This window comes from Streptomyces sparsogenes (assembly GCF_001704635.1).
Taxonomy (GTDB): domain Bacteria; phylum Actinomycetota; class Actinomycetes; order Streptomycetales; family Streptomycetaceae; genus Streptomyces; species Streptomyces sparsogenes.
Map to the genome: position 1 here is coordinate 56,600 of NZ_MAXF01000096.1, position 57,671 is coordinate 114,270.

Sequence of the window (57,671 nt, forward strand, 5' to 3'; positions counted from 1 at the left end):
GAGCACTTCGCCGTTGTTCCCGCCCGGGACCGGCTGTTCGCTTGAGACATGTCCAACACCACGGAACTCACCACCCCGGAAGGCATGTCCGGGTCCGGATCCGTGCGCTCGCCGCTCAGGAACTGGCTCGCCGTCGCCGCCATGGCGCTCGGCACCTTCTCCGTCGTCACCAGCGAAATGCTGCCGGTCGGCCTGCTCACCTCGATCGGCTCGGCGCTCGAGGTCTCCGACGGCACCGTCGGCCTGGCCATGACGGTGCCCGCCCTCGTCGCCGCCGTCGCCGCGCCCCTGCTGACCGTCACCGTCGGCCGGCTCGACCGGCGGCTGCTGCTCATCGGCCTGATGGGGCTGCTGGCCGCCGCCAACGTGGCCTCGGCGCTCGCGCCCGGCTTCGCCGTCCTGCTGTCCGCCCGGGTCCTGGTGGGGGTGAGCATGGGCGGGGTGTGGTCCCTCGCGGCCGGCGTGGCCGCGCGGCTGGTGCCGGAGAAGTCCGTCGGCCGCGCCACGTCCGTCGTCTTCAGCGGCATCGCCGTGGCGTCCGTCCTCGGCGTGCCGGCCGGGACGCTCATCGGCGATCTGACGCACTGGCGTGTCGCGTTCGCGGTGGTGGGCGCGGTGTCGCTGGCCGTCGCGGCCGCCATGGCCCTCACCCTGCCGCCGCTGCCCGCCGAGCGGACCATCCGGCTGGGCGAGGTGCCCGGCCTGTTCCGCAACGCCCGGCTGCGCACCGCGCTGATCACCACCCTGCTGCTGGTGACCGGCCACTTCGGCGCGTACACCTACGTACGCCCGGTGCTGGAGGACGTCGCGGGCGTCGGCGCCGGGCTGATCAGCACGCTGCTGCTCGCGTACGGCGTGGCGGGCATCGCCGGGAACTTCCTGGCCGGCGCCACCGCCCACCGCGATCCGCGCCGCACCCTCGTGGTCATCTTCGTCCTGCTGGCCGCCGCCGAACTGCTGGTCCCGGTGTTCGGCGGGACGACGCCGGGGGCCACGGTGCTGCTGGTGGTGTGGGGGCTGGCGTACGGAGGGGTGTCGGTCACCTCGCAGACGTGGGTACTGCAGGCGGTGCCGGAGGCACGCGAGGCGGCCTCGGCGCTGCTCGTCGGGGTGTTCAACGTGGGGATCTCGCTGGGCGCGCTGCTCGGCGGCCGGGCGGCGGACGGGATCGCCGTGTCGAGCGTGATGTGGTTCGGGGGCACGCTCGTGGCGCTGGCCCTGGTGACCCTCGTGGTCGCGCGCCCACGGCGAGCGCGCCCACGGTGAGGCGGGACCCGGGCCCGGGCCCGGGACGCGGCGGGGCGTCGCCGCGTCCCGGGCAGCCGGTCTCAGGAGCGGTTCGCCGGCAGCAGCCGCTCCGAGATCATCTCGAGGACGTGGGGCACGTGGTCGTTGAGGAAGAAGTGCCCGCCGCTGAGCACCGTGAGGTCCATTTCCCCGGTGGTGTGGTTCGCCCAGTCGCGCACCTCCTCGAGCGTCGCCCTCGGGTCGGCGTCCCCCGTCAGCGCGGTGATCGGGCAGCTGATCCGCCGCCCGGGCTCGCAGCGGTAGGACTCGATGGCGCGGTAGTCGCTGCGGATGGCCGGCAGCGCCATGCGCAGCAGCTCCTCGTTCTCCAGCACCTCGCCACTGGTCCCGTTCAGCAGGCGCAGCTCCCGCAGCACCCCCGCGTCGTCGCGTACGTGCACGGACTCCTCGCGCACCCGGGACGGCGCCCGCCGCCCGGAGACGAACAGCCTGACGGGCTTCACCCCCCGCTCCTCCAGGCGCAGCGCCACCTCGTACGAGAGCGTGGCGCCCATGCTGTGGCCGAACAGCGCGAGCGGCTTGTCGTTCAGCCCGCCCGGTCCCTCCTGCCCGCCCAGGTCCTCCAGGGCGCCGACGATGGCGTCGGCGAGCTTGCCTATGTCGTCGATGCACGGCTCACGGTGCCGGTCCTGGCGGCCGGGGTACTGGATCGCGAGCACCTCGATTAAGGGCGCCAGCGCCTTCGCCACCGGGAAGAAGTAGCTGGCCGACCCCCCGGCGTACGGCAGGCACACCAGCCGTACCGCGCTGTCCGGGGACTTCTCGTACCGCCTGATCCACGCCTCCGCGTCCGCCGCGATGCTCGTCATCGTCCTGTGCTTCCTTCCTCTACCCCTGCCGGTTCCGGGGAAGGTGCGGTCCCGGCCTGTCGCCAACACCCTCGCACAGCCGCCTGATTCCGGGCTTGCTTCGCCCAACTCGGGGAGTGGACCTTGCCGCCTCGGTGAAGACCAGGTCCGCAGGTGAGACCCTGATACCAGGGGGCTCGTCTTCCGGAGTGTCCGATGGCAGTGAGCATGCACGTGGTCTGGAGCACGGCCGAGCCGGGACGCGTCATCTACCAGACGCACGCGATCGAAACGATCACCGACGGCGAAGGCGTCCACGCGACGGTCAACAGCCACACCTATGAGGTCCCCCTCCACAGCCGCGCCGAGGCGGAGTCGATCGCGGAGGAGGAAGGGTACGAGCTGTTCAGGAAGGGGGAGGCCTGGGAGAGCCTCCCGGAGGAGGAGAGCCTTCCGGCAGAGGAGGGCGCCATGGAGGAGTAGCGCTTCCGGGATGGGCGCCGGGCGCTGAGCGCGCCGGCGCCCGGGTTCGGCTTCGGGCTCCCTCAGCCGTGACTCAGCAGGAAGTCGACGTCCCGCGCCTCACCGCCCCCGGCGCCGCCGAGCGTGACCGGGGCGGTCGCCGGTGCGTAACCGCCGGCGACCACGGTGTAGCGCTCGCCGGTGAGCCCCTCGAAGCGGAACGCACCGTCCGCGCCGGTCACACACTGCCCGACGACATCGCCGGCCGCGTCCAGCAGCGTCACCCGCGCGTCCTCCACCGGTCGCCCGCCCCGGGCGCGCACGGTGCCGCCCACGTTGGCCGCGGGCCGCAGCTCGGCGTCGATCCGCGGCGGCTGCCCCTGGCCGGTGACCTCCAGCGGCGTGGCGTGCGGACGGTGGCCCTCGGCGGCGAGGGTGAGGGTGTACGAGCCGGGGGCCAGCTCGGGCAGCGCGAAGGCGCCCTGCTCGTCGGCGGTGGCCGTGGCGGCGACCGCGCCGTCGGGGCCGGTCGCGGTGGCCGTGGCCCCCGCCAGCGGCTCTCCGCCGAGCGCGCGCACGGTGCCGGCCGGCCCGCCGCCCCCGGCCAGACGTATGTCGCAGGTGACGGGGGCGTCGGACACCAGCAGCGTGGCCGCCTGCGGCCGGCGGCCGGGAGCCGAGCCGATCAGGACGAAGCTCCCGGCACCGGGCACGGCGAGCGAGTACCGGCCGTCGGGGCCGCTGATCGTACGGCCGAGCTGGCGGCCGGTGTTGTCGATCAGGGTGACGGCGGCATCCGGCAGCGGGGCGTCGCCGTGGCCGAGCACCCGGCCCTGGACGCCGCCGCCGATGAGCGGCGCGGCGGCGGGCTCCGGGTCGGCGGGCGCGGAGGCCTGCGTCGGCTCGGCGGGCGAGGCGGGCGCAGAGGACCGCGTGGCCTCCGGGGCCTCCGGGGCCTCCGGGGCCTTCGTGGGCCCGGCGACCTGACCCGAGGCACTCCGCGATGCCGGCGGCTGGGCCGTCAGCGGCGCACGGCGCGGGTTGGGCAGGAAGAGCGCGATCAGCAGACCCACCGCGGCGGCCCCGCACGCCACGGCGAACGAGGTCTTGAACCCGTCCATGTTCGGCAGCTCCAGCGGACCGAGGGCCGTGGTCCGGTGCGCGAGGATCACCCCGACCACCGCGCTGGAGGTGGACATGCCGATCGACCGCATCAGGGTGTTCAGCCCGTTCGCCGCGCCCGTCTCCGCGGCCGGCACGGCGCTGATGATGAGGGTCGGCATCGCCGAGTACGCGATGCCGACGCCGACCCCGAGCGCGGTCGAGAGCACGACGACCTGCCAGACGTGGTCCATCATCACGATGCCGCCGCCGTACGTCCCGCCGATCACGACGAGCCCCAGCATCAGCGAGACCTTCGGCCCGCTCGTGGCGTTGATGCGCGCCGACAGCGGCGAGACCAGCATCATCGCCACGCCCATCGGCGCGACGAGCAGACCCGCCATGACCATGGACTGGCCGAGGCCGTAGCCGGTGGCCTTCGGCAGCTGGAGCAGCTGGGGGAGGATCAGCGACATCGCGTAGAAGGAGAACCCGACCATGATCGAGGCGAGGTTCGTCAGCAGCACCTGGCGGCGCGCGGTGGTCCGCAGGTCCACCAGCGGCTCGGCGGTCCGCAGCTCGACGAACCCCCAGACCACCAGGATCACCGCGGCCGCGCCGAACAGCCCGAGGGTGGTGCCGCTCGACCAGCCCCAGTCGCCGCCCTTGGTGATGGGCAGCAGCAGACACACCAGCCCGGCCGAGAGCCCGAGCGCCCCGACGGCGTCGAAGCGGCTGGGGGTGCGTACGGAGGACTCGGGGACGACGATCAGCACGAGGGCGACCGCGAGCGCGCCGAGCCCGGCGGCCCCGTAGAACAGCACGTGCCAGTTGGTGTGCTGGGCGACGAACGCGGCGGCCGGCAGGCCGAAGGCGCCGCCGATGCCCAGCGAGGAACTCATCAGGGCCATCGCGGAGCCCAGCTTCCTCGGCGGCAGCTCGTCGCGCATGATGCTGATGCCGAGCGGTATCGCGCCCATCGCGCCGCCCTGGATGGCCCGGCCGATCACCATGACCACCAGCTCGGAGGTGACGGCGCACACCAGCGAGCCGACGACCAGCAGCCCGAGCGCCACCACCAGCATCCTGCGCTTGCCGAACATGTCGCCGAGCCGCCCCATGACCGGGGTGGACACGGCGCCCGCGAGGAGCGTGGCGGTGATCACCCAGGAGGCGTTGGAGCTGGAGGTGTGCAGCAGTTGCGGCAGCTCGCCCACCAGCGGGACGACGAGCGTCTGCATCACCGAGACGGCGATGCCGCAGAACGCGAGCACGGCCACGAAACCGCCGCCGACCTCGCGCGGGGGCGTTCGGTCGGGCGGTGCGGCGCTCAGGGGCTCGACGCGGGCTGCTGGGGCTGACGGGGACATTCGGCTGCCGCCTCCAAGCGGGTGTCCTGGGCGTATGAAGGGGATAAGAATCGGTGAGATGTGCATCCTACACAGGGTGTGTATCGTGCACATTTCCCAGGGTGAGCGGCCGGGCGACGAGGAGGAAGCGTGCTGGAGAGGCTGGAACGCGAGCTGATGCTGGTGGCCAGGTGCACTCTGCTCACGCCACGGGACCGCAAGGGGCAAGGCGGGCAGGGCGGGCAGGCTGGTCAGCGCGGCCAGGGCGGGCAGGGCAGCCACGGTGCTCAGGCCGGCCAGGGCGGGCAGGGCGCGGGCGGCCGGCTCGACCGCTCCGCGTACCTCCTCCTCTCCTACCTGGACACCGCCGGCCCGATGTCCATCGGCGGGCTCGCCGATGCCTTCGGCCTCGACGTCTCGACCGTCAACCGGCAGACCGGCGCCCTGCTCCGCGCGGGCCTGCTCGAACGCATCCCGGACCCCCAGGGCGGACTCGCGCGCAAACTGCGCGCCACCACCCTCGGCGCCGACGCCCTCGCCGCCGACCGGGAGCGCCGCCGCGCGGGGCTGGCGCGGGTGCTCGCCGACTGGACACCCGAGGAGGTGGCGCGGTTCGAGGAGGCGCTGACCCGGTTCAACCGCGAGGTGGAGGCGGACGAGGGACGCTCCTGGCCGCGCCCGGAGGAGGGCGTACGGGAGGACGTACGGGAGGTGTGCGACGCAGGGGAGGAATCCGCGGCCCGGAAGACGCGTTGACGCAAGAACGAGCTCCCGCAGGAGGTTCCCATGACGCCCCATTCCCCCGGCACCAGCACCGGCACCGGCACGGGCACCGGCGCCCACCGCGTGGAGGTGGTCCCCGGCACGCAGCACGTCACGGTCACGATCGACGGCCGGGTGGTCGCCGAGTCGCGCCGCCCGCTGCTCCTCTTCGAGACCGGTCTGCCCGTCCGCTACTACCTGCCCCCGCAGGACGTGGACCTGTCCCTCTTCGAGCCGACCGACACCCACACCACCTGCCCCTTCAAGGGCGAGGCGGCGTACTGGACGTACCGGGGCACGGAGGGCGGCGGCGGCCCGCGGCCCGATGTGGTGTGGGCCTACCCGGACCCGCTCGACACGGTCGCCGAGATCAAGGACCACCTGTCGTTCTACGACACCGTTGCCGACATCTCGGTGAAGGACACCGACTGAGCGAAGCGGATGGCGCGGCGGCGGGAACAGCTGTCGCGTGCACATCCACGCGTACTCCTGGCTGGGCGAGAAGGAGCTGTTCGACCGGGACGCGGCCCGCCGCCTCCCGGACCGTCCCAGACCACCCGTCACCCCGGAGGAGCAGGAGCACCACCGGCAGCTCGTCGAGGCCTTCAGGCGCTCGGATCTGCCCCCGATGGAGACCGCCCACTGGCTGCTGAAGTCGCCCCGCCTCATCCGCCGGACCTTCGAGGAGCCGAAGGACGCCGCCGCGTGGCTGGGCGGCCGGCTCACCGAGCACGCCCCGGGCTTCCACTCCCAGCAGGAGGCCAACACGGCCCGGCTGGCCCGCCTGGTCGCCTCGGCAGCGGACACGCTGGCCCACGGGGGAGACGTGTCCGTCGGCTTCTACGTCGGCCGGACGTCCTTCCTGTCCCTGGCCCTGGTGGCGTGCTCGCCGAATCGTTTCGCCCCCGGGGTGCCGTGCCCCCGGGCGTCGGTCAACGGTCGCCCTGCCGGACCTCCGCGCTGACGAGCGCGGGCCGTATGGGGTCGACGACGACGGTCTGCCACCCCTGTCCGTGCTCCGCCTTCCCCTCGGTGCGGAGCCCCGTGCCGTCCTGGCTGCCGCAGACGGCCACGGTCAGGGCGGCCGCCGTGACCAGGGTGAGGGCCGTGATCTGCGCCGCGTGGGCACGGCATTCGGCGAGGCTGAGAGCACGCATGGCGGATCTCCTGCGGGCGGTCGAAGAAGGTCGATCGGTACGACAACCACCCTCGCCCCGCCCGCTGCCGCGCCGCTGCCGCCCGGCTAACGCTCCGCTAACGCCCCCGCCGGGAGTGTCCGTGTCCGGCGGGGGCCGTGGCGCACTGCTGCTGGTGGTGCTGGTGGTGCCTGAGGCCGCGCGGGCGGCTCAGGAGAAGGTCACGTCACTGCACAGGAAGTACGTCTGGTCCATGTGCGAGGCCTGCCAGATGGTGTAGAGGACGTGGCGCCCGGTGTAGCCCGACGTGCTGACGTCGATCGAGTAGTTCTGGCTGGGGGCGTACTTGCCGGTCTTGGCGACCAGTTGCAGGTCGCTCCACTTCAGCGGCTGGGTGGTGGGGTCGTAGCCCTGGCGGGTGACGTAGATCAGGAAGTAGTCCGCGCCATGGCTGGCCTGGTCGTACAGCTTGACCGTGAACTTGCTGCCGATGGCCGTGGTCTTCCAGGCGCCCACCGTGTCCAGGGAGTTGTAGCGGCCGCCCTCGGTGTGGCCGCCGCTGCACAGCTGGCCGTCGGGGACGACGGCGGGGAAGTTGCCGGCGGAGCCGTTGCGGTACAGGCCGTTCCAGTTCCACATGGCGTTCGGGTTGTCCTGCCACGCCTGCCAGCACATGGGGTCTTTCTGTGCCATCTCGGGGTTCTGGAAGTCGCTGCCCCAGCGCAGCCAGCAGCCGTAGTTGCGGGAGGCGGGGTCGATGACCGAGCCGTGGGCGGAGGCGGTGCCGGTCCACGGGATCAGGCAGAGCAGCGCCGCGGACAGCAGACCGAGGGCGCGGCGCGCCCAACGTAAGGCATTGCTGTGATCATGACAACTCATCGCGATCTCCGTCGTCCGTGGGGGGATTGCGCCGATGGGATGGGAGCCGCAATGGGAGCGCTCCCATTGCGGTGAAGGTGCCCAGCGGAACGGAGCTGAAACCTGGAGCGGCCAGCGGCCCGCCACACTCCTGGCGGGCCGCTGGCCGCTTCGTGATCGCCCCTGGGACGGGTCAGCCGGTCTTTCCGGCGAGGCCGGTGGCCTTGTCCGTCAGGTCGGCGGTCTGGCCGGCCGGGGGCGCTTCGGCGTCGACCTCGGTGCCGAAGTCGGAGAACTCGATGCGGGTGCGCACCTTCGCCTTCCGCGGGGCGTCCCCGCTGTCCGACTGGCCGGTGGGCGCCTTGATGGTCATGTCGACCTGCTGGCGGCGGATGCGGCCCTTGTCGTCCAGCCACAGATCCATCGGCAGGGTGGGACCGACCTGCCGCTTCAGCTTCTCTCCGGTGGAGAGCTTGTCGACATCGACGGTGACCCGGTAGTGGGTGGTGTTGACGCCGCCGATCTTCTCCGTGCCGAGCTTCCGGGTGTCCTTGTCGGTGATGCCCTTGGCGAACGCCGCGGACTCCGCCGGGTCGCTGATCTGATTGCCGCCCTGCCCGTTCTGCTGGGCGGCGGCCTTCTTCAGGTCGATCTTGACCCACGGCTTCTTGCCCGGTATCCGGGCCCGCTGCCGCTCGGGGACCTTCTGGTAGATGACCTGGTCGACGACGCGCTGCTCGATCTTCTGGCCGCCGGCGGTGAGGGTCATGGTGCTCTCGCCGTCCGACAGGTCGATGACGCCCTTACCGGCCGCGGTGGCGCTCTGCCCGGCGGCCGAGGTCTCGGTCCGCAGCGTCATGCGGGCCGTGTCGGCCTCGGCGGTCCTGTCGAACGCGGCACGGACGGCCGAACCCTCGTCGCCCCCGCTGCTCGACGTGGTCCCGCCGGCCTTGCGCTCGGGCTCGTCGTCGCTTCCGCACGCCGTCAGCACGGTGCACGCCAGGAGACACGCGACACCGGCCGCCGTGGCCCGACCACCACTCGGTAACTGAGCCATGGATCCTCAACTCCTCCTTCGACGACTGGTTCACCGACAGGGGCGGCAACCGCGCCCCGGTGTCGAGTGCCCCGCATCTCGCCGAACACCCCTCCGAGTCATTCGGGGAAGCGGGGGTAAGCGCAGGAACACCCGACCCACAGGAACACGCAGAACACAGACACACGCAGAGGAGCCGAGACCTTGTCGTCTTCCCTGGTGGAAACCGTGGACGTCAACGCGCCTGTCGAGCTGAGCTGGGCGCTGTGGAGCGATGTGACGAAGTGGCCGTCATTCCTGAGCCACGTGGAGCGTGTCGATCCGCTCGACGGGCGCTGCTTCACGTGGTGGCTGTCGCTGCCCGGCGCGGACAAGTACTTCACCGCGGAACTGACCGAGGTCATCGAGGAGGAGCGGATCGCCTGGAAGACCGTGGCCGGTGTCCATCACGCGGGCGTGGTCACGTTTCACCGGCTGAGCGACACCACCAGCCGGGTCACGCTCCAGATCGAGTACGACCCCCAGGGCTTCGTGGAACACCTCGGTGCCCTGACCAATCTCGACAAGGCCCTGACCAACTACGACCTGGGCCAGTTCCAGCGCCTGGCCGAGGAACTGGCCGCGCAGTAGCCCCCGCGGCCCGCCCCGGTGAGGAGGTCGGCCGGGGGTGAGCGCCGGCCGCCCTCCGCACCGGGGCGGGCCTCAGGCGAAGGTCTCACGCCAAGGCTTCATGCGAACACCCCCGCCGTCCTCCCGGCGGCCCTCCCCGAGGTCAGCGCTTCGAGCGCCGAGCAGAGCCGCTCCACCTCCTCCTCCGTGTTGTAGTAGTGCACGGAGACGCGGAGCAGCCGGGAAAGCCCCCTGAGCTGCATGTCGTGGCATGCGGCGTTGTCCAGGCACACCCAGGTGTTGATGCCGCGCCGCAGCAACTCCGCCCGGACGTCGAAGGGGTCGAGGTCCCGAAAGGTGACGGCCACGTTGCCGCACCGCTCCACCCCCCGGTCCTCCACCCGCACCCCGGGCACCGCGGCCAGCCGCTCGCGCAGCCCGGCCGCGAGGTGGCGGACACGCCGCCATGTACGCTCCACCCCCCACTGGAGCGCGTAGTCGACCGCCACCCCGAGGCCGATCCGGGCGGCGGCGTCGACCTCCCACGTCTCGAAGCGCGGCGCACCCGGGGCGAGATGGTACGTACCGGAATGCCAGCTGACCCCGTCGAGACCGAGCACCGCCGGGGTGAGCCGGCTCGCCACCGCCTGACGTACGTACAGGAAGCCGGTGCCGCGCGGCCCACGCAGGAACTTGCGTCCGCTGCCGACCAGCAGATCACACCCGATGCGCCGGACATCCACCGGCAGATGCCCGGCCGACTGGCACGCGTCCACGATGAACAGCGCACCGGACCCGCGGGCCAGCGCGCCGACCTCGGCCACCGGATTGACGAGCCCGTCGTGCATCGGGACGTGCGCCATCGCTATGAGCTTGACCCGCTCGTCGAGCCGGTTCTCCAGCTCCGCGACGTCCACCAGCCCGTTGGCGTCGAGAGGTAAGAACTCCAGCGACACCCCGAGCCGTTCGGCGAGATGCACCAGCAGGATGTGATTGCTGCCGTATTCGACGGGCGAGGCCAGAATGCGGTCACCCGCCCGGAAGGGAATGCCGGCCACGGCCATGCCCCAGGCCCGGGTGGCGCTGTCCAATATGGCGATTTCCTGGCGCTTCGCATTGATCAGTGCCGCGATGGCCTCGTGTGCGTGGTCGATGGAGTCCTGAGCCCGCTCGGCGGCCTCGTACGCGCCGATTCTGCTTTCCAGCTCCAGGTGCTGGGTCATCGCCGCGGTCACCACGCGCGGTGTGAGACTGGCGCCCGCGTTGTTCAAATGCACGACATGCGCCACGCCCGGCGTATCGGCGCGGGCCTTTGCAAGATCGAATTCCATCGGGACTCTATTCGCCCGGCGCCCGGGGCGGACGCGTGTGTCTTTTGCCGAATGGCGAGATCCTCGGTTGGCGGGGACAAACGAAGATCGGTTGTGGCCGCCACAGCGTAGACGCTGCCAGTCGGAAGGAATGCCCGGGGGCCGGATAGTCCTGATAGACCTATTGGGTCGGCCTAGTCCGCCAGGAACGCCGAGACCAGCGCGCTCGCCTGGGGTCGGCACTCCTCGAAGTAGGCGTGCCGGGCACCGGTGAAGAGGTGCGTACGGGCGCCGGCGATGCGGGCGGCGAGCAGGGCGAGGTTGTCCGGCGGGGCCATCCGGTCCTGGTCGCCGTGCAGGACGAGGGTGGGCGCGCTGATCGTCGGGAGGACGTCCCAGGCGTCGTGCCGGTTGCTGGCCAGCAGGTGGCCGCGGCGGGCGTGCGGGGGCATGGCGGGGTCGCCGAGGGTGGTGTACGGGCCGGGGTGCTCCGCCCGCCAGGCGGGGGAGTACATGAGGTCGATCAGCGCCTGCCGGGCGGCTTCCGGGTCGGGCTGGGCGAGGGCCCGCCGTACCGAGGCGTCCCGTTCGACGGCGTGCGGCCCGCCGGGCGTCGTACAGCCGAGCACCAGGCGCCGGACCCGCCCGGGATGCCGGGCGGCGACCCATTGGGCGACCCGCCCGCCCATGGAGGTGCCGTAGACGTCGGCGCGCTCGATGCCCAGGTGGTCGAGCACCGCGATCACGTCCTCGGCGAACTCCGGGGTGGAGTAGCCCGCTTCGGGCTTGTCGCTGGCTCCGGTGCCCCGGTAGTCGAGGGTGATGGTGCTGTGGGTGGTGTGGAAGTCCTCGCGTATGCCGTCCCACCAGCGGTGGTTGTTCGCCTGCCCGGCGAGGAGCAGGAGCGGGAAGCCGTGGCCCCGGAGCTGGCAGGCGAGCGCGGTGCCGTCCGCGGCGCGGGCGAAGGTGTGCGGCGGCGGGTCGGTGTCGGTCAAGGCGGTCCTTCGGGGAGTGCGGGCGTACAGGTGTGCAGATACGGGGGCTGGCGCGGCTCACCCGGTTTCGGCAGCGGCGGGCTCAGTCGACTCAGTGGGCTCGTCGGGCTGGGGCCGGGCGGAGAGCCAGTCGCCCCGGGCCACCGCCGCGCGGACCTGGTGCTCCAGCTCACGGGCGACGACCTCCACGGCGGGCGGGGTCCGGCCCGAACGGGGGGTGGCGAGGACGATGGAGCGCGACACGTGGGGTTCCGTGAGCGGGGCGGCGCTCAGGGTCCCCGCGCTGAGGTCGTCGGCGATGCCGACCCCGGGCAGTACGGTCCAGCCGTGCCCGGCCAGGACCAGCCGCTTCTGCACCCGCATGGAGTTGGTCTGGACGGCGATCTCCAGCCCGGCCCCGGCCCGCGCCGCCGCCGCGTCGATCAGCGCGCGCAGGGCGTGGCCGGAAGCGGGCATGACGAGCGGGTGGGCGGCGGCCTCGGCGAACGGCACGGGGCGGTCGGCCCGCAACCCGGCCGCGGCGGGAGCGACCAGCCACAGGTCTTCGCGCACCAGCGGGCGGGCGTGGAGCGAGGGCGTGCTGTCGAGGTTGTACAGCAGCGTCAGGTCCAGGTCGCCGTCGTCCAGCCACTGCTGGAGATGCCCTGAGTACGCGGTCATCAGCCGCAGCTCGATGCCCGGGTGGGCGCGGGCCACCGCGGCCACGAGCGGCTCGGCCAGCAGATCGGTGGTGCTCTCCAGCAAGCCGACCGTGACGATGCCGGCCGTCGCACCCGGCGCGGGCCGCACCTCGGCGCGGGCCCGATCCAGCTCGTTCAGGGCGCGACGGGCCCGGTCGACCATGATCGCACCGGCGTCGGTGGGGCGCATGCCCTGGCGGGTGCGCTCGAAGAGCGGTACGCCGAGCTCCTGCTCCAGCGTGCGGATCTGCCGCGTGACGGCGGGCTGCACCAGGCGCAGCAGCTCAGCGGCGCGCGTGACGCTGCCGACCTCGGCGATGGTGACGAGCGCCTTGAGCTGCTTGAGGTCCACGGTCTCTTCCTCCGCGCCATGCGCGGTCGGCATGGAGCGATCACGAAGCGCTATATCACTTCGCTCGCCATGATTATCCATGATGGCCGCCCGGAGCCCTCAACGAGGAGCGTCACAGCGGTCGAGGGGTGCGTACGGTGGCCTCCGTCGGTCACCGATCAGCTGTCCGGCGGCGTGTTGCTGCCCGCGTCCTGGTCCCGCCAGAAGGCCGGGCACTCGGTCTTCGCCGCCTTGGGCAGTTCGCGCTTGAAGAGCTCCCGCACCATCTTGACGTGGGTACCCCGGTCGGCGACCACCTCCCCATCGGGACGACCCATGTCCACGAGCACCAGACGTTCGCCCGTCCTGAAGGGCTTCTCTTCCAACCACTCCGGGTCGACGGTGTTGATGTCGACCTCCTTCGCCCCCTGCGCGGGTTTGATCCAGCCCCGCACGGCCAAGGTCACGACGACCTGGTGGGGCCGCGAGGCGTCCCGTACCGCGACCACCTCACCCTCGACGGCGAACCGGGCGCAGGCGACTGTCTCGACACCCGTCAGGCCCTGCCCGTCGGCGCCGCCGGCCGACGTGGCCGAGCGGCCGTCCGTCGACACGAAGGTCAACACCCCGATGGTCAGCACCCCGACGGCCAGCGCCGCCGCGGTCGCGAGGACACCTCGGACCGTGGCGCGGCGCCGCCGCACAGGGCGAGGGGCGGGCTCCGGAGGTAGGTCTGCCCGGCCGGCCTCCTCCGCGATCATTCTCAGCGCCACCCGCAGGTCGCTCTCCTCCGATTCGGTCAGCTCTGTCGCATCAGTGATGTCGGCCATCTCAGATCACCTCCAGGTCCCGGAGTTGCTTCCGCAGCGCGGCCACCGCGCTGTGCAGTCGGCTCTTCACGGTGCCCTCCGGCACGTCCAGCAGCTCCGCGATGTCACGCACGGGCAGATCCGCGTAGTAACGCAGGGTCAACACCTGCCGCTGCACGGCGGACAGCCCTTCAAGCCCGTTGGCCACCGCCAGCGCGAGGACGCGACGCTCTTCGGGGTGTTCCACCGGAGGACGCCGCGACCAGCGCGCGGCCAGCCGCGCGCGCAGGCCGGCGTCCCTGGTCCTGGCCCGGTGCCAGTCGACCGCCACCCGGGAGGCGACAGCCGTCAGCCAAGCCATCGGCTCGCGGATCTCCGGCTGCCCGGGCTTGGCCCGCTCCTCCAGCAGCTTCAGCCTGACCTGCTGCACCCCGTCGTCGAGCTGGTCCCAGGGCACCCCGCCCAGTACGAGCATCGCGCGTACCCGCTGGACGTACTCCGGCTCGGTCAGCGGCGACGACTCGTCCGGCCCGACCGGTCTCGCTCTGCGCCATCCAGGCATGCGCGGCCCCCTCCTCGTTTCCCTGGTGACGGAGCAGCCGCGGTAAACGTTCGCCCGTAGGCGGAGGAACCTTCGAGCAAACCGCGTTGTCCCGGCAGACCGGCAGACCGGCAGACCGGCCGGCCGGCAGGCGACCCGCTACTCGCTGCGGCCCTCCGGGGCCGGCGGCGTCACACCGGGCTCGATCGTCGAACGGACGTAGACGCGCGTGCTGCCCGGGGTGAACTCATGGGCGAAGAGGTCGACGCAGTAGCGGAGGCGCTTCCCCTCGGGGGAGGTGAGGCCGTCGGGGCAGAGACTGATCCGCCGCGCGCCCTTGACCAGGGTCTCGGGCTCCGGGAGCCCCAGATGCCCGAAGGGCGCCATCGGTTCGTACCCCTTCCGCTCAGGATGGAGGTTGGCGACCATCTCCTCGCCCTCCGGCACCAGCCGGGAGAGGTACGCGTCCGCCTCCCGGCTGGGCAGCGTGAAGGCCAGGACCCCGACGTCGTAACGCGACCCCGCCTTGTACCCGGCCCGCCGGTCCGAGGCCCCCGCCGGGATGCGCAGACCCATCGTCCCGCTCACCCAGCCGGGCGTGGCACCCCGCTTCCAGCAGCACTTCCTGTCCTGCTCCGCCCGGTCGGACAGCGCGTCGCTCCCGAGGAAGGCGAACGCCGCGACGGCCACGGCGACGGCCACGAGAACCGCTCCTGAGGCCACGAGAAGTCGATGGCGCACTGCTGGCTCCCGATGAGGTCTGAGGGGTGCGGCTCAACGGCCGTTGGCACGCTGCCGCTCCCGTCCCGGGTCCGTGCGTCCGCCCTCGCGCCCCGGCTCATCGGGGCCCGGGAGCGGCTCATTGTTCGGGACCGACGCGCCCAGATCGTAGTGCTTGAATTCCTCCAGCGCCTGCTTGCGCCATTCGTCCTGGTTCTGCCTGATGCTCTGATCGATGTGATTCCTGAACCCCTCGTCGTCCCAGAGCATCTTGTCCACCGGAAGTTTCACCGGGTCGCCGCTATTGCCCAGATAATGCGCCATGTGGCACGAGGCGTCGCTCATCCCCCGCCAGTCCGCGCCCTCGGCCAGCAGGTTCATCTTCTGCCTCGTACGCCGCTCCGCCGCACCGGGGGACTCGACACCGTGCGGCCACGACCCCACATCCGGCGCCGCCCGCTTGACCGTAGGACTCAGCAGCCCGGCCGCCAGCAGATCATCCTTGTGCCCCTGCCGCAGCGTGGCCCGCGCCTCCGGCTCAGCGACTCCCACAGCCTCCGCAACTCGGCCCGCTGCTTGTCGTTCGCGTCCTTGCCGAGCGAGGCCAGCTGTGTGGCACGCGGAAGTTGTTCCTCGTCGAGTGGTGTAGGTGGTGTGGCCCGCGTTGTTCGGATCCCCGCCATGGCTCTTCCGCAGCGCCTGCGTGACAGCGGCGTCGATCTCCGAGGCGTGCGACACCAGACCGGTGAGTGTGTCGGCGTACCACTTCATCAGATCCAGCGTGCGCTGCGGAGTGTCCTTCGTCGTGCACATGTCCGCCATCTGCACCTTCACCGTCCCATCACCCCCGTCCGACGCGACCAGACCGGGATCCGGCGGCTCCATCGACGGATTCCCCCGACGCGCCTCCTCCGTCAGCGCCTTGGCCCGCTTCTGGATGCCCGTCAGCTCGGTGTGCGCGTCCTGTAAGACGTTGTAGATGCTCTGCGCCTCCGCGTGCAGATCGAGGAACTCCTTGGCCGTGCTGCGTACGAACTCCTTGGTGACCCCGGCGTTGACCCCCTGCCACCGGGCCGCGTCCGATTTCTGCACCAGGCCGCTGTAGACGCTGGTCCTGAGCGTGTCCAGCTCACCGACCATCGTTTTCCAGTCGCTGACGGCGGTGCCCAGCTTCTCCAGATCCACCGACATGAGATCCGAGTACGAGAACCCTCTCACGATCTACGCCCCCCGTTATTTGACGTACTTCGCTATCTCCGACACCGACACCGCTGCCCCGTTCCGATGGCGCAGCGATGCCGCGAGCTCCTCGTCGTTCCTTCGCGTGGGCCTTCTTCGAGTAGTCGAGATGGTTGGAGATGTGCGCGCACATCTGCAGAATCGTCTTGACCTGCGTCCCCCAGACCTCGAGCGTGGTGTACAGCGCATCGCCCATGGTGAGCCGGTGCCCCGACATCTCCTTGGCGGCCTGAGCGGTCGAGCCCGCCCCGCTCTTGTCGATACCCGCCCCGGCGATATCCGCCTTCTTCCGCAGCACCCCATGCAACGCGAAGGCCTCGTGCCCGACCGCTCCGAGATCGTTTTGATGGACCACAAGATCGTGATCCTTCCCGGAGCCCCCCGACCCCGGCTCGGCCCGATTGAGCCGCATCCCGACCGACTGCTGTTCCTTCGCGGCGGACACGAGCTCCGCCCATTCCCTGCCGAATGTCATCGTTACCCCCCGGATTCGACTGATTCGACCCCTCGTCTCCCGCTGCCGAGAGCCGCCCCCTCAGTCAGCCAGGGACACGCCAAGACCCGCCCGGGCGTCCCAGCCTGGTTGTTCTCCCCAGCGCAACGCTCTCCTTTGTGTGCATCCCTGACTACACTGTGCATCCGGCAGCTCGACCACGTTCGACCGGAGGCAGACATGGCCCGTGCCTGGGAAGCTGACCCGTCCGCGCTATTCGAGCGTCGGCTGGGGAGATCAGCCGAAGAGCTGGGCAACTCCGACGGCAATGACGAGTGCCCGGACATCTGGCAGCTCGACAATGGCGATGTCGCTGTGATCGGCAGGGATCTGACAGCCGCCTACCGCGCCCGACTGCCGCACGGCGTAAACCTCGGTCCGGACGAGCGGCTGGTCGTCATCCCAGGGAACATGCTCAGCGCGGCCAAGAAGGACATCCCCGATGTCCGCTGAACGCGGCCGACGTCGTACGGAACCCCGGACCAGGGCAAAGCCACTGACCATCCGGCGCCGCCCCGTCGATCTTCGGCCGGGCCGCGAATCGCCGCTGCCGACCGCCTCCTCGCGCGCTTGTTCGCGAAGCCGCCTTTGAGCCGGAGCATCCACCAAGGCCGACGCCAAGAACAAGCGCTACCGGATCGCCGACCCCTGTCTCCGGTTCTGACCGGCCTTCCTGCAGCGGGGAATCCCACTGATCGAGCGCGGTCGCGGGGACCTCGCACTGGAGCGCATCGAGCGGTCCTGAACCACATGACGAGGACGTGCGGTCGAGCGGTCATCCGCGAGTCGCTGCTGCGCCTGCCCCCGATGACAGATGGCCCCACACGGAAGCGGTCGGCGGCTGGTGGAACCGTCAGAACGACCCCGGATCGACCTGATCGGTGCCGACCGCGAACCGGTCGCGGGCGTGGTGCACTTCATCGGCTCGGTCAAGTGGCTGGAGTCCCAGCCGTTCGGCCGACGCGAGTACGACGCCCTGGCCCGGGACATGCTCGCGGTGACCGGCGCCGAACCGGCCACCCGCTCGTCGCCGTCTCGCGCTGCGGCATCGAGAACGACCTGCCGCTCACGGCACACGCGGCCCGGAAGACCTGGTCCGCGCGTGGCAGTAGCCAGGGGAGAGCCAGCCCCGCCAGAGGGCCGATGCCGGGATCGGCAGATGGCATGAGAGCAGAGGAACACCATTGGAAGAGTTCAGCGAGTCAGCTCTGCGGGCGTTGTCCGGTTCGCGCTCCTTCGAACGGGGACGGGGCTACCTGGAGGCGGTATCCGGGGTGGAGGTCGGTGACGGCTGGGTCACCGCGAGCGTCCACGGCACGGATCGCTATCAGGTGGAGTTGACGCTGGACGGGCCCGGCGGGCTGGCCGGGGCGTGCGACTGCCCGTACGGCATGGAGGGCAACTTCTGCAAGCATCTGGTCGCCCTCGGCCTGACGGTGCTCGCCCAGCGGGAGAGCCTGCCGCGACAGCGGAAGGCGGCCCGGGACCGTGCGCAGGGCCTTGACGCGTGGCTGTCCGGCCTGACCAAGGACGAACTGCTCGCCCTCGTACGCGAACAGGTGGGGGAGGACCGGCGGTTGCGGCGCCGCCTGGAGCTCCGGGCCGCGAGCGCCCGGGGGGACCTCGCAGCGGTCCGCGCGCGTGTCCGCGATCTGCTGGACATCTCACCGTTCGCGCAGTACGGGTACGTCGCGTACGCCGATGCCCGCGCCTACGCCGACCAGGCCGGGCAGGCGGTGGCAGCCATCGGCGCGCTCACTGGATGCGGCCGGGCCGACGACGCGATCCCCCTCGCGCGGGAGTCGATGAAGCTGCTGGCAGACGCGGTGGAGAACGTCGACGACTCGGACGGGTGGCTCGGGCAGGTCGGTTCGGACCTTGCCCACGCCCACCTCGAAGCGTGCCGTGCCGCCCACCCCGACCCCGAGGAACTCGCGCGCTGGCTGGTCGGCCATGCGCTGGGCGACGTGGACGACGGCCTTACGGACATCGATCCGCTCGACTACGAGGAGATCCTCGGCGAAGAGGGGATGGCCGTCCTGCGGAAGCTGGCGGTCGAGGCGTGGCGGGGCAACCGCCGCGGCTGGGCGGAGAAGTACCTGATGGAGCGTCTGGCCAAGGCGGGAGACGACATCGACGCGGTGATCGCCGTGCATGCGGCCGACCTCTCACCGAACGGACACACGCACCTGGTCATCGCCCGCGAACTGGACTCCGCCCGGCGCCTCGACGAGGCCCTGGGCTGGGCGGAGCGTGGCATCCGGGACGCCCGGGACCTCTCCGCCGTCGACCATGCCCTCGTCGACTACCTCTGCGACCGCTACACACAGGCGGACCGGCTCACCGACGCCGTCGCCCTCCGCCGCGACTACTTCGCCGCCCGCCGCACCCTGCTCACGTACCAGCAACTGCGAGCCGCCGCCCGGGTCGCGGACTGCTGGCCGGCCGAGCGCGAGGGGGCGCTGGCCCTGCTGCGTGCCGATGCGGGACGGCGGCAACAGGGCCCGTACGGCGGCCCCGTCCTGATCGACGCCCTGCTCGACGACAAGGACACCGACGCCGCCTGGCAGGCCGCCATCGACGCCGGCGCCCACGACCAACAGTGGCTCACCCTCGCCGACCAGGCCCGTCCCACCCGCCCCGCCGACGCGCTCCGCGTCTATCTGCGCCTGGCCGAACCCCTCACGAAGCAGACGGGCAACGCGATCTACGAGCAGCTCACCAGCCTGCTGCTGAGCATCCGCGACTGCCACCGCCGCCTTGGCACCCAGGACGAGTTCACCACGTACCTCACCGCCCTGCGCGCTGGCCAGAAGCGCAAACGCAACCTGATGCGCATGCTCGACCAGCACGGCCTGTGCCTGTGAAGCGCGGCCGATCCCCGAAGGCCGCGCTTCGTCGCTGCGGTTGCCGCGCCAGGGGAGCAACCACAGACTGAAAAGAGGAGCTTGGCTTCTTGAATGCTGGGCCGTCCTCTACGTCGTGTTGCCTTTACTGCCAGACATATCCGTTGAGAACCCCAGGCTGAGTGAACATGCGCGGGGACACTGTGCTGAGGCGACGGAGTCCGTTCGCTGTGGGATATTCACCGGACTCTTCTCGAACACGGACGTTGACATAGGTGAGCCGTACCGAGCGTTGGTACGCCTGGTCTGCAATGCGTGGTGGTGGACCTGCTTGTCTGGTCGCCACCCAGTTCTCCGGCGATCTGTAGCGCCCCTGTCGGCCGTAGTCGACTGCTCTGGCCTGCACATCCGGCCTCCAAGATCATTACGTGGTCATTATGTGATCGGTGTCCGACTGGGCCACCGCGCACCCGTGAAGACGCCTGCCGTACACGGCTCTTTACCGTCCCGCCGGGCTGACGGCAGCAACACCGTTGATCTCGACGAGCACGCCCTCGCGCACGAGCTGCGTGACGACCGTGGTCCGGGCGGGCAGTGGAGAGCAGTCTGCGAAGAACTCCCCGTACATGCGGTTGAAGACGGCGAAGTACCTACGGTCACTGAGATAGCAGGTGCACTGGACGATCAGGTCCTTGCTGCTGCCAGCCGCGACGAAGACCGCGACGAGGTTGAACAGAGCCTGCCGCAGCTGCGAATCGAAGTCGGTCGGTATCTCGTGCGTAGCCGGGTCCAGTGACCCCCTGCCCAGAGGTGAAGATCAAATCGCTGGTCCTGACGGCCTGGGACAACGGAGGCTGGGTGCCGTCGGAGAAGCGAACGAACGGGCGTTCTCGGTGTGAATGCCTTCGACCACGGAGACACTTTCCGCCACAGACACCCGCCGATCACGCGGCCGGACACCCACCGCTCACCACCTCAGCCAGTAAGATCGCGATCTACAGCTGGTGTACTAAACGACGTCCCGTAAGCGGGGTTGGGTCAGGACTGGACTGGACTGGGTCGAGGTAGGGGTTACCCGGCGAGGGCCAGGTTGTGCAGTCTGGCCACGCCGAGGACGGCGTGGTGGACGCCATCGCCACGTAGCCGACAGTCGCGGAGAATCTTGTAGGTCTTCATCCGGGAGAAGGCGTGTTCGACGCGGGCCCTGGCCCGGCGGTGGACGGTGTTATCGGCCTGCTGCTCAGATGTGAGTGGTCTGTCCTTGCGTGGCCAGTGCGGGATGAGAGCAGGGGTGCCGCGATAGCCGCCGTCGCCGAGAACGGGCGCGTTCTTCACGGCACGGTGCACGCCGGATTCCCGGTAGGCGCGGGCGTCGTGGCGGTTGCCGGGCAGGGGCCGTCCGGCCGCTACGACCAGTCGGGTGTTGGCGTCGATGACGACTTGGTGGTTGGTGGAGTAGCGGTAGTTCTTGCTGGAGGCGGCCACGCTCCGGTCGCGGGTTGGGACCAGGGTGCCGTCCACGATCAGCACCGTGCCGGACGGGTGCCGGCGCCGGACGGGTGTCAGTGCGAGAAGCGGGGCGATGTGGTCGATGACCCAGTCGGCGGCGGACTTGGAGATCCCGAACAAAGGGCCGAGCTGCCGCATCGTGAGGTTCGTGCGCCAGTAGGCCGCCCACCAGCAGTATGCGATCTTCCAAGGACAGGGCCCACGGCCGTCCGCCGGTAGGCTTGCCGCCGCCCCGCCGTCGCACAAGCCCGACGAGCTTGTGAAACTGCCGCCCGTTCAGTCCCGCGAACAGGCCCACCCACTGCGGCTCAGCCGCCGTCACCACCGCACCCACGTCAAGATCATCACATGCCTGATCAGGGGTTACGGGACGTCGTTTAGGTCACGCACTGCCTTGTCGCTGAGGGACGTTGCGGCACTCCGAACCCACTTGCGCGAGTGCGGCCCCTTCGATGCGGCGTCGGCTGTCTACCGGGCACGGCGCCATAGGCTGCCGGTCAAAGGGGAGGCTACGGCGCGCCTCACCCACGGAGGGGCCGGCGGCGATGCGCACACCCCCTTGCGCCGTCGACTTCAAAACTGGCAAACTTCACAGTTCAAAGTCCAAAGTTTGAGGCGGAAGGTTGCCCATGCCCAATCGATCTATCGAGATCGACGATGACGTCTTCGCGTTCCTGCAGCGTCACAGCGAGCCCTTGGTGGACACCCCCAATGCCGTGCTCCGCCGTCTGCTGCTGAGCGACGAAGACTCGCCTACCGGAAAGACTGCTGTCCGCAAGAGCGGGGATCTGTTGCCCATCATTGAAGCTGGCCTAGCTGCCCCCGGAGATAAGCTGCAGCACCACCAACCCCGCCGTCAGCTAACACACGAGGCTACGATCACTGCTGACGGCTGGGTGGAACTGCCGGATGGTCGAGCGTTCCCGAAGCCTTCGCCCGCATTGAAGGCACAGACCGGCAGTGAAATCAACGGCTGGGGCAAGTACATCCACATTCCAAGCGGGCGTGTCCTTCAGGAACTCCGTGAGAAGGTCCGTCACATCTGAGCGGTCCTGGCGCTTCCGCTGGGCGCGTTACTGGGTTGAGCGTCTGCTGAGACCGATGCGTAGGTTGACTTGGGCGGAGGACGCGGTACATGGGGACGGACCGGCCCATTGGTGGGCGGTGAGCTGGTGATCCAGATGGCGGCCCCCGGTGAATCGCGAGGGCACGTTGGCGACCGGCGCTACGGCCGCAGCGCACGGGGCTGCCCTTCGCGGCCCCTGTCGCGGCCCGGCCGGGCGGTGCAAGAGGTACTTCCGCTGCGCTCTGGTACGAGTCGGTTCTTCTTGGCTAGATCCATACGCTGCCTGGCCAGCCGGACAATCCTGGCCCGGCCAGGCTGCTCTGCACAGCAGCGGGCCTGGCAACGGGTGTGAGAGGGCGGCTGGAGCTTGACAATGCCGTTGAGCCAAAAGTGGCATTGGGGTCGAGCCACGACGGTTTCCCTGCCGCCTTCTCGTCTGCCCACGCGACCGCACGCAATTCTCTCCGGTCCCGCTCGACCACGTCCAGGAGCGGAGCCGGTTGCGTATTCGGCGGCAGCGGGGCGTCGGGTCGACTATGTCCCATTCAGTGTCCAGCCAACGTCGCAGGGCCCGCCAGGTTCCTGTACGGGCGGCGGACAGGGTGGGGCCCCAGGGTCGGCCGCGTATGTCGTGCGGTCGTCGCCGAACGTGTGCAGTAGGCCTGAGCGGCGGACCAGGCACGGGGTAGAGGCCGCAGTGGGTGATTCGGGCCCAGCAGGTCAGCGGGCGGGGAAGCCCCGCAGCTCAAGGTGGCCTCCAGCACCTGCTGCGGCAGCCCGGCGTTATGCGCCACTTCGCAGACTTCACCTTTGGTGAGGGTCGCGAAGGGATTCTCGACGCATATCTCGGCCCCCGGATCCGCGACCTCGGGGAACACGCGGTTGAGGTGGCGAAGCTTCCATGGATGCACCGAGCGGGTCGAACAGGCTCCGGCACGGGCGGCCGACAGTGGTAGGTTGGGGGCGAGTTGTCCGTTTTCTGACAGGTGGACGACGGGGGCGTGCTCCGCTGTGGCCGCGTGCACGGCGGTCGCCGCGGACAGTAAGGCCGCGGGAGCGGGTGGACCACACCAGCTGATGCCCCTGCCACGTGGCGTGCGCCCGGTCTGGCTCTGGTGAAGACGCCGTAATCGGCCTCGCCGCCTCCGCAGGCCTTACACAGCTTGGTACACATGCTTCTGCAGTGTCTCGAACTTCCGTTTCTCAAAGGCGATGAGGAGCAGGGTGCGGGGTGTGGCAGGGTGGCATGCTGGGCTGCCCAGCCGAGGGAGTCGAGGCCGCCCGAGAACAGGGCGACATCGTGGGCGTGCTCCTCGGCGAGGGGAGCCTGCGGTATGACGAAACCGCCGCCTGTGGCAGCCCGTGGCAGGAGCATGCCGATGTCGCGCAGCCTGATTACGGCTCCCCTTACAATGCCGCAACCATATTGAGGAACGGACTGGGATCTCCGTGCCAGGAGACCCGGAGGGCATCTCGCGCACGGGTACAGGCGACGAAGAGCAGGCTCAACTCGGCCAGCAGGTCCTCCCGATGCTGTTGGGGATCCACTTCCTCCGCAGTGATGGCGCCACGCATCGGTACAACACCATCGTTCACGCCGGCGACGGCCATGCAGCGGAATTCGAGCCCCTTCATGCGATGCATGGTTCCGACGCGGACACCGTCACCGGTTCCCGGTGCGGCGCCCAGCACGGTCGCGGGCACACCGGCCTGTTCCAGGGCGTGTGCGATGTCCTTGCCCAACTGGATATATCGCACCGCCACTCCGATCTCGTGTGGCGAGACTTCGACTCTGGTCCAGTCCTCGATCTGGGCCACCAGTCCCGCGAGCTCCTCGGTCTTGCTGCTGGAGCCTTGCGTCTGTGGAGGCGCGCCGTGGAAGGCCGACCGATAGCCGGTCAGCGACTCGTCACCGCCGTCCATGTCGTCGATGCGCTCGCCTGTCAGCAGTGCAGTGGACCAGGTCAGGATCTCCTGTGTGGTCCGGTAGTTGATGCGCAGACGGGTGGACCGGCCGGTCACCGAGATGCCGAGGCTACGCAGGGACACCTTGTTGCCGTAGATACGCTGGTAAGTGTCGCCCGCGAGAAACAGGTCGTCCGGACCAGGGGCGACCAGAGCCCTCAGCAGCCGCCACTGGGTCGGATGCAGATCCTGTGCCTCATCGATCACCACATGGCGGTACGGCCGTTCGCCACCCTGTTCTTCCAGGATCCGAGCGGCTTCCGCGCATACCTGCAGGAAGGTCCACTCACCGGCCTGGCGCAGCTCCTTCGTGAACGCCTCGATCGCACGCCACACCTGGGCGCGCTTCAACGGGCCGAGAGGGGTGCCGCGCCCGCTGCGGGACGCCTTGAGATACGCCTCGGGGGAGCGCAGGTCCTGGGCCAGGATGACGTGCCTCCACTCCTGGTCGAGGAAGACACCGGTGAAGTCGACCCCGAGTTGCCGAGCGATGCGCTCCCAGCGCGCTGTGATCTCCTTCTGCCGGGTGACAATGGCGAGGGGAGCGCCGCGGTCCTCCCGGACGATCTGATTGGCGAGTGCGTCCACGTTGACGACGCGGATCTTCGCCCGCATCTGAGCGTCGGGGATCAGCAGCTCCAGATTGCCGCGGAGGTCGGCCGCGAGATCACGGGTGAATGTGGTGAGCAGGATCGACTCGTCGGGCGCGTCGGCCGGCAGCTGCCGTGCCAGATGAAAGGCACGGTGCAGGGCCACCACGGTCTTGCCCGTCCCCGGACCGCCGATGACGCGGGCCGGGCCCTTGTACGACGGCCGGTAGGCGACCTTGCGCTGACTCGGGTGCAGGAACACCCGCCAGGCGTCGAAGGGACGCGACAGGATTTCCGTCAGCTCGTCGGACCCCGAGACCAGGGCGATCCTGCCCTGCGAGCGGGCCATGGCAGCCGAGAGACCATCCTGCCCCGCGGAGGGCGTCGGCGCGTCACCGTTCGACGCGATGGTGAGCTGCGGGGACGTAGGGGGAGAAACCTGCTCCAGCTGGACGAGCACCACTTCGCGCCACACGTCTTCCGGCTCCATGCCGGCGGCGAGCCCGGCCAGCACGTCGTACTGCTGCTCCGGCAGGACCTTGTGCGAGGCGTCGAGATGGGCCTCGTCGCTGAGGTGACGTATCAGCGGGAGCAGTTCGGCGTCGATCCCCAGCCTGGTCAGGTCCTTGTCCGAGACGTGCGCGAACAGGGGCGCGGCGTCCCCGGGTGCGGCGGAGGCGAGGGCCTGTACACCGGCGGTGGCGCGCTCAAGGGCGACGTCGTTGCGCAGCTCGATGCCTTGCGTCGCGGAGTTGACGGTCGCCCTATGCTTCACGGCCCAGTCGATCGCGTCGTCGTGGCGCATGACCTTCAGGAGCAGGAAGCTGTCTCCCGACTCGGGAGCCAGGACGACTCCGCGCATGGACTGGTTGATGCGGATGGTGCGGATGCGGGGGTCCCGGGCCCTTTCGAGCTTTTCCAAATGGAGCCCCGCGTGCCGGTGCTCCTGAAACTTGTCGAAGACTTCGTGGACGCGCTTTTGAACCGGCTTCTCCAGCCTGGCGAACTCCATCAGGAAGTCCTTGTGGATCCCCAGCGCCGCCATCACAACTCCCGGTCCCGCGTTGGTCGATTCTCCGGATCACCGTACCCGGATGGTGGACAATGAAGGACTGGCCCCGGACAACTAGACGAAGAGGACGCGCGTGCAGGCTCGGGAGATCACGTTCAGCAAGCTGGTCCAGGGCGAGATGCAGTTCCAGGTTCCTCTCTATCAGCGCACATACAGCTGGGAGCGGCAGCAGCTCGAGCAGTTGTGGGACGACGTGCTGGAGTTGGTCGACGAACGGCTGGAGGCCAGGCCGACAGCGGCCCACTTTCTGGGGTCCGTCGTGCTGGCTCCGGAGCGGGTCGCCGCGGGGGGAATGCAGCGTTGGCTCGTCGTGGACGGCCAGCAGCGGCTCACCACGCTCATGCTCGCCTTCATCGCGCTGCGGGACCGCCACCGCGAGCGCAAGGCCGACAAGAAGGCCGCACGCATCCACGATCTCCTTCTGGTCAACGGGTACCAGGAGGGGGACGACCACTACCGGCTGTTGCCGACCCAGGCCGACCGGGACGCCTTCATCGCATGCGTGGAGTCCTCGCCGAAAGCCGGTGGCCCGGGCAACATCGGCGCCGCCTACCGGTTCTTCCTCGATGCCCTCGCGGAGGGAGAGGAGAGCAGCGGTGAGGCCTGGACCGACGCGGTGGAGACGGTTTTGGGCAACCTGCTCTCGATCGTCGCCATCACCGCGGCCGAGGGCGACAACGTCTACCGGATCTTCGAGTCCATCAACAACACGGGCGTCGGGCTGAGCCAGAGCGACCTGCTGCGCAACTACCTCTTCATGTGTCTTCCGAACCGTGGGGAGCAGGTTTACCGCACCCTGTGGCTGCCCATGCAGGAGCTGCTCGGGCCGGAAAATCTGGAACTGCTGGTCTGGCTCGATCTGGTGGTTGCCGGAAACAGCCGTGCCAAGCAAAGCGAGATCTATCGGGATCAGCAGAAGCGGCTCGAGCCGCTGTCCCAGGACGAAGCGGCACTTCAGGCGGAGATCGCCTCACTCGCCGAGCGGGCCGAGCGGCTCATGCGCATCCTGGAGCCCGAGCGGGAGCGGGAACCGGAGCTGCGGGAGGTGCTGGAGCGACTGTCCCGGTGGGGCGGCCAGACCCACTATCCGCTGGCCCTCTACCTGCTCGACCTGGTGGACTGCGGCCGGTGCACCGCCCAGGAGGCGGCCGAGGCACTGGGGTACGCCGAGAGCTACATGGTGCGCCGTCTGCTGGCCGGTCTCTCCACGACGGGCAGCAACCGCGTCTTCATGGAGCTCCCCAAGGAGCTGGACAAGGACGGCTCACCCGCTCAGGCCGTACGCCGCTTCCTGTCGCGGCCCAAGACGGGAGCCCGGGTGTGGCCCGGTAACGACGCGCTGCGCGAAGCGGTCCGCACCCGCCCCTTCTATAAAGCGGGCCGCGTCAACCAGCGCTTCCAGGTACTGCGCCGACTGGAGGAGAGCTACAGCGCGAGCGAACCCGTCGACTACACCAAAGCCCGGCTCACTGTGGAACACGTCCTGCCGCAGACCCCCGCGCAGCAGTGGCTCGACATGCTCGCCGAGGAGGCCGAAGACGGGGAGAGCCCGGAAGAACTCCATGCGCTTCTCGTTCATACGCTGGGTAACCTCACGCTCTCCGGGGACAACGCGCGGCTGTCGAACCACCCCTTCCGCCGCAAGCAGGAGATCCTCGACTCCAGTGCCCTGCGGATGAACCAGCGTATCGCGGCCGAGGAGCGCTGGGGCAGAGCACAGATTCTGGCCCGCGCCGATGAACTGGCCGAGCGGGCGGTTCGGCTGTGGCCCGGGCCGATCGAGAACGCGCTCCATGCCGACGACGGGTGGGCTGGCTGGAAGGAGCTGCGCAAGGCCCTCCGCGCGATGCCGTCGGGAACCTGGACGACGTACGGCGACATCGCCGCGCTCATCGGTACGCACGCCATCAACGTCGGCAATCACATGGGATCCACCCCGGGGCTGCATGGCGCCTACCGTGTCCTGACCGCCGACGGCCGCGTCGCCGAGGGCTTCCGTTGGACCGAAGACCAGCAGAGCGGCGACCCGAGGGCCCTCCTGGAAGCCGAGGGAGTTCCCTTCGACGCGGTGAGCCGGGCCCACCGCTCGCATCGGCTGACCGCAGAAGACCTGGCGACGCTCCTGGGCAAGAACGACTCCGACGAATGGGCCCCGGCACACGAACCGGACGACGGACAGGAGGCGGCCGCCGACCGCTTCACGACGCAACTCCGGGCCAACCAGACGCAGGAGACCGCGGACGGCGTGCTGAGCGCGCTGCGCTTCTGGGAACAGCAGGGCGGCTACCTGGCGTACGGCAAAGCCGAGGAGACCAGCTGCTTTCCGACCCTGGAGGCGGGCACCGCCCGTGACGTGCGCACCCTGTGGCCGATCGCCGTCTACCCCGTGACCGGCACGGTGGAAGTCGTCCTTCAGTATCTGAAGCGGCGGCCGCCGTTCGATGACGAGCCGATGCGGCGAGAGCTGATGGCCCGGTTCAACGAGATCGAGGGAATCGAACTGGCCGAGGCGAAACTGGACCTGCGTCCTTCCTTCCCTCTGGAGGTCTTCGCCGCGCATAGCGAGGAACTCTGCGCCGTGCTGGAATGGTTCGTGCACGTGGTCGCCCTCGCCGAAGCCCGTCGGCCACTGGAGGACGGCCCGGACGCGTCCTGAATCCGCAGACACTGCCCGGCCGCCGCACGCCAGGACCAGGCCCCACGGCGCGTCAGCCAGGAAGCGGCCGCAGCACGCCCCTCCGCTGCAGATCCCGGATGTGCTCGGCGGCCCTGAGCGGGGCGGTGCCGCCGGTGACCAGCACCCCGGCCTCCAGGTTCCTGCGGACCGCCGACTCCGTGAGGTTCGCGCTGCCGAGCAACAGCACCCGCCGGTCGGCGACGGCCAGCTTGGCGTGCTGCCGCGCACGCGGGTGGTCGCGCCGCTCGGGTGCCCAGTGCCACAGCCGTACGCCGGGCACGGTCGCGAAGGCGTCGGCCGGTTCGGAGCCGAGCAGCCCGGCGGCTCCCGCCCTGGTCTCCACCACGACATGCACCTCGACACCCCGCGCGACGGCCGCCCGCAGAGCCACCGAGAGCGGTTCATAGGGGCGGGCCGCATACGTCATGGCCAGCAGCTCCCGCCGCGCCCCGGCGACGACCTCCGCGAGCACCCGAGCTGTGGGGCGTGCCGGGACCCCTGGAGTGGCAGGTCCGGTCCAGACCGTGCTGACGTCGGCCTCGACCCGCTGTCGGGCCCGGCCCGCGACGAACCCGCGCAGGTAGGCGGCGGCCTCGGCGTACGGGATGCCGTGGCGCCGCAGCGCCGCGTACACCGCCCGTATCGCGTCACTCGCCCGCGGATCCTGGACGGTCATAAGCGCGTGCTCCAGGCCCCGCCCGCGTGCCAGCACACCCGCCAGGTCCTTGGTGCGCGCGGAGCCGAGGACCGAGGCGACCGCCTCCGCCGCGGCCTCGAACTCCGCGCGGCTCACGGCCGCAGGCTCGTCGGCGTCAGCACCTGGTCGCTCTCGTCCCCGAGCGGGACCAGGAAGCGGCGGTCGAGGAAGCGGTTGCCGCGCTCGCAGGTCGTCTCGGAAACGAACAGACAGACATGGCAGGCGGCCCCGTGCAGATAGTCCGCCGGCTCCCGCGGCAGCCGCTCGGCGCAGAGCGGATCGGAGGAGCAGCGGGCCGCGTCGTGCAGGGCCCGGCGCACGATGCGTTCGAAGTGCGGATCCTCGGCGAGGGAGACGAGACCTCCCAGGGTGCCCTCCGAGTCGGGTACGGCGGTGTAGATGAGGATCCCGGTGCGCGGATGCTCGGCGTCTCCGGCGTAGATTCGTTCGCCCAGGCTTGCCGAGCTGTACCCGCACTCCAGGGAGATGGTGCGGATCAGCAGATGAGAGAGCGAGTGCAGGGCGATGTAGCGCTCCCCGGGCCAGCCCCGCATCGGGTCGAACTCGCCGCGCAGCCGGTCCGACTTGCGGTTGGTGCGGAAGCGCGCGAAGGCATCACGATGAGCCTGCATCGCGGGCGACTTCTGCATCCGCTCCTCCCACTCGGCCATGAGGTCCTCCCGTACCCGCAGGAAGATCCCCTCGCCCCGTACCTCACTCGCCGGCACCCAGTTCTGGGACGTACGGGACAGATGCACCGGCGTGGCGATGCCGGGTGTCTCCGGGTCCGGCGCGTCGAGCCGGGTGAAGCCGACCAGGGCGCGGGCCTCACGCAGCCGCTGTACCTGCCGTACGTCCGAGAAGAGCCCGGTGAGGGCGTCGGGCACCGTGACGCCCTCCAGCGCGAAGTCGTCGGTGGCATCCGGCATGGGTGAGGAGGAGAGCACCTCCCACTCGGGGCTGAGCAGATCGACCGGGGCCGGCTCCGCTGTCGGCGCCGACGCGCCCTCCAGCCGCTGTTGGTGGGCCTGTACGGCAGCGATGAGCGCCTCGGCGTCGTAGTCCTTGAGGTAGGCGTAGGCGGGGGTGCCGGCGAAGGCGTCGAAAACGACGCGTGAGGTGATGTTCTGCAGCTCGACCCAGCGCTCCTCGACGAGTTCGGCGAGGTTTCCGTTCCTGCTCGGCGGCAGTGCGAGGGCGCTGAGCGTGATGGGGAACCACTGGTTGGACGCGCCTGCGACCATCAAGGTCGCCTCTTTGTCGCAGTCCGGCTGGTATGTGCCGAGGTGCGGATGGCGGCCACGGCAGTTGGGGAGGTTGCGCCGCCCCCGGTCGCCCATGGCGTCGCGGATGTTGCGCTGCTCGCCACAGGCCACGCATTCCAGCGTCACGTTGGCCGCCTGATTGCCGCCGTGGTCCTTCATACGCAGCAGCGGGCGGGGCATCTTCGCGCATGCGGCCCCGTGGTGGACGAAGGGCGCGTACGGGAACTCGTCGAGGTGGCCCGCGGTGCACACGAGGGTGAAGCGGGCCGCGACGGCAAGCGGCTTGCCGCGCCGGCAGTCGTGGACGAACTTGGCCTCGTGAGGGGTGCGGGGATTGTTGTTGACGAAGGCGAACGCCTGCGAGTCGATGGGGGCGAGCAGGTTGCAGGCCGTGCACCGCAGCCACTGCGGGAAGGGCGTCACCGGCACGCCCACTCCCTGCGCGGCCCATTCCTTGGGCGAGTTGTCGGCGCCCTCCATCCAGGGCGCGGACCGCAGTTCGTTGATCTGGGCCACGCCGTAGAACTGGAGGGAGCGGTTGACGGCCGTACGCAGCCGGGGCTCGTCGATGACGTAGTCGGTCAGGCTCGCGTGGCTCCAGGACTCGAGGCCCTTGACCAGCACGGAGAAGTTGGGCAGGTCGATCAGGGAGCCGACGCCCGCTGTGTACATCAGATGGCTGGGGCGTGCCGCGCCGACACGTCGGTAGTAGTTGGTGCTCATCGTCGTCCCCTTCCGGCCGCCCCGGGCGCGGCATCCCCGTACTCGTCGGCGTCGACCGGAGAGGCCGTAGCGTTGTCGCTCTCGTGGTCGACGGGGGTGAACCGCCACTCGGGACCGCTGTATGTGGCCTGATCCACGAAGTTTCCGCCGCCGGGCAGGAGCAGGTTGAGTTCGTTCTCGGTCTCGCGCATCGACATGGGCACCGTGCGTTCGTCCCACCGCGAGCCGTCGGCCCGGTGCAGCAGGGCCGTGACCAGGATGTCCTTCTTCTTCTCCTTGCGGTAGCCGAGCACGCCGCCCCTCTCGCGCTGCTCGGCCCAGGAGTCCTTCAACGCGGTGATGCGCTCGGACAGGTATCGCTGAGCGCGCTCGCCGCCGACCCGGTCAGCCCGTTCCAGAAGCCGGCGCTCCACGCGAGCCGCGATCGGGCCGTCGAGATCGACGACCTGGGCGTCGGTATTGCGTGAGTACTCGTACGCCGCCTGCCGCAACGCCGCGATGTAGGCCGGCGCGGTACCCCGGTCGAGCGCACGCCGGGTGAACGGCGTCACGGACAGCGCCTCGACCTGGCGGTAGAAGGTGGCGTGGTAGTGGGCGAAGTCCTCGAAGTGCGCCAGGTCCCGCGGGCGGGACCAGTTGTAAAGAGTGACGACCAGACCGGGGCGGCGCGCGTCACGGCCCACACGTGAGGACGCCTGGATGTACTCGGCGGTGTTCTTCGGCTGGCCGACGACGAGCATCAGCCCGAACCGCGAGACGTCCACGCCGACCTGGAGCATGGAGGTGGCGAGGACGACGTCCACGGCCTGCTTCTGGAGAGGAGTCAGTTGCACGCGCGGCTCGCGTTTGTCGCGCAGTGCCGCCGCGTACTCCGCGAACAGCGCCCGGCGCCGCAGCGACGTGTCCCGTTCCGGATCGAAGGGGGCCTCCAGGCGCTTGAGCGTGGCGCCGATGTCGGCGGACGAGATGCGCGACGTCAGTTCCTGGATGGTCAGCATCCCCGACTTCGTGACGATGCGGTCGGCGATCGTCTCGTGCCCCTTGCGGCTGCCGTTGACCCGGACCCGGGTGGCGATGTCGTCGTCCATGTAGCGGCGCATACCGGCGAGTTCTCGCGTGGCGTTGAAATAGCCGACCAGCGTCATGTAGGGGTCGGCCGACAGTCCGTACTTGTCGAAGAGCTGCTGCGCGCCGAGCAGCAGGATCTCGGCGACCCGGATCTCGGCGGCCTTGAGCCGGGTGCCGTGAGCGCACACGCCGAGGTAGCGGCGGCCGGGTTCGGCGCGGCTCACCTCCGTCTGACGTGAGAAGAACGTGTCGCCGACGTCCAGAACCTGCGGTGGGAACACCGCGACCTGCCGGCCGAAGACCCCGCGCACCTGATCCGCGGCACGCTTGGTGGTCGCCGTGGAGGCGATGATCTTCGGCCCCACCTCGTGACGGTGTCCCTCCGCGTCCGTGTACTCCCAGCTGCACAGCTGGTCGACGGCGGCCTCGAAGAGGCCCACCGTGGTGCCGAGGGCACCGGAGATCAGATGCAGCTCGTCCTGAATGATCAGGTCCGGTGGCCGAAGCCGGGTGACCGGCCGTGAGGCCACCGGGGGCAGCAGGCCCTTCTTGTTGTGCCGGCTGCCGCAGCCGGTGCGCTCGTCCAGGTCGTCGTGGCGGTAGCCATGTCGCGGGCACCACTCGGTGACCCGTCCGAACAGCAGCCCCGCGTACCCGTTCCACGGCAGCTGCGCGAGCTTGTCCACGGTGGCGATCACCATCGCCGGGGCGAGGCGGTAGATCTCCTCGTCCACAGTGATCACCGGGATGCCCTCGCCGGGAGCGGCGAGCCGGGAGAAGGGGCAGCGCCCCTCGCCCTCACCCCGGGGGCAGTAGAGCAGGACCCGGCGCCGGTCGGCGTCGTAGTCCATGTTCGAGTGGGCGGTCAGGCCCTCACCGCACCACGGGCAGCTCAGCACCTGGATGACGCGCGCGTGCTTGTCGCTCGAACTCTCCTTGGCACCCGCGATCTGCTCCTGCGCCTCGGAGAACCAGTTCGGCGACACGGAGTTCCCGACCCACAGACCGATGCGGAACGGAGTCTCCCCCCAGCGCGCGTCCCGCGCGAACTCCTCGCGCCTCAGCACCTCGCACGCGCTGACGAGAGCGGCCGCGCGCTGGAACTGCTGGGCTGTCAGCAGCCGCAGCGTGTACCGCATGAGCACACCGACCCCGGCACCGCCGTCACGCGCCTCCACTCCGCTGCCCACCGTGCCTTGCAGCCGCCGCAGGGCGAAGGTGAACGCGGCAAGCCCCAGATACGCCTCTGTCTTGCCGCCACCCGTCGGGAAGAACAGCAGGTCGACGAGGGCTTCGCGGCCGGTGCCGCGATGCGGGTGGCCGGGCCGGGACAGCGAGGCCAGGTTCAGCAGCACGAAGGCGAGCTGGAACGGCCGCCAGCTGGCTGCTTTCTTGCCCTCCGCGCGTACTGCGTCGCGCGCTTGCTCGTACGAGACGCCCTCCTGGCCGGCCCGCAGCCCGGCGACCGCGGTGTTGCGCCGCTGGAGCGCCATCGCCCGGTTGGCGAAACGGAACGCTTCGAGGGCGTCCTTGTTCGCGCAGAGCGCGTCGATGCCGAACGCGATGCGGTGGCAGACCTCCTCGGCCTGGTCGATGGCGGTCTCGGCGGCGATCCGCAGATCCTCGGGCAGGGACTGGGCCTTCTCGCGCTGTTCGGCCAGCCAGGCGCTGTAGCCGTCCGCGAGCGGGGCCAGGGCGCCGGCCAGCTCCTTGCGACGCGCGGGCACGGCAAGGGCGGCCAATTCGTCCATGCCCAGCTCCAGACCGTCGAGGAGCGGCTGCTCGGCGGCGGTGGGCGCCGAGGTGGCCGGCACGTCGTACTCCGGGAGCCAGGTGGTCGCCAGCCGGTGGGCCCGCCGCTCGCCCTTGCGCACGTCCACCCGCACCGCCACATTGCGGCCGACGGCGTGCCGCAGACTGTTCCGGTACAGCAGCCGCAGCCGCCGCTCCTCCACGTCCTCGGAGCCGCCCGCGGAGCGGGGGTCCAGCGGATCGTCGATCGGCAGGAAGACGGCGGCCCGGTCGTCGGGGAACGCGGTCACGGTCAGTTCGGTCTGGAACAGCCACTGGACGTCGCGCCGGTCGGCTTCGCCCTCCCGCAACCGGTTGACCAGTGCGACCTCCACGACACGGAGATCCTCGCCGTCCTCGCCCGTGGCGCGCTCACGCACCTGGACGTCGAGGTGGATCCCGGAAGACTTGTCACCCTCCAGGACGCGACTCTGGTCACCGGTGCGGGTCACGTCGATGTCGCACGGGCGCTTCACGGGTTGGCGCCCCCAGACCTGCGCCGTACGTCCGTCATCGGTGCGGCTGCTGGTGAGGGAGTAACGCCCCCAGGACGCCTGGACGCTGAGCGTGCCGATCGACGCGGGAACCACGAACGACAGGCCCATCGAGGAGGCCCAGATCCGTCCGGAGGCCTGCGGAGTGAGCCGCTCCGCAGGCCCGCCCTCCTCGGTGCCGTCGTCGCTGCCGGGCTCGACATCGGCAGTCTGGGCGGCGTTGCGGGCGATCTGGGTCGCGGTCTCACTGGCCTCCGGGCGAGGGCCGAGCATGCCCACGAGGTACCGGTCGCGCGGTCCGGCCGACCGCGGCGGGAGCTCCTCGGTGTCTCCGTCCCAGGGGCCGAGCAAATCCCGGTGGATGTACTTCACCAGCCCGTCGCGCACGTCGTACGAGTCGCCGGGAAGGAACGTCTGCGGCACCTCGTCGAGGGGGTGGGGCACGCCAGGAGCGGCGGCGGGCTGGGACGGCATGGCGATCGGGCCCTTTCCTGCGAGACGAGCCAATGGGGTGAGACTACCGGGTACGGCAGCGCGTGGCGCCCCTGTTGAGGATATTGCTCGTTGACTGAGTTCACAGGTAACGTTGACCAGGGCGCAATATGCGCAGTTGAATCTGCTGGTTCGCGTAAGGTCATGGGCACCAAAGGGGAGATCGTGCCATTTTTCATACCGGCCATACTCATTGGCGTCGGTGTGGCGACTGGCGGGAGCGGGGTCGTCCTCGGCGGCAAAGGCGCCCGCGACCTCAAACGTTCGAAGGACCGGCTCAAGGAGGCGGGCCTGGGTTACAAGCGACGTCGAGCCCAGACCGAGGACGCACTGGCGGCGACGAACACTGCCCTTGAGGCACTGGGGGAGCAGCAGAGGCATGCGCTCGTCGATGTCGTCGTACGCATGGGCGACTTCCTGCGCCGCCACGAGCGACAGGTGCGCGAGAGCGAGCGGCTGCTGGTGGAGGGCGTCGACGCGACCATGACCAAGATCCCCGGCCTCCGCGGCCTGGGCGTCGACGCGGTGGCATGGATCGGCGGGGCTCTCGGATCCGCGGCGGCGGGCGCGGGCGCCGGCGCTGGGATCACGGCGGCAGCGGGCAGCTTCGGAGTCGCGAGCACCGGAGCGGCGATCTCCGGCTTGACGGGCGTCGCAGCCGAGAGTGCCACCCTCGCCTTCCTGGGCGGTGGGTCACTTGCATCGGGTGGTGGCGGGATGGCCCTGGGAGCCACGGCGCTCAACTTCGTCACCATCGGCCCCGCCCTGCTCGTTGGTGGGCTGGTCGTCAAGGGGCAAGGCACGAAGGCGATCACCCGGGCGAGGGAGTTCGAGGCGAAGATCGCCGTGGCAGTTGCTGAGCTTGGCGAGACGGAGGTCCGCCTGAAGGGCGTCGACGCTCGCGCCGCGGAGTTGCGCGGGCTGCTCACGGACCTCACCTCCCGAGCGCTCGAGGCGCTGGATCTCCTGGAGTCTGAGCCATTCGATCCGTCGAGGCACGCCGCGCGCTTCCAGAGGGCCATGACACTGGTCATGGCGGTCCGCGACGTGGCGGCGACTCCGATCGTCGACAGTGAAGGCAAGTTGGACGAGTGCAGCGCGAACCTCACCATCAGGTACACGCCCTTGATCGAGGAGACTCAAGATGCCTGACCAATCCAGGGTGCATGTAGGCAGGGTCGTCAACGCGGCTAAGAGCAGCGTTCGGGCGATTGACGGCTTCGCTGCACTGAACCAGGTTGTTGAAGCCGCCCGTGAGTGCATCCACATCCACGAGGTCGAGAGCACCAAGAGAGCCCGGCTGGAGGCCTACGAAGCCACGGAGGTCGCCCGAATCCGGGCCGCTGAATCCGTCCTCAAGGACTACTTCGCACGGGCATTCGCGGAACGACGCAGCATCTGCGAGGAGATGTTCGCCCGGCTGGACAGGGCACTCGACGAGGGCAACGGCGAAGTGCTGCACACCGTCGTGCGTGGGATCGTCGACATCGCCAAAAGTTCGCCGCTCGCGGAGATCGGAGACCTCTCTCAAGTCCGAGCGGCACTGGACGACCCGGATCAAGTATGGGAGCTGTGACCGCAACGTTTCGGAGATGGCACCGAGGCGCCTGACGGTGGCCTGGCTGAGAGCCACCGCACCCGGCCAGGCATTGTCTGTGTGATGGCGCTATGTGACGCTCTCGCCGTTGATGGTGAGAGCGAGACGCCACATACGGGTTGACGGATTCCTCTTGTGTTCCGTTCCCTCCTCCGCGAGCGTGCGCGCACGCTTCACCGCGTCACGCCAGAGGTGGTGGTACTGGCGCTCGAAGTCCACGGCCTTGTTCGCGGGGACGTCGACGTACTTCTTCAACAAGATCTTGAGGGCCTTGTAGTCAGCGACCCAGGTGTGATGGTGGGTGTGGTGCAGCAATAACCAGATCTCAAAGCACGGGTTGGACACAACGAGTTCGACGTCGTTCTCGGAGGCGCACCGCATGGCGGACTCCAGGTCCTGGTATTCGTCCACGTCCACGACGCACCAGACCTGGTCGAAGTCACCGCCGGCACCACCCCAGCGGTCGACGGCGTACTGGACAACCTGGAGAGGAGATCCCGGCTTCTTGGTAACGCGTACCGACAGGGTCGAGCGTTTGAAGTGCTTCTTGAAGCCGGTGAGGTAGTCGTGCTCCGTAGTCCTGGCTCCGCAGACGACCATGATCTGGTCGGCGCTGTCCCTGACGTCCGTGGCGCGGTTCAGATCGGTTTCACGGCTCGGTCGGCTCGACTTGGGCCTGCCGCTCGGCTTCGGCGTCCTGGCCAGCTCCCCCACCCCTTTTGGCTACCGCGTCGGCGAAGCTCTCGTCGATGAACGGGACCCCACCGTAACTCCCGCCCAGGTAGCGGCGCTCGCGGTTCTCCTCTTTCCGGGGTTTGAATTCTGCCAGGGAGTAGAGCGTTGTTTCGCCGTACTGGTCCTTCTCCACGAACCATGCCTGGTCGCGCTTGAGGATGTCCTCCCCGTCGCGCCGCCCGAGCAGACTTGCGTCATGCGAAGTGAAGATCAATTGAGCGCCTTCGGGATTGGTGCGCGAGTCCTGGAACAGCCCGATCAGCCGGGCCGTGAGGAGCGGGTGGAGGCTTGCATCGATCTCGTCCACCACGAAGGTACCGCCCCTGCGCAGCACTGCGAGAAAACGTGGCGCCTGTTCCAGCAGGGCCTGTGTTCCCGCCGATTCGTCGTGCAGGTTCATCTGTACGACGCCACTGCGACCGCGATGCCCCACCCAGGGCCGCATGATTTCCCGTGGACCTTCGTCCTCCAGTTCCCGTAGGAGGCGAGACGGTATGCGGGGACCGAACTGACGTCGCAGTCCTGCCTCGTCCATGAGGAGGCGCTCCATACCGCACTCCTCGATGCCCAGGTCTGCGGCTTTGAGCAGCTCCATGATCTCGGGGTGGCGGCCGGCATCCTCGAGCGCCCGCATAGCGATCCCGTAGTTACGGCCGGTGTGCGTACCCCGGAACTGGAGACGGTGCGCGAACCAGTCGTAGACGGGACGGAAGTCCTGTTGTTTCGAGCGTGCGGCCAGTGAGAGGAAGAGGACGTTGGGCTCGGTGATGCTCTCCACCAGCGCGAGCTGCCCGGACTGCTGGGACGCCCCGGGTTTCACCTCATCGCCCACGCGAGAGAACAGCTCCTTCTTCTTCCCCTTCGGGTAGCTGTCGAGCCACTCCTCGACCACACGGTCGTCATCGACCCCGAAGCCGTAGGTGTAGCGCACTCCGGCCAGCAGGAGGTCGACGATGTACCAGGACGGCTCGTCCTGGGCTGCCTCGTCCAGCAGGAACGGACTGCGTTCGACACCCCCGTCCGGCTCGGCGTCACGGTGGGACGACACCACCATGCGAGCCATGTACTGCAAGGCGTTGACCAGATTGGACTTGCCGGAGGCGTTGGCTCCGAAGACGCCCACGACCGGGACGGCTCTCCACTGCGTGCCCTCGGGCCGGTCGGAGTCGTACACGGGCTGCAGATTGAGCTGCTGCTCGTGTCGGATCGAGCGATGGTTCGCAACCCGGAAACTTAACAGCATCCGACCGCACCTCCTGCCGTCACACTTACACACCCGCACCGAAAGCCCTGATGCAAGTAAAACGCGCGAAGAGACGTCTGGCAACGGAGGCGGCTTCCATCGGCGTCTTTTGTGCAGAAAAACCGCACGACTGGCCTACCGAGGCACGCTCCGGCCGGACCGCTTGCGGCCCCTGTACCAGGCGGGCCGCCGCGCGACACGTACCCACTGAGGCCGGCGTGCGGCAGCTTCGCGGGCTGTACGGGCCGATTACGCGTCTGTACGGGCAGCTGCCCGTGTCTGGGGTGCGGCGCATCCGTTGCACACAGGACACGGGTATGCGGAAGAGGGTCGGCCTGACGCAGCAGGCTCTGGCGGATGCGACCAGTTACTCGTATGAGCTGGTCGCGTCCATCGAGCAAGGGCACCGTCCAGCGAAGGCGACCTTCACGGACGCGGCGGAACGGGTGCTGGGGGCGGGCGGGGTGCTCGCGGAGCTGCAGAGCGAGGTGGACCGGACCGAGTTGCCTAAGTTCTTCGTGGACTTCGCGCTGATCGAGACGGAGGCGGTGAGCCGGTTCGCCTACGATCCGCTGCTGGTGCCGGGGCTGTTGCAGACGGAGGACTGTGCCCGGGCCCTGATCTCCGCGCATTGCCCACCGCTCGACGAGGAGACAATTGAACAGAGAGTCGAGGCCCGAATCCAGCGCCGGCTGCTGCTCACTCGCTCTCCAACGGTGGAACTCTCCTTCATCATCGGTGAGACCGCGCTTCTGAACCCAGTCGGCGACGACCAGTTGATGCGCAAGCAACTGCGGCACCTGCTTGAGGTCGGATCCTTGCGCAACGTAGAGCTCCAAGTCATGCCGTTCACATGCGGAGTGCACACGGGCCTCAACGTAAGAGCAGCTACAGCGGCACAGGTGGCGGCGACTGCGTAGAGGTGGCCGAGGCGCAGGGGGGCGATATACGGCAGGGACTCGAAGGACCCAGGAGGCCCGGTGCTGATGCTGACCGCCGTGGCCTGGGAGGCCTTCCTGCCCTACGTCGGTCTCGGGCCGGGCTGCTGACTCTCCTGTGCCGCAGGAACCAGCCGCGGTGGCAGCAGACGAGGAGGATTCGCGTAGGCGGCGTGTGCGCGTTCCTGCTCCCGACGCCAGATCATCATGAGTACCTCGTCGGAATGAGGAACGGCGAGGCCCAGGTCCTTGAGGATCTGGCGGAAGAACAGGGTGGGTCCACCATCCGGGGCGGTCACCAAGGCGGAGAGCAGGGGTACCTCTGGACGGGGGTAGCGATCTACCGCGGTCAAGTGGCGGCGCAACGTCACGTCCGGGAGGGTGCGACCGCCAGGCAGATCCAGCAGGCAGATCATCTCACCCCGTGATGCCGCGCGAATCAGCTCACTGGCCAGTAGCTCCTGCTCCTTGCGTGGCGCGACCGGGGGCGTTGGTGCTTGCTGCTTCGGCGCGGAGACTTGCTTTGGAGGTCGCTGCGCTGCCTGCTCCGCCTGGTGGCGGGCCAGGAATTCGGCTCCAGTGATGTCGGTGCGTGCGGCTTTCAGCGCAGCTTCCAGGGCCCGAATGTGATGCTCGCGGGGTTGAGCGGCGGCCTTGATCCTCTTCGGCACCCGCTGCACCGGAATGTCACCGAGCCACACCTGAGCACCCGTGATCGCCTTGTTGGCGCTCTTTCGGACCGACTTGGTCAGCTTCGGGCGGAGGTCCCGGAGTTCGGCAATGAGCCCGCTGATGCGCTCGTCATGCCGCTTCTTTGCAGGTGCTGCTATCGGACGAGTAGCGACTACGGTGAAGCGGCGACTGGTGGAGCCGGGAACCAGCGGCGCCCTCAACCTGGAGCCTGCCGTAGCCGCTTCACGCTGCCGCAGCGGATGTACGGGAGTCAGGTCCAGCCGGGGCCCCATGGCCCGTGCCGGCTGCCCGTACGCCGCGAAGGCACGTCCTGTTTCCACAACGGCCCAGCGCTTGAGCTTGGACGAGTGCTTGGCGTAGGGGACACCGAGCCGATCGAGGAGGTCGCCCAGGTAGGGCAGCGGGCCACCGGAGCCGTCACGAATCAGTGCGGAAAGGACGGGAACGTACTCGGACAGCGGGGAGTCGACGTCGACGAGGAGGTCAAGGCGCTTCGCCTCGGAGAGCACTGACAGGTTCAGGCCGAGGCGGCGGGCAAGCGCTTCCCAGGTGGTGGTGGAGCGAAGACGGGCGATGTCAGCCAAGGCGTCGCGCAGCGCGGGCACGGTGCTGACGCGGGTGAGCGGTCGGGGCTGGGCTGAGGGCGTGCTTTGTGTTGCGGTTGTGGCGGCTGCTGGGGATGTTTCAGGAATGTCTGCCGCAGTGCTCTTGGCTGGCTGTTGCGGAGCGACGGAGCCCGATTCCTTTTGGACCAGTGCCCCCGGCGGAGGCGTCCACAAGCCGGTGCGCTGCGCGTCGTGGGCGTTGAGCCGGACATAGCGGTCGACTTCGACCGCCCAGCCGTGACCGTCTTCCAGGACGAGCATGCGGGCGTGATCGGGCACGCGGTAAACGTGCTCGGAGAGCGGTGGCACGGTGTCGCCGGGGAGGGAGATCAGCGCGCGGACGACAGTGCTGTCGACCGGCCTGATGTCCGCGACGAGGAGGTGACGGTTCTCGGAGGCGAAGGGGGAGGAGGGCGGCGCATCGGCGGCGGGGACGGGCGCGAAGACGAATCCGCCCTGGAGGGGAAAGGAGGCGGGCCTTGGGCGGGGCCGGGAGAGGCGGATCGTCTCAACGGGCGGGCTCGTCAGGCCGGACGGCGTCAGGACGCAGTCCTCCAGAGGTGTCCACTGGATGGAGCCTGCACGGTCGTGCGTCTCCGCGCCGATATGGACACGCCGCTCACCGCCAACCGTCTCACAGCGGACGCGGAGACAGAAGCCGTGCCGGCCAGCGATCTCCCGGGTGACCGGGGTATCGGGCCCGAAGATCCAGTCGAGGTCCGCGATGTCTTCGGTCAGCTCGTCCGTGGCGCGGCGCCAGGCGCGGTAGTCGAGCGCGCTGAGCTGGAAGCGTAGCCTGCGGCGGGTACCCGGCAGGTCCACGTCGACTGCGTCACCGGGACCGGTGCCGAAGTTGCGCGTCTGCACCTTTCCGCGCACCTGCTGCTTGTCGAGTAAGTGTTGGACTCCGCGCTTGATGAAGAGATGGTCGGCGCTGGACTCGCCGTTCGCGGTGCGATGGCAGATGGGGGCGCTGGGGTGATGGGCGAAGTGGCAGACCTTGTGGGTGTACCGCTTGCCACTTAACTCTCCACCACATCCGCCCAGCTGGATGCCGCACCAGTAGGTGTAGGTGGGGTGGGCCTTGCGCCAGAGATCCAGCTCGTCGGCCTCCATGGGGAGGATGACCGGGCGGTCGGAGTTCGCGTGACCGATGACGGCGGTTTGGACCCGGCGGTGGTCGTAGGCGTACGTCGACATGGGACCTCGCGGTGACGTGGTGGGTGCGTGGCGGTGGCTGAGATCGGCTGGCGTGACACTCGCCGTACCGGATCAGGAGGCGCTATGGGTACGGCGACAGTGGGGGTGTGTACGGGTGGGCATGGAGGTCAGAAAATGGTGCCCTCGGGACGGAAGAGCGTTCCGTCATCGAAGTCGACCACGGCGGACTTCCTGGCCTGTTCTGCCTTCTTCCGCCATGCCTCGGCCGACGGCGGCGGCATGTCGGGGTGCTCCTTCGGCTTCTTGTGCAGCCCGAGGAGTACCTCGTCGGCGTACGCCTGGTGGTTGAGCTGGCGGAGCCTGTCGATGATCTCTGTACGAGCGAGGAGGCCGATGGTGTAGCGGACGCCTTGGTCAGTTTTGTGAAATCCGTGATCGAGTGGGAAGGCCTCATGGGTCGGGTCAGCAGGCGGTGTTGCACCAGTCTCGTCCAGGAGATCATGCCAGCCGTAGGCCTCAACGGTCGCCTTGTCGATCTCTTCGTGGAGACGGCGGAGTTCGACGATGTCAGCGTCCTGGCAGGTCTCGTCGTGGACGAGGTTGTAGGTGGCGGTTAGGCCGATGTTGCGGCGAATCATGAGCTCGCGGCGGAACTCGTCGAGACGGGTTCCGACTGTACGGAGGCGATCAGTGAGATTCGGGCGAACGAGGGTTTCGAAGACGTCGGTTGGACTGTAGTTAAGGTCGGCTTTCATGGTCGAACTGCGATCCAGGGCCCACCAGTAATGAGGTGAGCTGCTGAGTATGGCAAGCATTGCTGGGTCATCGGAGGCGAAAATTCCGAGTTTGTGTACGAAGACCGACCCTGTGGGGATCATGACCGGCATCACTGCTTTGCTGACAAGGGTAATAACAATGCATTTCTTGAGGTCGGCGAGTGCTCGGCTTAGGTCTCCCCGCGGGCGCCAGTACTGCCACCATCGACCCATCAGGCCAGCGTATGACTTAGGGTCTTTCTTCTCACATTCTGGCTTCACGTCGGATTCCAACTTGGCGAACGCCTTTGGATATTTCCGGGCTCGATCTTCAGGCCATTCGTGAAAGTTGATCACCCAGCGTTCGCTAGTGTGTGTTGGACTGTTGTTTACGTCCTGGCCGTTCAAGTACTGAAAGAGGACGTCTGTGTACCTTGCATCCTCGGAGATCCATTTCTGGGCTTCGCTTGCTGGGATCGTGAACCCAAGTGTGGTGACATTGACACCCTGAAAGGACATGTCTTTGTTCTCTATAAGTCTTGCGGCCCAAGAGGAAAGTCGCGTTTTTGGGTTCAGTGCCGTCGAGATTCCATTTGGGGTATTTTGGTCATTCAAGACTTGGGTCGCGCTCGCATTCATGGTCATTTTGCTGGTCCAGACTGCGCAATACTCAAGCTGGGCTGAACTTGAAGGCCAAGGGGCGCTCTTGATGGCTTTTCTAATCGTCACTTCCTTGCGTTCTAGTTGGTCGAGGCCAACTTCGCGTGTGTCTCCTTGGGCCAGAGTGTTAGTTGCCACCAATCCGGCCTGTCCTGCGCGGTTTAGCAGGGTGTGTACTCGCAGAATGAAGTAGGCGACCAAGTCTGCACTGCCGCGCTGCCCCTCGGCGACGTGGGTAACGAGAAACTCCCGATACGCTTCTCCCAATGGGCTAGTCAGTTTATGTCCGCCCAAAAATGGCGGATTCCCCACCACTGCATCAAACCCACCCCTCTCCGCAAACACCTCCGCAAACTCCAACGGCCAATGCACCGGCACCCGCCGCATACCCCCCTCCGGCAGCTCACTGGCCAGCCACTCCCGAGCCCGCCCCCGCGCCTCGGCCACCACCTCCGACCCCTCAACCTCATCCTCCGGCACGGCCACCACCCCCCGGGCCACCCGAGCCGCCATCGGGAACAGATCCCGCAGCCGCTCGCCGCCGTCCGCCTCATACCAGGGCACCCGCCCCGAAGCACACGTGGCCAGCGCGGCCCCCACGACCAGGTCCCCCACCAGCCGCAGCTTCGCCGTCATCTGCCGCACCTCACGCAGCAGCTCACGCTTCTTGCCCAGCGCCTCCGGCCCGTTCCCCTTTATCTTGGTGATCTCGTGCCGCTTCTCCACCACCTCGCCCACGAGACCCTCAACATCCGCCGCCGCACCCAGCAGGTCGCCCTTTTCCGGATCCAGGTGCACCGCCTTCAACTGCTCCAGCGACGTGACCCCCAGCAGCGAGTCCCCCGCCACCAGCCGGTCGTCCAGGAACGTGAACGGCCGCTTCGGGTCCATCGAGACCAGCCACAGCGACAGCTTGGCCATCTCCACCGCCATGGGGTTGATGTCCACCCCGTACAGGCAGTGCTCGATGATCTGGCGCCGGGCCTCGATGACCACGGGGTCGGAATCCGCGTCCGCGGCCGTCGCCTCGTCGACGGCCCGTCCGGCGCGGTACGCGACCGCGTCCTCGCGGCCGTCCCGGACCCACGCCTCGATCAGCCGGTCACCGAGATACCGGCACGCGGCCACCAGGAACGCCGCCGAGCCCATCGCGATGTCGGCGACCTTCAGCTCCAGGATCTCGTCAGCCGACTTCGGCACCCACTTCGCCTCGTCCGCTGTCTGGAGCGGCCCCGGCTCGTACACCAGGGGCTCCAGCGCGTGCTTGACGACCTCCTCCGCCAGCGTCTTCGGGGTGTAGTGCGTGCCCGTGTTCTTGCGCAGGGACGACTCCGTCACAAACAGCGAACCTGCCGCGATGACCACTGGCAGCCCCCGAAGATCCCGCCGCAGCAGGCCGAAGAACGGCAGCAAGCGCTCCGTCAGGGCCGCGTCCCGGCTCGCCGCCTGGAGCAGCCGCTTCGCCTCCGCCGCGGCCTCGCCCTTCGCCGGGACGAGCAACTTCTCAAGCCTGGCCACGCTCGCCGGCGGCTTGGGGTCCTTCCATGTGTCGTGGATCTTCTTCGCCAACGCCTTGACGTCCTTCACCGAAGCGGCCAGCGACTCCAGCTCCCGCAGCGGTACCTCATGTTCTATGCCTGCCGGGCCGATCAGGCCCACCATCGTCTCGACGGCGCGCTCACCGTCGTACGAGAGCAGACCCTCATACACGTAGCCGATCTGCTCGACGTCCAGCGCGCGGAAGCTGAGGGTGCGGGTCTCGCGCTGCCTGCCCGTGCCGACGCGGACCTCCTGGACCGACTGGAGCATGTGCAGGACGGTGCGGTCGTCGATCGGGAGGAGGGGGGAACCCTTCTCCAGCCAGGGGTATGTGTCGGGGTCGAAGATCGAGCCGTCGTACGCGGGGAGTTCGAGCTGTGGGTGCCGCACACCGTCGTGCACCGCGTGGAACAGGGCGATCAGGCGGTGCCAGGCGGCCGTGGTGTGTTCCAGGGAGGCCTCGCCCTCGGCGTCCGCCCTCGCCTTGAGCTCGGCGCGCAGGAAGCGGGCCGAGTACGACTGTGCGTAGACCTCGTTGTCGGCGGGGAGCAGACCGCGCTCCTCGGCGAACAGCAGGAAGACGACGCGCATCATGACCGCGACCGCGCCGCGGTACACCTCGCCGGCCCCGACGTTGCTCGCGCGCAGGCCGGGCGCGCCGTGTTCCACCAACCGCGCGTCCGCGCGGCCGATCGCGTCCACCAGCAGTTCCACGGCCTGGCGGACCTGGACGCCGAGGGCTTCGGTGACCTCGTCGCCCGCGGCCAGGCTCTCCTTCAGCAGGCCGACGAGGGTTTCGGGCTCGGCGTACTCGAAGAAGCGGCGGCGGCGCAGCAATGAGACAAAAGCCCGGACGACGTTGCGTTCGGCGGCCTCGTTCCAGTTGATGGCATCGAAGACGGCAGTCGTCGTGACGCCGCCGACCGGTGCCCACACCAGGCACCACCAGCGGCCGTCCGTGAGCAGGCCGAGCGGGATGTCGTGGTGGCGCAGCAGGCGGGCCAGGCGGTCGGCGGGGCTCGCCGACCAGACGTCGCCCCACTTCGGGCGGGCCGTGGGCGCGGTGCCGCTGGGCAGGGTCATCCCGAGGACGCGTACGCGTTTGGCGGCCGACTTCACGTCGGGCTCGGCGGCGAGGTCGAAGCCCGGCTCGGTGAGGGCGAAGTCGGCGCGCAGGCGGACGCCGTGTTCGGGCACGTCGAGGGTGAAGCGGTCCAGGGCAAGGTCCGGCACGTCCTCGGCCTCGCTCTGGCGCCACACCAGCGCGTCGCCCCATTCGAGGAGCGAGCGCAGCACGTGCGCCACCCATACGTCACGGCCGGCCGTGATGTCGGTCTGCCAGTCGGCGTGGTGGGCGCGCAGCCGGGCGCGCTGGTCCTTGTCGACGGCGTCGAGCTGGGGCCAGGCCCGGAGCAGGACAGGCATGGTGAGGAAGGGGCCGGAGACCTCGGTGAGGTCCAGCCACTCCTGGTGCTGGGAGCGTCCGTCGAGCGCCTTGGCCTTGGCTGCGGCGAGGCCTTTGGAGGCTGCGGGGCGGGGGCTCATCGGCGGGCTTCCTTTGCGGGGATGACGAAGACGACGGCTACGGGGAAGAGGTGCGAGCGCGGCTCGTGGTAGCGGGCCGCGATGGTGGCGAGCTCGCGTTTCCGCTCGGCCGCGAGAGACTCCACGCGGGCCTGCCAGCGCTCGCGGTCCTCGCGATACTGGCGCTGTTCCGCGGTCGTCACCTCGCGGGTGCCGAAGAGGGCGATCTGCTCGTTGTCGCCGTCACCCTCCTCCTTGAGTTTGGCGCGCAGGGTGGCCTCGAAGCGATCGAGGGTGGCGGTGATCCGCTCCTCCTCCTGCTTGCGCCGGGTGCTGAGCGCGCCTTCCAGGGAGGCCCGGCGTTCGCGGGCCCGGGCGGCGAGTGACTCGTACAGCGGGCCGTTGAGCCGGGGCCAGGCGTCGGTCAGTTCCTGGCGCAGTGCGGGGGCTGCCTCGGTGCCCTCGGTGAGGGCGTGGGCCAGGGCCGAGCCCTGGGTGCGTACGGAGTCCCAGCGGCGGAAGCGGCCGGTGTCGCCGAACCAGCCGCCCGCGTACAGGATCTCCTCGTGCAGGCGGGTGCCGTCGGCGGCGACCAGGACATAGCGCGCGTAGGCGGAGACCAGCGTGGTGCGGATCTCGGGGTGGTCGCTGACGACGGCCGCGACGCGGTGCAGGCCGACGCTGTCGGCGTTCCACACGGCGGCGGTGAGCAGCCGGGTGGAGAGCGCGACGAGCGGGTGCTTGAGGTGGGCGAGGACGATGTCGTCGCGGCCCTGGGCGGCGATCTGCGGGTCGAAGGTGACGGGGCGCTGCTCGGCCGGGCGCAGCTTGTGGGCCAGGCCCCGGGTGGCGCGCTCCCAGGTGCCCGACAGGGGCGGGACCTCGTACAGGCCACCCTCGAAGTCCTCGCTGTGGTGCGGGGCGAGGGGTTGCTGGTTGTCGAGTGCGAGGGCGGTGTCGACCACCCGCTTGACGTTGGCCGGGGTCAGGCCGAGGGTGTCGACCGTCTCCTGGTACTGGTCGGCCAGCCGCTTGGCCTGCGCGGTGACGTTCTGTTCGGCGGCGATGGTGCCACCGGTGTTCTTCCGCCCCGCGATCTGCTTCGGTTTGGCGTTCTCGATGTCGACCGGCGTCTGGTCGCCGGTCATGCGGCGCTGTACGGCGTCGGAGATGACGGCGTTGACGGAGCCGAGGTCCTCCTCCATGCGCGCGACCTTGCGGGCGACACGGGAGAGGAATTCCAGGTCGGCCTCGTAGGAGCCGGCCTTGGCCTGCTCCCAGCCGGCGCCGATGAAGTGGCTGATCTCCGGGTCGCACTTCTGGCCCCAGCGGTCGACGCGGCCGATCCGCTGCTCCAGCTTGTTGGGGTTGAAGGGGATGTCGTAGTTGAACAGCCGGTGGCAGTGGTTCTGCAGGTCGATACCCTCGCTGGCTGCGTCCGTGGCCAGCAGGATGCGGACCTTCCCCTCCTCGGTGGCGGGGTGCGCCTGGAAGCCGAGCCGGATTTGCTCGCGCTGTTCGGCGTTCAGCCCGCCGTGCAGGACCGAGACCCGGCCGCCATCGGTGAGTTCGTGCTGCTGGAGCAGGCCGAACAGCCACTTCTGGGTGTCGCGGTACTCGGTGAAGACCACGACCCGTTCGTTGGTCCAGTGCCGATCGGGGCGGCAGATGGCCTTGAGCTCGCCGATCAGCGCGTTGGCCTTGGAGTCGGCGGCGGCCTCGTGGGTGAGTGCCCAGCGCTCCATCTGCCGCAGCAGTTTGAGTTCCTCGCCGTCCTCCTGCGGGGTGAGGCTGGTGGAGCGGGTCAGGGCGTCGTCCTCGGCGTCGGCGAGGCCCAGGTCGTCGAGGTCGGCGGCGAGGTCGGCGAAGTCTTCCAGCCAGTCGGGGACTTCGGCGGCGGCCGAACGCGGGCGGCCCTGGGTGTCGTCGAGGTGGGAGAGGTAGATCTGGACGGTGTGCAGGAAAGCGGCGGGGGAGGAGAACAGCCGCTTCTTCAGCAGCAGGGTGACGAGGTCGGCGGCGCGTCGGCCGCCCCGGGCCTTCGGGGCCATGCGGTTCCTGCGCAGATCGGCGAAGCTGCTCAGCAGGCCGTGAACCTCGCGCTCCAGGTCGGTGTATTCGACGGGGATCTCACGGGTCCGGCGGGTGCGGAAGCGCGGCGTGCCGTCCGGGTTGGTGACATTGGACTTCAGGCGGCGGACGACCGTCTCGTCACGTGCTTCCTTGTCGGGATCGACACCGCGGGCGAATTTCTGGTTGTCGATGAGCTCCAGCAGCGCGGTGTACGACTCGGGGTAGCCGTTGTGCGGGGTGGCGGAGAGAAAGAGGCGGTGCTCGAAGTGCGGCACCAGGCGCCGGATCAGCTTGGTCTGCTGGGAGTCGACCGCGTACACCTGCTTGGGGGCGGCGGGCGCGACATGGTGGGCCTCGTCGAGGACGAGGAGATCGAAGAAGCGCCGCGGGCGGGCCGAGTCGTCCGTGGCCTCGTCACGGGCCGGGATCACCTCGTCGAGGAGGCGCTGGGCCTTGCTGCCGCGCAGCCACGGCAGCGAGACGATGGTCAGCGGGTGCACGCGGAACGGGTTGGCGGCGGTGCCGTGCGTGCGGCGCAGCCGCGCGCAGTGCTCGGAGTCGACGATGGTGAAGTCGAGGCCGAACTTGTCGTGGAGCTCGTCGCGCCACTTCAGGGTCAGGCCCGCAGGGCAGACGATCATGACCCGGTGTGCCCGGCTGCGCAGCAGCAACTCCTGGACGACCAGACCGGCCTCGATGGTCTTGCCGAGGCCGACATCATCGGCGAGGAGCAGGTTGACGCGGGGGGCGCCGACGGCGCGGGAGACGGGTTCGAGCTGGTAGGGCTCGACAGCGACGCCGGAACGGAAGGGCGCCTGGAGGGTGCGCACGTCGGCGGAGGCCACCGCTGACCACCGAACGGCGTCGAGGAAGGCGGCCAGCCGCGAGGGTGGGTCGAAGCGGCCGGTGGAGGCGTCGGGCAATGATCCACGGTCCAGGACTCTGCGGCCCGGCTCGATCTCCCATATGACCGAGAGCGTGTCCCCGAAGCGGCCGTCGGCGACCGACTGCAGATGGATCAGGCTCGCGGCGCGTTCGTTCGCGGGCGGAGCCGGCTCGACTCGGGCGACCACCCAGCTCTGCCCGCGCACCTCGACCAGGTCACCCTCCTCCGGGAGTCGGTCTGATGCGTCCGCGGCTGTGATGCGCCTCCGCTGAGCCGCCTGCGTCATGGTGCCGCCTCTCCTCCATAGCCGGTATACGCCCTCATATACGGCATTGACCCTACGCAATTCACGGCATGTGGTGGAGCCAGTCCGTACAGGTAGGGTAACAAGGAAAGAGTCATGTGAACATAGTTCACAGTCGTCCGCTGTAGCCTGGCTATGCGGATTCGATCAGGCGGTCGAGGCGTACGAGGAGCGCGTCGGCGCGGGCGTGCCGCTCGTCCGAGGTGGGAAGGATCCGGTGCTGGTCCGCGACCAGGCCGCCGAGCTGCTCTCGGGCGTCCTGGATGAAGCCGCCGCGCGCGGTGAGCGCGGCGATCTCGTACCGGGTGTCGAAGACAGTGGGGTCCACCGCCCCGAAGACGTGCTGCTGTACCGGGAGCAGCGCTTCGAACTCGTGCAGCGCCTCCGGGGTGCGGCCGAGCTCGGCCAGGCACCGGGCGGTCCCCATGCGGCATGCGAGGACGTCCCGGTCAGTCTTCGGGCGCCGCTTGCGCAACGCGCCGCCCAGGGCGAAGTAGGCGTCGTATGCGCGCGTGAAGTCCTGCGAAGCAAGCAGCACCTCGCAGAGAGTGAGCCGCAGGGGGACGAGCTCCGGGTCGTCAAGGGGGCGGCGCAGGCCGCGCAGGTGCTCGCCGAGGAGGGCAGCCGCTGTCGCGTGCTCGCCCCGGTCCGCCAGCGCCCGGACGCGCTCGGTGACTGAGGCCGAGGGCTGTGGGGCCTGTGGTGCTTCGTCCTTGGCTACGGGTTCCGGCTGAGGTCCGCTGGGGGCGAACAGCCGGCGGAGGAGGGAGGTCGGCTGCTCCAGGCATGTCCGGGCCACGTCCTGGACTTCTTCTGTCGAGGGGCGCTCCTCGGGTTCCTTGGCGAGCAGCCGCATGATCAGGTCCGCGAACGCCGGGGGCGTGTCGGGGCGGTGCTCGGTCAGCGGGACGGCCTTCTCGTTCATGTGTTTCAAGACCAGAACGACGGGAGCGGCGTCCTTGGGGAGTTCGAAGAGCGGCTTCCCGGCCAGGATCTCGTAAAGGACGCAGCCGAGCGCGTACAGGTCGCTGCGCGCGGTGGCCTTCCGGCCGCAGGCCTGCTCGGGTGACATGAAGCCGGGTGTGCCGAGCCACTCGCCCGACCTGGTGAGCGGCGTCTCGTCCGGGTCGGGTTTCAGCGCCGCGGCGATACCGAAGTCGAGCACCTTGACCGTGTTGTTCGGGGTGAGCATGAGATTCGACGGCTTCAGGTCGCGGTGGATCACATGGATGCGATGCGCGTGCGCCAGCACGTCCGCGGTCTGGAAGGCGACGGCCGCGGCAAGCTGAACGGGGAAGGGTCCCTTTTCCTTGAGCAGCTCGGACAGAGTGCTGCCGTCCACCAGCTCCATCGCGATGTACAGGCTGTTGTCCTCGCGGCGGCCGGTCCCATGGACCGTCGGCACGCTCGGATGGCCTATCCGGGCGGTGAGCCGGGCCTCCCGCTCGAATCGCCGCTCCAGGCGCGGCAGATTTCCGGGCTCGCCGTGAGAACTGAGGAACTTGACTGCTACCAACCGGTTGAGCTGTAGGTCCTCCGCGGCCCACACCTCGCCCATCCCGCCCCTGCCAAGGCGGTTTCGCAGCCGGTAGCGCTCCTCGAACGTGCCTCTCACACCCAACTCCCGGGTTTCGGTGGCCTTTTCCGCGCGGGCGGACACTCGTCTTTCCGTCCATTCTCGCCCGTGCCGTGACGGGGCGATCACACGGGGTACGGGCCCTGGGGCAGTACGAAGGGGCGTCGCGGGTCCTCGGGGCCGAAGCTTCGCAAGGCGGCGGGGCCGACGGAGGGGGCGGGGAGCCAGGGGCCGAGCGCGCCGTAGACCTCGGCCGCGGAGGCCGGGCGGTCCTCGCGCTCCTTGGCCAGTAGCGCGAACACCAGCGCCTGGAGCTGTACGGGCGTGTTCACGCCGAGTTCGGCGAGGGTGGGCGGGGATTCGTGTAGATGTCCGCTCGCCACGGCCGTTGCCACCTTCGAGGGGAAGGGCGGGGTACCGGCGAGGAGATGATGCAGCAGGCAGCCGACGCTGTAGAGATCACTGCGGGCATCCAGGGCCGGGAACCCGCTGAGAAGCTCCGGAGAGGCGTACCGGAGGTTGCCGATGAGCTGCCGGGTCGTGGTCAGCCGGGAGCCGTCCCCCACTACCACCTTCACCAGCCCGAAATCGAGGATCTTCACCACGCCGTCGCGGCGGATCATCACGTTCTCCGGCTTGATGTCCCGGTGCACCAGTCCCGCGGCGTGCGCCGCCGCCAGGCCTGAGCAGATCTGAGCCGTCACCGCGACGGCCGAGGTCGTATCGAGGCGTTCCCGCTCGCCCAGAAGCTCGCCGAGGGTCGCTCCGTCGACCAGCTGCATCGCGAGCCAGCGCAGCTCGCCGGTGACGTCCGCGTCGTAGACGGTCGCGACGTTCGCGCTGTCGAGCCTCGCCGCCGCCCGGGCCTCGCGCTCGAATCGGAGCTGGACACGCTCGCGGTCCCTCTCATCGGCGAACGCGTCCGCGTCCATGATGATCGTCTTGACGGCGACCGCCCGCCCCAGGCGCAGATCGGTGCCCTTCCAGACTCGCCCCATGCTGCCCCGGCCCAGGGGCTCTTCCAGCCGGTAGCGGTCTCCCAGTACCGCTCCTTCACGGTCGGCGCGCATGCCCTTCCTTCCCCAGTGCGGTCAGTCCGTGCGTGGGGGAGCGATCGTACGGCCGAACCACCGGCTATTTCTTCCCATCGGACTGTGAACAAAGTCAATGGTCGTAGTAGCCTGGCCATGGGCGGGGATGCGATGGCTTGTTTTGCGTACACCTACAGGGCCTGATAGGCCACTCTGATCCGTATCGCCTGGGAGTCCACATGACGTCGTCACGCGCCGTGCCGGTGACCTTGGCCGAAATCGCTCGGCTCGCGGGTGTCGGGCGTGCTGCGGTCAGCAACTGGCGCCGTCGGCATGACTCCTTTCCGGAGCGGATCGGTGGCACGGACCTCAGTCCGCAGTTCTCGCTGGCTGAGATCGAGGCTTGGCTGCGCGACAACAACAAGCTCAAGAACGCCGCGGGCCGCGAGTGGCTCTGGCCCCAGTTCGAGGCACTTGGCAGCCGCGACGAGACAGGTTTGGCGGTCGCGGCCGCGGGGCGGCTGATGAGCGGCCCCGGGGGAAAACGGAAGACCACAGGCCCACTCGGCCCGGCGGACCTGCCCGGGCTGTCGGACCCCGCGCGGGAGCTGGTCGGTAAGGCGCTGGAACTCGGGCGGCGCGAAGGCCCGGCGGAAACCTTCGAGTTCCTGCTGCGGCGCTGGCTCGACGTCCATGTGCGGCAGATCAGCACCACGCCTGCGCCGCTGGCCACGCTGATGGCCGAACTCGCGATCCGCCTCCGGGCTCGGGGCCGGGCCGTGAGTGACGGCAGCGGCGGCGTGCTGACGATCCTCGACCCTGCCTGCGGCACAGGGCATCTGCTGGCCGCAGCCTCGGGAAACTCTCCGGCCAGGCTGATCGGGTGCGATCGCGATCCGGTACTTGCCGAACTCGCGGGCGCCCGCCTCACGCTGCTGCCAAGCCTCACCGGTGCCGAGCCGGCTTCTCGCGTCGAAGCGGCCGACTCCCTGCGCGCCGATCCATTCGCCGACACGCGAGCGGATCTGGTGCTGTGCAACCCGCCCTTCAACGAACGCGACTGGGGGTACGAAGAGCTCGCCACGGACGCACGGTGGGCCCATGGAATGCCGCCGCGCACCGAGCCCGAACTCGCCTGGGTCCAGCACTGCCTCGCCCGGCTGCGCCCCGGAGGGACCGCCGTCGTCCTGCTCCCGCCCGCCGTGGCGACCCGCAGGGCCGGACGGCGCATCCGAGGGTCACTGCTGCGCACCGGACAGCTGCGGGCCGTCGTAGCGCTGCCTCCCGGGTGCGCGGCCCCGCACAGCGTGTCACTGCACCTGTGGATCCTGCGGATGCCCGCGACCGGGGAAACGGCGCAGGGCGTAGGCGAGCTCTTGCTTGCCGACGGTGTCGCCCGCTTCCCACGGGTCTCGGCACGGGACTCCGTACCGGACTGGGAGGCGCTCGGCGCTTTCGTCCGATCAGCCGTCGATGCGGTCGGCCAAGAAGGCTTGGCGGAAGACAGGGCGTCACTCTCATCGGAGCATGCTCTGCCGGAGTGCGTGGCCGCCGTGCCCGTCATCGATCTTCTCGATGACGAGGTGGATCTCACCCCAGGACGCCATATCACCCCCAGGGCCTCCGGCGACGGCCCTCGACTGTCCGATTCCTGGAGCGAGTTCGGCAAGCTCGTCGCAGACATCGGGGACACCGGCGGACGCCTCGCCGCGCTGGCCCTCTCGGATGCCGAGACCGGCACCCAGCCGACGACGACCGTGGGTGAACTCGCCCGAGCCGGCGCGCTGACGCTTCGCGGAGGGCAGCAGCCCGCGAACGGGACAGTCTGCGAGGGGCAGCCCGCCGACGGCGGAGTGTCCCTGCTCACGGTCCCCGACCTGCTCCTGGGCGGTGAACCCCGCAGCTGGCTCTCCCGGGCGGACGCCGAGGCGGCCGGCACAGCCGTCGCGGAACCGGGCGACGTCGTGGTCGCGGGCGTGGCTCGGGCGTTTTCGGCCTGGGTGCACCAGGGCCGCCCCCTCGCACTGGGGCCCCAGTTGTACGCGCTGCGCGTTCACCCCGACAAACTCGACGCCTGGTTCCTCGCCGGTTCCCTGCGCGCACCCGCCAACGCACGGCAGGCCGGCACGCACGCGTCCAGCTCCTCACGGGTGGACGTACGGAAACTTCAGGTGCGCCAGGTTCCGTTGGCTCAGCAGCGGCAGTACAGCGAGGCCTTCCAGCAGGTGGCCGCATTCGAAAGACTCGTCACCCGCCTGAACACCCTCGGCGGCGGGCTCGTGCGTGATCTCAGCGATGAGCTGGCCGCGGGAAGGCTGTCCGGCACTGTGTGAGGCCCTCGGACTCTGCTGACTCTGCCGCCCGGGCCCTCGGTACCGGCGGCCGGGGCGGGCAGACCCTACTGAGTACCAGCCGTGCGGTTCGTCACCCCTGAGCGGCACCTGGATCGGCGAGCCGTTCGGCGATGTCGGTGTCGACCTCGCGGCGCACCTTCTCCACTTGCGAGGCCAGCGACATGGGCAGCCCGGCAGCCACGTGTCCGGCCACTTCCACCACGCCGATAGCCGCCTCGATCTCACCGAACGCGAGGCGGCATTCGGCGACACGAAGCCGCAGTACTGCCCGATCCGCCCGCTCCTGCGGGCCGTCGCCCCGTATGAGATCGTCGGCGATGCCCTGGTAGAAGCGCGCCGCACCGCCACAGTCACCGGCCAGCCGGAGTCCCTCGGCCGCCAGTTCCCAGATTCGGCGGACCAGGGGGCGTCGCGAGCCCCACTCCGCGCGCGCCCGGTCGGCGAGACCCGCCAGGTGCCGTACCGCGTCATCCGGGTCGCCCTCGTGGATCTCGCGCTCGGCCGCCGCGCAGAGCACTTCCAGGGCATGCGCGTTGAGCCATTCCCCGTCTGCGTCCGTGTACGGGTCGGGGGCGGTCGGGAAGGCGGGCGCCTGGGATTGACGCTCCACCGGGCTGTCCCGAGGCTGCCGGAGGGGCGCCGTCGGATCGGGGCGTAGCCGTGGTTGCGGCTCGGGGTCGCCCGGGTGAGGCCCCAGCGGGCTCAGAACGTCGAGGACTTCGTCGACGGTGGGCCGCTGCTCCGGGTCCTTGGCGAGCATGCGGAGCATCAGGTCGTCCAGTTCCTCGGGGACTCCGGCCGCGTACAGGCCCGGCGGCAGTGGATCGACCTTCAGGTGCTGCTCGACCAGCCCTCGGGTCTCATCCATGACGAACGGCGGCCGACCGGCGAAAAGCTCGTAGCAGACGCAGCCGAAGGAGTAGATGTCCGTACGTGTGGTCGGCTCCTTCTCCAGGATTTGCTCAGGCGCCTGGTAGCCACGGCTGCCGAGAGTCGAGCCGTGCCTCGTGTACTGCGTGACGTCGATGCCCAGCGGCTTTGCGATGCCGAAGTCGAGGAGGGCGATCACCCCCTCGTCGGAGATCATGACGTTCTGGGGTTTCAGATCCCGGTGCACCACCGGAAGCGTGTGTGCGCAGGCCATGGCGTCCGCCACCTGTACGGCTACGGCGACCGCGACGGTCAGGGGCAGCGGGGCGTACTGGGCGAGGAACTTGTGCAGCGTCACACCCGTTACGAGACGCATCACGAGGTACGGCATCCCCTGGTGCGAGCCCTGGTCGTACAGCTCGGGGATGCCGTGGTGGTCGAGCCGCCGCAGGAGCGTCGCCTCCCGGCGGAACCGGGCGCGGAGCACATCGTGTTCGGCCAACCGCTCGCGGGTGTCGAGCTGCTGGAGATTCACGAAATCCGAACGCAGGAACTTGACGGCGACATCTCGGCTGATCACCAGGTCCCTGGCGCGCCATACCTGGGCCATCCCGCCCTTGCCGATCGACTCGGTCAGCTCATAGCGCCCGCCGACGACCTCTCCCACGCGTATCCCCTGTGAGCCCGTGTCCACCGCTGCGCCCCTTTTTGCGCCTTCACTGCCTGGAGCCCATCAGAATACCGTGAAAGCTCTCTGTTGAGAGCCGTGTGTGGACTTAGTTCACATGTAATGCCATGCTGGATGGCGCGTTCGGCAACTCATCGCTGGACGCGCACGCCCCTGCCCATGACCGCCCTCACCAGGGGGAACGATGCAGAATCCGCCGGGGACCACCGGCCATGGCTGGCTGGTCAAGGTGAGCTCCCGAATTGCCCGCCCTGACCCGACGGCATGCCCCACTCACCTGCGGACCGCCGTGCGGCCGCTGCTCACCGCGGACCCGCCCATACCGTTCCGTCCCGCACCGCGCGAGGAGTTCGGGCCCGGGCCGCTCTTCGCGGCACTGGACCTGTGGGAGCACGACGACTGGCCCCTGGAGCGCGTACTCGACGAACTCCGCGGCGTCCACGGTTCCTTCCGCGGCCGCAGCGCACCCGCCCACCCCGCTCTGTTGGCGTGGACCGTCGAGGCCCTCGATCGGTACGTCGCTGCCCGCAGTGCGGAGCAGGGAGCGGCGCGTGCGGCCGGACTCCCGCCGACCCTTCCTGTCCGACTGAGCTGGACCGTGCGCACCGCGAAGCGGGAGGCCCCCGACGCGCGCGGGGCGCGGCAGTACCAGCACACGACCTGGGGCCGTCAGTACGCCTCTGCGGACGGCTCCGTGCGGGACCTGTGGATCCCCTCTCTGGGCCGGGCCAAGCCGGACCGAGCCGCTGCGGAGAAGGCGGCCGTCGCGTACGTCGTGGCGTTGGGCGCGCCGGTGCCACGTCAGCGGCGCGGCACCGAGCCGCCGACGGACGCGACCGACAGCAGCCGGCCGCCGGAACGGGTACGGGTCTTCGACTTCGGCTGTGCGGACGGCAACGTCACTCCGCTGCTCGACTGGGGGCAGGCCGAGATGCGGCAGCAGTTCGCCGACCACGCGGCGCCCGCCTTCCACAAGGCCGCCACCGCGGTCGGTAGGCGGCCGGGTCCTAGTTGCGTCGAGTGCAAGGCCATCAGCCAGTGCGGCGCACTGCGCCGAACCCCGGGACTGTGGGGTGGGGTCCCCGGAGCGCCACTGCGCCGCCGCCGCTCGGTGTCCGTCTGGGACCTGCGGCTGCACAGCGAGTGCCCGGCTCAGTACCACCTCGTACGGCAGCTGCATCTGGACGACCTGACCACGGAGAACGGCGGAGCGCGCCGGGGCCGCGCCGTGGACGCCTGGCTCAACGAGCGGCACGGAGTGCGCCCGGCCCGCGGCTGCCGTGACCTTCCGGTGCCCGACGCCTCCTCGATACCGCCGGGCTTGGCTTTGGACGCGACGCTCGGCCGGGCCGCGGTGCGCATGATGGAGAGACACCGCGCGCTGTGCCCGCTGAACGGGATCGGGCCGCATGAGAAAGTGCTGGTGCAACACCCGGTAACCGCGTACGTGCCCGAGCTCGACGTCGTCGTCCTTGCCGTGCCCGACCTGGTGTACTCGCATCGGGGACGGTTGATCTGGCGGGAGACCAAGACATCGTCCCGACCCCTCTTCGAGGGTCACTCCCTGATGCGGGCCTATCCCCAGCTCGCACTCGGGGTCCTGCTGTTCTCCGCCGGAGCGCTGGACACCGATCCGCGGCGCTCCTGGATTGAGTTC

40 protein-coding genes and 4 pseudogenes (1 of these 44 cut by a window edge) are annotated in these 57,671 nt (G+C 69.3%); 17 read left to right on the forward strand and 27 right to left on the reverse strand.

Annotated features, from left to right (window positions below):
- Positions 1-48: 48 nt before the first annotated feature.
- On the forward strand, positions 49-1,266 hold the full coding sequence (locus tag BBH68_RS20300) for an MFS transporter (RefSeq protein ID WP_079151100.1): 1,218 nt from the start codon (positions 49-51) through the stop codon (positions 1,264-1,266).
- A gap of 62 nt (positions 1,267-1,328) precedes the next feature.
- On the opposite strand, the gene BBH68_RS20305 is transcribed toward BBH68_RS20300, so the two are convergent.
- Positions 1,329-2,117 carry a thioesterase II family protein gene (locus BBH68_RS20305; protein ID WP_065964525.1) on the reverse strand — a complete coding sequence of 263 codons (789 nt, stop codon included), beginning with the start codon at positions 2,115-2,117 and terminating at the stop codon, positions 1,329-1,331.
- A gap of 195 nt (positions 2,118-2,312) precedes the next feature.
- On the opposite strand from BBH68_RS20305, the gene BBH68_RS20310 reads away from it, so the two are divergent.
- Positions 2,313-2,579: a hypothetical protein gene (locus tag BBH68_RS20310; protein WP_065964527.1), complete on the forward strand. Its 267-nt coding sequence runs from the start codon at positions 2,313-2,315 to the stop codon at positions 2,577-2,579.
- Between the two features lie 62 nt (positions 2,580-2,641).
- On the opposite strand, the gene BBH68_RS20315 is transcribed toward BBH68_RS20310, so the two are convergent.
- A complete protein-coding gene (locus BBH68_RS20315) occupies positions 2,642-5,029 on the reverse strand; it encodes an MFS transporter (RefSeq protein ID WP_079151101.1) in 2,388 nt (795 codons plus the stop codon).
- 156 nt (positions 5,030-5,185) lie between these two features.
- On the opposite strand from BBH68_RS20315, the gene BBH68_RS20320 reads away from it, so the two are divergent.
- From BBH68_RS20320 to BBH68_RS20330, 3 genes are read left to right on the forward strand one after another with little or no spacing between them, the layout of a single operon-like run.
- Entirely contained in the window at positions 5,186-5,764 is a 579-nt protein-coding gene (locus tag BBH68_RS20320) for a MarR family winged helix-turn-helix transcriptional regulator (protein ID WP_079151110.1), read from the forward strand.
- A gap of 30 nt (positions 5,765-5,794) precedes the next feature.
- Positions 5,795-6,202, forward strand: a complete 408-nt coding sequence (locus tag BBH68_RS20325; protein WP_065964530.1) for a DUF427 domain-containing protein — start codon at positions 5,795-5,797, stop codon at positions 6,200-6,202.
- A gap of 37 nt (positions 6,203-6,239) precedes the next feature.
- The gene (locus BBH68_RS20330; protein ID WP_065964532.1) at positions 6,240-6,734 is read left to right on the forward strand and encodes a hypothetical protein; all 495 of its coding nucleotides are present in this window, start codon (positions 6,240-6,242) and stop codon (positions 6,732-6,734) included.
- Here BBH68_RS20330 and BBH68_RS20335 read toward each other — a convergent pair.
- The 3 genes from BBH68_RS20335 to BBH68_RS20345 form a co-directional block, all read right to left on the reverse strand.
- On the reverse strand, positions 6,703-6,927 hold the full coding sequence (locus BBH68_RS20335) for a hypothetical protein (RefSeq protein ID WP_065964534.1): 225 nt from the start codon (positions 6,925-6,927) through the stop codon (positions 6,703-6,705). The genes BBH68_RS20330 and BBH68_RS20335 overlap by 32 nt on opposite strands.
- A 189-nt stretch (positions 6,928-7,116) precedes the next feature.
- Positions 7,117-7,785 (reverse strand): lytic polysaccharide monooxygenase auxiliary activity family 9 protein, encoded by a 669-nt coding sequence (locus BBH68_RS20340; RefSeq protein WP_065964535.1) that lies wholly within the window; start codon positions 7,783-7,785, stop codon positions 7,117-7,119.
- Between the two features lie 172 nt (positions 7,786-7,957).
- Positions 7,958-8,821 carry an SCO4651 family lipoprotein gene (locus BBH68_RS20345; RefSeq protein WP_065964536.1) on the reverse strand — a complete coding sequence of 288 codons (864 nt, stop codon included), beginning with the start codon at positions 8,819-8,821 and terminating at the stop codon, positions 7,958-7,960.
- Between the two features lie 183 nt (positions 8,822-9,004).
- Here BBH68_RS20345 and BBH68_RS20350 point away from each other — a divergent pair, with 183 nt between their 5' ends.
- Positions 9,005-9,430 carry an SRPBCC family protein gene (locus tag BBH68_RS20350; RefSeq protein ID WP_065964538.1) on the forward strand — a complete coding sequence of 142 codons (426 nt, stop codon included), beginning with the start codon at positions 9,005-9,007 and terminating at the stop codon, positions 9,428-9,430.
- Positions 9,431-9,528: 98 nt separating this feature from the next.
- Here the strand turns inward: BBH68_RS20350 and BBH68_RS20355 are convergent, their stop codons facing one another.
- From BBH68_RS20355 to BBH68_RS39610, 8 genes and pseudogenes are all read right to left on the reverse strand, one after another.
- Entirely contained in the window at positions 9,529-10,740 is a 1,212-nt protein-coding gene (locus tag BBH68_RS20355) for an aminotransferase class V-fold PLP-dependent enzyme (RefSeq protein WP_065964541.1), read from the reverse strand.
- A gap of 173 nt (positions 10,741-10,913) precedes the next feature.
- A complete protein-coding gene (locus tag BBH68_RS20360) occupies positions 10,914-11,714 on the reverse strand; it encodes an alpha/beta fold hydrolase (protein ID WP_065964542.1) in 801 nt (266 codons plus the stop codon).
- 57 nt (positions 11,715-11,771) lie between these two features.
- The gene (locus tag BBH68_RS20365) at positions 11,772-12,779 is read right to left on the reverse strand and encodes a LysR family transcriptional regulator (RefSeq protein ID WP_245738157.1); all 1,008 of its coding nucleotides are present in this window, start codon (positions 12,777-12,779) and stop codon (positions 11,772-11,774) included.
- Positions 12,780-12,904: 125 nt separating this feature from the next.
- Complete coding sequence (locus tag BBH68_RS20370) at positions 12,905-13,555, reverse strand: hypothetical protein (RefSeq protein ID WP_065964543.1); 651 nt, start codon at positions 13,553-13,555, stop codon at positions 12,905-12,907.
- A gap of 1 nt (position 13,556) precedes the next feature.
- On the reverse strand, positions 13,557-14,096 hold the full coding sequence (locus BBH68_RS20375) for an RNA polymerase sigma factor (protein ID WP_425428827.1): 540 nt from the start codon (positions 14,094-14,096) through the stop codon (positions 13,557-13,559).
- A gap of 138 nt (positions 14,097-14,234) precedes the next feature.
- Positions 14,235-14,777, reverse strand: a complete 543-nt coding sequence (locus BBH68_RS20380; RefSeq protein ID WP_245738159.1) for a hypothetical protein — start codon at positions 14,775-14,777, stop codon at positions 14,235-14,237.
- A gap of 72 nt (positions 14,778-14,849) precedes the next feature.
- Positions 14,850-15,986 (reverse strand): hypothetical protein, encoded by a 1,137-nt coding sequence (locus tag BBH68_RS20385; RefSeq protein WP_245738160.1) that lies wholly within the window; start codon positions 15,984-15,986, stop codon positions 14,850-14,852.
- Positions 15,987-16,028: 42 nt separating this feature from the next.
- A pseudogene (locus BBH68_RS39610) lies at positions 16,029-16,509 on the reverse strand (hypothetical protein).
- Between the two features lie 198 nt (positions 16,510-16,707).
- Here BBH68_RS39610 and BBH68_RS20390 point away from each other — a divergent pair.
- A complete protein-coding gene (locus tag BBH68_RS20390) occupies positions 16,708-16,980 on the forward strand; it encodes a hypothetical protein (protein WP_065964545.1) in 273 nt (90 codons plus the stop codon).
- 731 nt (positions 16,981-17,711) lie between these two features.
- Positions 17,712-19,394: an SWIM zinc finger family protein gene (locus BBH68_RS20395; protein WP_065964549.1), complete on the forward strand. Its 1,683-nt coding sequence runs from the start codon at positions 17,712-17,714 to the stop codon at positions 19,392-19,394.
- A gap of 478 nt (positions 19,395-19,872) precedes the next feature.
- Here the strand turns inward: BBH68_RS20395 and BBH68_RS44525 are convergent, their stop codons facing one another.
- Complete coding sequence (locus tag BBH68_RS44525) at positions 19,873-20,181, reverse strand: RidA family protein (RefSeq protein WP_211301781.1); 309 nt, start codon at positions 20,179-20,181, stop codon at positions 19,873-19,875.
- A 263-nt stretch (positions 20,182-20,444) separates the two neighbouring features.
- Positions 20,445-21,216: pseudogene (locus BBH68_RS20405) on the reverse strand (transposase).
- A 295-nt stretch (positions 21,217-21,511) separates the two neighbouring features.
- Between BBH68_RS20405 and BBH68_RS20410 the strand changes: the two are divergent.
- On the forward strand, positions 21,512-21,928 hold the full coding sequence (locus BBH68_RS20410; protein ID WP_065964552.1) for a restriction system modified-DNA reader domain-containing protein: 417 nt from the start codon (positions 21,512-21,514) through the stop codon (positions 21,926-21,928).
- A 1,427-nt stretch (positions 21,929-23,355) separates the two neighbouring features.
- Here BBH68_RS20410 and BBH68_RS20415 read toward each other — a convergent pair.
- Positions 23,356-25,548, reverse strand: coding sequence for a UvrD-helicase domain-containing protein (locus BBH68_RS20415; RefSeq protein ID WP_065964553.1), 2,193 nt, complete (start codon positions 25,546-25,548; stop codon positions 23,356-23,358).
- Between the two features lie 100 nt (positions 25,549-25,648).
- Between BBH68_RS20415 and BBH68_RS20420 the strand changes: the two genes are divergently transcribed.
- Positions 25,649-28,231 (forward strand): GmrSD restriction endonuclease domain-containing protein, encoded by a 2,583-nt coding sequence (locus BBH68_RS20420; RefSeq protein ID WP_065964555.1) that lies wholly within the window; start codon positions 25,649-25,651, stop codon positions 28,229-28,231.
- Positions 28,232-28,283: 52 nt separating this feature from the next.
- Here the strand turns inward: BBH68_RS20420 and drmC are convergent, their stop codons facing one another.
- Genes drmC through drmA form a run of 3 tightly spaced genes read right to left on the reverse strand, consistent with a single transcriptional unit; the run spans position 28,284 to position 34,797 of the window.
- Positions 28,284-29,045, reverse strand: coding sequence for a DISARM system phospholipase D-like protein DrmC (gene drmC, locus BBH68_RS20425; protein WP_065964558.1), 762 nt, complete (start codon positions 29,043-29,045; stop codon positions 28,284-28,286).
- A complete protein-coding gene (gene drmB, locus BBH68_RS20430) occupies positions 29,042-30,937 on the reverse strand; it encodes a DUF1998 domain-containing protein (protein ID WP_065964563.1) in 1,896 nt (631 codons plus the stop codon). The genes drmC and drmB overlap by 4 nt, the downstream gene beginning before the upstream one ends.
- Positions 30,934-34,797 carry a DISARM system helicase DrmA gene (gene drmA, locus BBH68_RS20435; protein ID WP_245738164.1) on the reverse strand — a complete coding sequence of 1,288 codons (3,864 nt, stop codon included), beginning with the start codon at positions 34,795-34,797 and terminating at the stop codon, positions 30,934-30,936. The genes drmB and drmA overlap by 4 nt, the downstream gene beginning before the upstream one ends.
- Before the next feature lie 129 nt (positions 34,798-34,926).
- Here drmA and BBH68_RS20440 point away from each other — a divergent pair, with 129 nt between their 5' ends.
- Both BBH68_RS20440 and BBH68_RS20445 read left to right on the forward strand, forming a co-directional pair.
- The gene (locus tag BBH68_RS20440) at positions 34,927-35,934 is read left to right on the forward strand and encodes a hypothetical protein (RefSeq protein ID WP_065964565.1); all 1,008 of its coding nucleotides are present in this window, start codon (positions 34,927-34,929) and stop codon (positions 35,932-35,934) included.
- Positions 35,927-36,358, forward strand: coding sequence for a hypothetical protein (locus tag BBH68_RS20445; protein ID WP_065964568.1), 432 nt, complete (start codon positions 35,927-35,929; stop codon positions 36,356-36,358). The genes BBH68_RS20440 and BBH68_RS20445 overlap by 8 nt, the downstream gene beginning before the upstream one ends.
- A gap of 90 nt (positions 36,359-36,448) precedes the next feature.
- Here BBH68_RS20445 and BBH68_RS20450 read toward each other — a convergent pair whose 3' ends face one another.
- Both BBH68_RS20450 and BBH68_RS20455 read right to left on the reverse strand, forming a co-directional pair.
- Positions 36,449-37,093 (reverse strand): RloB family protein, encoded by a 645-nt coding sequence (locus BBH68_RS20450; RefSeq protein ID WP_079151102.1) that lies wholly within the window; start codon positions 37,091-37,093, stop codon positions 36,449-36,451.
- Positions 37,029-38,357 (reverse strand): AAA family ATPase, encoded by a 1,329-nt coding sequence (locus BBH68_RS20455; RefSeq protein WP_065964570.1) that lies wholly within the window; start codon positions 38,355-38,357, stop codon positions 37,029-37,031. Before BBH68_RS20455 ends, BBH68_RS20450 begins: the two co-directional genes overlap by 65 nt.
- 320 nt (positions 38,358-38,677) lie before the next feature.
- Between BBH68_RS20455 and BBH68_RS20460 the strand changes: the two are divergent.
- The 3 genes and pseudogenes from BBH68_RS20460 to BBH68_RS44290 all read left to right on the forward strand — a co-directional run.
- Positions 38,678-39,235 (forward strand): annotated as a pseudogene (locus BBH68_RS20460) (helix-turn-helix domain-containing protein); the annotation flags it as partial.
- Positions 39,211-39,273 (forward strand): annotated as a pseudogene (locus tag BBH68_RS44285) (hypothetical protein); the annotation flags it as partial. The pseudogenes BBH68_RS20460 and BBH68_RS44285, both read left to right, overlap by 25 nt.
- A gap of 64 nt (positions 39,274-39,337) precedes the next feature.
- A complete protein-coding gene (locus BBH68_RS44290; protein WP_342673143.1) occupies positions 39,338-39,406 on the forward strand; it encodes a hypothetical protein in 69 nt (22 codons plus the stop codon).
- Here the strand turns inward: BBH68_RS44290 and BBH68_RS20465 are convergent.
- The 5 genes from BBH68_RS20465 to BBH68_RS20485 form a co-directional block, all read right to left on the reverse strand.
- Complete coding sequence (locus tag BBH68_RS20465) at positions 39,379-41,793, reverse strand: hypothetical protein (RefSeq protein WP_065964573.1); 2,415 nt, start codon at positions 41,791-41,793, stop codon at positions 39,379-39,381. The genes BBH68_RS44290 and BBH68_RS20465 overlap by 28 nt on opposite strands.
- Positions 41,794-41,921: 128 nt before the next feature.
- Positions 41,922-46,253 carry an Eco57I restriction-modification methylase domain-containing protein gene (locus BBH68_RS20470; RefSeq protein WP_065964574.1) on the reverse strand — a complete coding sequence of 1,444 codons (4,332 nt, stop codon included), beginning with the start codon at positions 46,251-46,253 and terminating at the stop codon, positions 41,922-41,924.
- The gene (gene drmD / locus BBH68_RS20475) at positions 46,250-49,477 is read right to left on the reverse strand and encodes a DISARM system SNF2-like helicase DrmD (RefSeq protein WP_065964575.1); all 3,228 of its coding nucleotides are present in this window, start codon (positions 49,475-49,477) and stop codon (positions 46,250-46,252) included. The genes BBH68_RS20470 and drmD overlap by 4 nt, the downstream gene beginning before the upstream one ends.
- Before the next feature lie 151 nt (positions 49,478-49,628).
- A complete protein-coding gene (locus BBH68_RS20480; protein WP_141713033.1) occupies positions 49,629-51,110 on the reverse strand; it encodes a serine/threonine-protein kinase in 1,482 nt (493 codons plus the stop codon).
- A gap of 86 nt (positions 51,111-51,196) precedes the next feature.
- Positions 51,197-52,141, reverse strand: coding sequence for a serine/threonine-protein kinase (locus BBH68_RS20485; RefSeq protein WP_076970752.1), 945 nt, complete (start codon positions 52,139-52,141; stop codon positions 51,197-51,199).
- 200 nt (positions 52,142-52,341) lie between these two features.
- Between BBH68_RS20485 and BBH68_RS20490 the strand changes: the two genes are divergently transcribed.
- Positions 52,342-54,435 (forward strand): N-6 DNA methylase, encoded by a 2,094-nt coding sequence (locus BBH68_RS20490; RefSeq protein WP_065964577.1) that lies wholly within the window; start codon positions 52,342-52,344, stop codon positions 54,433-54,435.
- Between the two features lie 91 nt (positions 54,436-54,526).
- Here the strand turns inward: BBH68_RS20490 and BBH68_RS44070 are convergent, their stop codons facing one another.
- On the reverse strand, positions 54,527-55,993 hold the full coding sequence (locus tag BBH68_RS44070; RefSeq protein WP_281182487.1) for a serine/threonine-protein kinase: 1,467 nt from the start codon (positions 55,991-55,993) through the stop codon (positions 54,527-54,529).
- A 205-nt stretch (positions 55,994-56,198) separates the two neighbouring features.
- Here BBH68_RS44070 and BBH68_RS20500 point away from each other — a divergent pair, with 205 nt between their 5' ends.
- A protein-coding gene (locus BBH68_RS20500) for a PD-(D/E)XK nuclease family protein (RefSeq protein WP_245738166.1) crosses the window boundary here: on the forward strand, positions 56,199-57,671 show its 5' portion. It continues 288 nt past the right edge of the window; 1,473 of the gene's 1,761 nt are visible here — the first part of the coding sequence; the start codon lies at positions 56,199-56,201; its stop codon lies off the right edge, out of view.

Excerpts from the sequence above, each read along its gene's own strand:
- drmD (WP_065964575.1), bottom strand. The coding sequence starts at position 49,477 with ATGACGCAGGCGGCTCAGCGGAGGCGCATCACAGCCGCGGACGCATCA.
- BBH68_RS20470 (WP_065964574.1), bottom strand. The coding sequence starts at position 46,253 with ATGAGCCCCCGCCCCGCAGCCTCCAAAGGCCTCGCCGCAGCCAAGGCC.
- BBH68_RS20335 (WP_065964534.1), bottom strand. The coding sequence starts at position 6,927 with ATGCGTGCTCTCAGCCTCGCCGAATGCCGTGCCCACGCGGCGCAGATC.
- BBH68_RS20300 (WP_079151100.1), top strand. The coding sequence starts at position 49 with ATGTCCAACACCACGGAACTCACCACCCCGGAAGGCATGTCCGGGTCC.
- BBH68_RS20445 (WP_065964568.1), top strand. The coding sequence starts at position 35,927 with ATGCCTGACCAATCCAGGGTGCATGTAGGCAGGGTCGTCAACGCGGCT.
- BBH68_RS20340 (WP_065964535.1), bottom strand. The coding sequence starts at position 7,785 with ATGAGTTGTCATGATCACAGCAATGCCTTACGTTGGGCGCGCCGCGCC.
- BBH68_RS20410 (WP_065964552.1), top strand. The coding sequence starts at position 21,512 with ATGCCCAATCGATCTATCGAGATCGACGATGACGTCTTCGCGTTCCTG.
- BBH68_RS20440 (WP_065964565.1), top strand. The coding sequence starts at position 34,927 with ATGGGCACCAAAGGGGAGATCGTGCCATTTTTCATACCGGCCATACTC.
- BBH68_RS20465 (WP_065964573.1), bottom strand. The coding sequence starts at position 41,793 with ATGTCGACGTACGCCTACGACCACCGCCGGGTCCAAACCGCCGTCATC.
- BBH68_RS20325 (WP_065964530.1), top strand. The coding sequence starts at position 5,795 with ATGACGCCCCATTCCCCCGGCACCAGCACCGGCACCGGCACGGGCACC.
- BBH68_RS20375 (WP_425428827.1), bottom strand. The coding sequence starts at position 14,096 with ATGCCTGGATGGCGCAGAGCGAGACCGGTCGGGCCGGACGAGTCGTCG.
- BBH68_RS20345 (WP_065964536.1), bottom strand. The coding sequence starts at position 8,821 with ATGGCTCAGTTACCGAGTGGTGGTCGGGCCACGGCGGCCGGTGTCGCG.
- BBH68_RS20305 (WP_065964525.1), bottom strand. The coding sequence starts at position 2,117 with ATGACGAGCATCGCGGCGGACGCGGAGGCGTGGATCAGGCGGTACGAG.
- BBH68_RS20320 (WP_079151110.1), top strand. The coding sequence starts at position 5,186 with ATGCTGGTGGCCAGGTGCACTCTGCTCACGCCACGGGACCGCAAGGGG.
- BBH68_RS20415 (WP_065964553.1), bottom strand. The coding sequence starts at position 25,548 with ATGGCGGCGCTGGGGATCCACAAGGACTTCCTGATGGAGTTCGCCAGG.
- BBH68_RS20490 (WP_065964577.1), top strand. The coding sequence starts at position 52,342 with ATGACGTCGTCACGCGCCGTGCCGGTGACCTTGGCCGAAATCGCTCGG.
- BBH68_RS20390 (WP_065964545.1), top strand. The coding sequence starts at position 16,708 with ATGGCCCGTGCCTGGGAAGCTGACCCGTCCGCGCTATTCGAGCGTCGG.
- BBH68_RS20455 (WP_065964570.1), bottom strand. The coding sequence starts at position 38,357 with ATGCTGTTAAGTTTCCGGGTTGCGAACCATCGCTCGATCCGACACGAG.
- BBH68_RS20355 (WP_065964541.1), bottom strand. The coding sequence starts at position 10,740 with ATGGAATTCGATCTTGCAAAGGCCCGCGCCGATACGCCGGGCGTGGCG.
- BBH68_RS20385 (WP_245738160.1), bottom strand. The coding sequence starts at position 15,986 with ATGTCGGTGGATCTGGAGAAGCTGGGCACCGCCGTCAGCGACTGGAAA.
- BBH68_RS20365 (WP_245738157.1), bottom strand. The coding sequence starts at position 12,779 with ATGCCGACCGCGCATGGCGCGGAGGAAGAGACCGTGGACCTCAAGCAG.
- BBH68_RS20370 (WP_065964543.1), bottom strand. The coding sequence starts at position 13,555 with ATGGCCGACATCACTGATGCGACAGAGCTGACCGAATCGGAGGAGAGC.
- BBH68_RS20310 (WP_065964527.1), top strand. The coding sequence starts at position 2,313 with ATGGCAGTGAGCATGCACGTGGTCTGGAGCACGGCCGAGCCGGGACGC.
- BBH68_RS20315 (WP_079151101.1), bottom strand. The coding sequence starts at position 5,029 with ATGTCCCCGTCAGCCCCAGCAGCCCGCGTCGAGCCCCTGAGCGCCGCA.
- BBH68_RS20485 (WP_076970752.1), bottom strand. The coding sequence starts at position 52,141 with ATGCGCGCCGACCGTGAAGGAGCGGTACTGGGAGACCGCTACCGGCTG.
- drmB (WP_065964563.1), bottom strand. The coding sequence starts at position 30,937 with ATGAGCACCAACTACTACCGACGTGTCGGCGCGGCACGCCCCAGCCAT.